The 57,671-nt window shown below is 56.7% G+C and carries 48 protein-coding genes and 1 tRNA gene (2 of these 49 running past the window's edge); 14 read left to right on the forward strand and 35 right to left on the reverse strand.

The genetic code is table 11. From position 1 onward, the window contains the following. From lepB (HDF15_RS08585) to HDF15_RS08610, 6 genes are all read right to left on the reverse strand, one after another. On the reverse strand, positions 1-388 hold the 5' end (the start) of the coding sequence (lepB, locus tag HDF15_RS08585; RefSeq protein ID WP_184254631.1) for a signal peptidase I. The gene continues 473 nt to the left of window position 1, outside the view; the window shows 388 of its 861 coding nt (coding positions 1-388); it begins with the start codon at positions 386-388; the stop codon falls past the left edge of the window. Positions 389-497: 109 nt separating this feature from the next. Then, entirely contained in the window at positions 498-1,250 is a 753-nt protein-coding gene (gene lepB, locus HDF15_RS08590; RefSeq protein ID WP_014263554.1) for a signal peptidase I, read from the reverse strand. Next, positions 1,247-2,116, reverse strand: coding sequence for a ribonuclease III (gene rnc, locus HDF15_RS08595; protein WP_184254633.1), 870 nt, complete (start codon positions 2,114-2,116; stop codon positions 1,247-1,249). The genes lepB (HDF15_RS08590) and rnc overlap by 4 nt, the downstream gene beginning before the upstream one ends. 86 nt (positions 2,117-2,202) lie before the next feature. Next, the gene (locus HDF15_RS08600; RefSeq protein ID WP_184254845.1) at positions 2,203-4,050 is read right to left on the reverse strand and encodes a lipopolysaccharide assembly protein LapB; all 1,848 of its coding nucleotides are present in this window, start codon (positions 4,048-4,050) and stop codon (positions 2,203-2,205) included. 68 nt (positions 4,051-4,118) lie between these two features. Beyond that, positions 4,119-4,832 carry a zf-HC2 domain-containing protein gene (locus HDF15_RS08605; protein ID WP_184254635.1) on the reverse strand — a complete coding sequence of 238 codons (714 nt, stop codon included), beginning with the start codon at positions 4,830-4,832 and terminating at the stop codon, positions 4,119-4,121. After that, complete coding sequence (locus HDF15_RS08610; RefSeq protein ID WP_184254637.1) at positions 4,829-5,524, reverse strand: sigma-70 family RNA polymerase sigma factor; 696 nt, start codon at positions 5,522-5,524, stop codon at positions 4,829-4,831. Before HDF15_RS08610 ends, HDF15_RS08605 begins: the two co-directional genes overlap by 4 nt. Positions 5,525-5,952: 428 nt before the next feature. On the opposite strand from HDF15_RS08610, the gene HDF15_RS08615 reads away from it, so the two are divergent. Then, positions 5,953-6,028, forward strand: a tRNA-Ala gene (locus HDF15_RS08615). A gap of 132 nt (positions 6,029-6,160) precedes the next feature. Here HDF15_RS08615 and HDF15_RS08620 read toward each other — a convergent pair. The 3 genes from HDF15_RS08620 to HDF15_RS08630 form a co-directional block, all read right to left on the reverse strand. Further along, entirely contained in the window at positions 6,161-6,562 is a 402-nt protein-coding gene (locus HDF15_RS08620) for a nuclear transport factor 2 family protein (protein ID WP_184254639.1), read from the reverse strand. Between the two features lie 177 nt (positions 6,563-6,739). After that, positions 6,740-7,132, reverse strand: coding sequence for a DUF427 domain-containing protein (locus tag HDF15_RS08625; RefSeq protein WP_184254641.1), 393 nt, complete (start codon positions 7,130-7,132; stop codon positions 6,740-6,742). A 20-nt stretch (positions 7,133-7,152) separates the two neighbouring features. Further along, complete coding sequence (locus tag HDF15_RS08630) at positions 7,153-7,920, reverse strand: SDR family NAD(P)-dependent oxidoreductase (RefSeq protein ID WP_184254643.1); 768 nt, start codon at positions 7,918-7,920, stop codon at positions 7,153-7,155. Positions 7,921-8,256: 336 nt separating this feature from the next. Here HDF15_RS08630 and HDF15_RS08635 point away from each other — a divergent pair, with 336 nt between their 5' ends. From HDF15_RS08635 to HDF15_RS08665, 7 genes are all read left to right on the forward strand, one after another. Next, positions 8,257-8,811, forward strand: coding sequence for a TetR/AcrR family transcriptional regulator (locus HDF15_RS08635; protein WP_184254645.1), 555 nt, complete (start codon positions 8,257-8,259; stop codon positions 8,809-8,811). 98 nt (positions 8,812-8,909) lie between these two features. Continuing rightward, entirely contained in the window at positions 8,910-9,362 is a 453-nt protein-coding gene (locus HDF15_RS08640) for a GNAT family N-acetyltransferase (RefSeq protein ID WP_184254647.1), read from the forward strand. A gap of 199 nt (positions 9,363-9,561) precedes the next feature. Beyond that, positions 9,562-10,824 carry a flagellin lysine-N-methylase gene (gene fliB, locus HDF15_RS08645; protein ID WP_184254649.1) on the forward strand — a complete coding sequence of 421 codons (1,263 nt, stop codon included), beginning with the start codon at positions 9,562-9,564 and terminating at the stop codon, positions 10,822-10,824. Between the two features lie 26 nt (positions 10,825-10,850). Next, a complete protein-coding gene (locus HDF15_RS08650) occupies positions 10,851-11,432 on the forward strand; it encodes a tetratricopeptide repeat protein (RefSeq protein ID WP_184254651.1) in 582 nt (193 codons plus the stop codon). Further along, positions 11,429-12,259, forward strand: coding sequence for an SGNH/GDSL hydrolase family protein (locus HDF15_RS08655; protein WP_184254653.1), 831 nt, complete (start codon positions 11,429-11,431; stop codon positions 12,257-12,259). The genes HDF15_RS08650 and HDF15_RS08655 overlap by 4 nt, the downstream gene beginning before the upstream one ends. A gap of 240 nt (positions 12,260-12,499) precedes the next feature. Next, positions 12,500-13,465: a sigma-70 family RNA polymerase sigma factor gene (locus tag HDF15_RS08660; RefSeq protein ID WP_184254655.1), complete on the forward strand. Its 966-nt coding sequence runs from the start codon at positions 12,500-12,502 to the stop codon at positions 13,463-13,465. A gap of 2 nt (positions 13,466-13,467) precedes the next feature. After that, positions 13,468-14,631, forward strand: coding sequence for a zf-HC2 domain-containing protein (locus HDF15_RS08665; protein WP_184254657.1), 1,164 nt, complete (start codon positions 13,468-13,470; stop codon positions 14,629-14,631). A gap of 55 nt (positions 14,632-14,686) precedes the next feature. On the opposite strand, the gene HDF15_RS08670 is transcribed toward HDF15_RS08665, so the two are convergent. Together HDF15_RS08670 and HDF15_RS08675 are read right to left on the reverse strand one after the other, a co-directional pair. After that, positions 14,687-16,012, reverse strand: a complete 1,326-nt coding sequence (locus tag HDF15_RS08670) for a histidine-type phosphatase (RefSeq protein ID WP_184254659.1) — start codon at positions 16,010-16,012, stop codon at positions 14,687-14,689. 118 nt (positions 16,013-16,130) lie between these two features. Further along, complete coding sequence (locus HDF15_RS08675) at positions 16,131-19,193, reverse strand: TonB-dependent receptor (RefSeq protein WP_184254661.1); 3,063 nt, start codon at positions 19,191-19,193, stop codon at positions 16,131-16,133. A 219-nt stretch (positions 19,194-19,412) separates the two neighbouring features. On the opposite strand from HDF15_RS08675, the gene HDF15_RS08680 reads away from it, so the two are divergent. Beyond that, the gene (locus tag HDF15_RS08680; RefSeq protein ID WP_184254663.1) at positions 19,413-20,135 is read left to right on the forward strand and encodes a response regulator transcription factor; all 723 of its coding nucleotides are present in this window, start codon (positions 19,413-19,415) and stop codon (positions 20,133-20,135) included. Continuing rightward, a complete protein-coding gene (locus HDF15_RS26215; protein ID WP_184254665.1) occupies positions 20,132-21,541 on the forward strand; it encodes an ATP-binding protein in 1,410 nt (469 codons plus the stop codon). Before HDF15_RS08680 ends, HDF15_RS26215 begins: the two co-directional genes overlap by 4 nt. Positions 21,542-21,841: 300 nt before the next feature. Here HDF15_RS26215 and HDF15_RS08690 read toward each other — a convergent pair whose 3' ends face one another. From HDF15_RS08690 to rpmI, 6 genes are all read right to left on the reverse strand, one after another. After that, positions 21,842-25,576: a TonB-dependent receptor gene (locus HDF15_RS08690; RefSeq protein ID WP_184254667.1), complete on the reverse strand. Its 3,735-nt coding sequence runs from the start codon at positions 25,574-25,576 to the stop codon at positions 21,842-21,844. A gap of 724 nt (positions 25,577-26,300) precedes the next feature. Next, positions 26,301-29,981, reverse strand: a complete 3,681-nt coding sequence (locus HDF15_RS08695; protein ID WP_184254669.1) for a carboxypeptidase regulatory-like domain-containing protein — start codon at positions 29,979-29,981, stop codon at positions 26,301-26,303. Between the two features lie 467 nt (positions 29,982-30,448). After that, complete coding sequence (locus HDF15_RS08700; protein WP_184254672.1) at positions 30,449-31,210, reverse strand: SDR family oxidoreductase; 762 nt, start codon at positions 31,208-31,210, stop codon at positions 30,449-30,451. After that, entirely contained in the window at positions 31,207-32,670 is a 1,464-nt protein-coding gene (locus HDF15_RS08705; protein ID WP_260330944.1) for an FAD-binding oxidoreductase, read from the reverse strand. Before HDF15_RS08705 ends, HDF15_RS08700 begins: the two co-directional genes overlap by 4 nt. Positions 32,671-32,916: 246 nt before the next feature. Continuing rightward, entirely contained in the window at positions 32,917-33,294 is a 378-nt protein-coding gene (rplT, locus tag HDF15_RS08710; RefSeq protein ID WP_014263502.1) for a 50S ribosomal protein L20, read from the reverse strand. Positions 33,295-33,564: 270 nt separating this feature from the next. Further along, complete coding sequence (gene rpmI / locus HDF15_RS08715) at positions 33,565-33,762, reverse strand: 50S ribosomal protein L35 (protein WP_014263501.1); 198 nt, start codon at positions 33,760-33,762, stop codon at positions 33,565-33,567. Between the two features lie 141 nt (positions 33,763-33,903). Between rpmI and HDF15_RS08720 the strand changes: the two genes are divergently transcribed. Then, positions 33,904-35,967, forward strand: coding sequence for a M13 family metallopeptidase (locus HDF15_RS08720; RefSeq protein ID WP_184254674.1), 2,064 nt, complete (start codon positions 33,904-33,906; stop codon positions 35,965-35,967). A gap of 104 nt (positions 35,968-36,071) precedes the next feature. On the opposite strand, the gene HDF15_RS08725 is transcribed toward HDF15_RS08720, so the two are convergent. After that, the gene (locus tag HDF15_RS08725) at positions 36,072-36,497 is read right to left on the reverse strand and encodes a type II toxin-antitoxin system VapC family toxin (RefSeq protein WP_260330945.1); all 426 of its coding nucleotides are present in this window, start codon (positions 36,495-36,497) and stop codon (positions 36,072-36,074) included. Beyond that, the gene (locus tag HDF15_RS08730) at positions 36,455-36,694 is read right to left on the reverse strand and encodes a type II toxin-antitoxin system Phd/YefM family antitoxin (RefSeq protein WP_184254676.1); all 240 of its coding nucleotides are present in this window, start codon (positions 36,692-36,694) and stop codon (positions 36,455-36,457) included. The genes HDF15_RS08725 and HDF15_RS08730 overlap by 43 nt, the downstream gene beginning before the upstream one ends. A 180-nt stretch (positions 36,695-36,874) precedes the next feature. Between HDF15_RS08730 and aqpZ the strand changes: the two genes are divergently transcribed. After that, positions 36,875-37,639 carry an aquaporin Z gene (gene aqpZ, locus HDF15_RS08735; RefSeq protein ID WP_221314341.1) on the forward strand — a complete coding sequence of 255 codons (765 nt, stop codon included), beginning with the start codon at positions 36,875-36,877 and terminating at the stop codon, positions 37,637-37,639. A 278-nt stretch (positions 37,640-37,917) separates the two neighbouring features. Continuing rightward, positions 37,918-40,560, forward strand: coding sequence for a DNA topoisomerase (ATP-hydrolyzing) subunit B (gene gyrB / locus HDF15_RS08740; RefSeq protein ID WP_184254678.1), 2,643 nt, complete (start codon positions 37,918-37,920; stop codon positions 40,558-40,560). 281 nt (positions 40,561-40,841) lie between these two features. On the opposite strand, the gene HDF15_RS08745 is transcribed toward gyrB, so the two are convergent. The 8 genes from HDF15_RS08745 to HDF15_RS08780 form a co-directional block, all read right to left on the reverse strand. Beyond that, positions 40,842-41,342, reverse strand: coding sequence for a group II truncated hemoglobin (locus tag HDF15_RS08745; RefSeq protein WP_184254680.1), 501 nt, complete (start codon positions 41,340-41,342; stop codon positions 40,842-40,844). A 48-nt stretch (positions 41,343-41,390) separates the two neighbouring features. Further along, entirely contained in the window at positions 41,391-42,530 is a 1,140-nt protein-coding gene (locus tag HDF15_RS08750; RefSeq protein WP_184254682.1) for an NAD-dependent epimerase/dehydratase family protein, read from the reverse strand. Positions 42,531-42,586: 56 nt separating this feature from the next. After that, positions 42,587-43,303, reverse strand: a complete 717-nt coding sequence (locus HDF15_RS08755; RefSeq protein WP_311733067.1) for a glycosyltransferase family 2 protein — start codon at positions 43,301-43,303, stop codon at positions 42,587-42,589. Next, entirely contained in the window at positions 43,300-44,739 is a 1,440-nt protein-coding gene (locus HDF15_RS08760; protein WP_184254684.1) for a glycosyltransferase family 87 protein, read from the reverse strand. Before HDF15_RS08760 ends, HDF15_RS08755 begins: the two co-directional genes overlap by 4 nt. Further along, entirely contained in the window at positions 44,736-45,494 is a 759-nt protein-coding gene (locus tag HDF15_RS08765; protein ID WP_184254686.1) for a TIGR04282 family arsenosugar biosynthesis glycosyltransferase, read from the reverse strand. Before HDF15_RS08765 ends, HDF15_RS08760 begins: the two co-directional genes overlap by 4 nt. Then, positions 45,495-46,235 carry a class I SAM-dependent methyltransferase gene (locus HDF15_RS08770; protein WP_260330947.1) on the reverse strand — a complete coding sequence of 247 codons (741 nt, stop codon included), beginning with the start codon at positions 46,233-46,235 and terminating at the stop codon, positions 45,495-45,497. It abuts the gene before it with no gap. Positions 46,236-46,328: 93 nt separating this feature from the next. After that, a complete protein-coding gene (locus tag HDF15_RS08775) occupies positions 46,329-47,777 on the reverse strand; it encodes a molybdopterin-dependent oxidoreductase (RefSeq protein ID WP_221314342.1) in 1,449 nt (482 codons plus the stop codon). Next, the gene (locus HDF15_RS08780; RefSeq protein ID WP_184254688.1) at positions 47,774-48,565 is read right to left on the reverse strand and encodes a cytochrome b/b6 domain-containing protein; all 792 of its coding nucleotides are present in this window, start codon (positions 48,563-48,565) and stop codon (positions 47,774-47,776) included. Before HDF15_RS08780 ends, HDF15_RS08775 begins: the two co-directional genes overlap by 4 nt. Before the next feature lie 178 nt (positions 48,566-48,743). Between HDF15_RS08780 and HDF15_RS25820 the strand changes: the two genes are divergently transcribed. Further along, positions 48,744-48,866, forward strand: a complete 123-nt coding sequence (locus HDF15_RS25820) for a hypothetical protein (protein WP_260330948.1) — start codon at positions 48,744-48,746, stop codon at positions 48,864-48,866. 208 nt (positions 48,867-49,074) lie between these two features. On the opposite strand, the gene HDF15_RS08785 is transcribed toward HDF15_RS25820, so the two are convergent. The 8 genes from HDF15_RS08785 to HDF15_RS08820 all read right to left on the reverse strand — a co-directional run. Beyond that, a complete protein-coding gene (locus HDF15_RS08785; protein WP_184254690.1) occupies positions 49,075-49,374 on the reverse strand; it encodes a hypothetical protein in 300 nt (99 codons plus the stop codon). Positions 49,375-49,852: 478 nt separating this feature from the next. Beyond that, positions 49,853-50,644: an ABC transporter permease subunit gene (locus HDF15_RS08790; RefSeq protein ID WP_184254691.1), complete on the reverse strand. Its 792-nt coding sequence runs from the start codon at positions 50,642-50,644 to the stop codon at positions 49,853-49,855. Beyond that, positions 50,641-51,531: an ABC transporter ATP-binding protein gene (locus HDF15_RS08795; RefSeq protein ID WP_184254693.1), complete on the reverse strand. Its 891-nt coding sequence runs from the start codon at positions 51,529-51,531 to the stop codon at positions 50,641-50,643. The genes HDF15_RS08790 and HDF15_RS08795 overlap by 4 nt, the downstream gene beginning before the upstream one ends. Positions 51,532-51,533: 2 nt before the next feature. Then, a complete protein-coding gene (locus HDF15_RS08800) occupies positions 51,534-51,953 on the reverse strand; it encodes a GntR family transcriptional regulator (protein ID WP_184254695.1) in 420 nt (139 codons plus the stop codon). A 107-nt stretch (positions 51,954-52,060) separates the two neighbouring features. Then, the gene (gene pabB / locus HDF15_RS08805; protein ID WP_184254697.1) at positions 52,061-53,917 is read right to left on the reverse strand and encodes an aminodeoxychorismate synthase component I; all 1,857 of its coding nucleotides are present in this window, start codon (positions 53,915-53,917) and stop codon (positions 52,061-52,063) included. A 48-nt stretch (positions 53,918-53,965) separates the two neighbouring features. Further along, the gene (locus HDF15_RS08810) at positions 53,966-54,991 is read right to left on the reverse strand and encodes a radical SAM protein (RefSeq protein ID WP_184254699.1); all 1,026 of its coding nucleotides are present in this window, start codon (positions 54,989-54,991) and stop codon (positions 53,966-53,968) included. Positions 54,992-55,353: 362 nt separating this feature from the next. After that, positions 55,354-57,462: an FUSC family protein gene (locus tag HDF15_RS08815; protein WP_184254701.1), complete on the reverse strand. Its 2,109-nt coding sequence runs from the start codon at positions 57,460-57,462 to the stop codon at positions 55,354-55,356. A gap of 8 nt (positions 57,463-57,470) precedes the next feature. Then, positions 57,471-57,671: the end of a biotin/lipoyl-binding protein gene (locus HDF15_RS08820; RefSeq protein WP_184254703.1), read on the reverse strand. It continues 1,008 nt past the right edge of the window; only the last 201 of its 1,209 coding nucleotides appear in the window; its start codon lies off the right edge, out of view; the stop codon is at positions 57,471-57,473.

The following is a 57,671-nucleotide window of genomic DNA, read 5'->3' on the forward strand; positions in this document are numbered from 1 at the left end:
CGCCGTTGATATACACCACACCCTTGCGCAGATGAACCTTATCGCCCGGCACTCCAATGGCACGCTTCACCAGGATCAGATCCGGTGACTCTGGATGCGGCTTCCGAAAGACCACGACATCGCCGCGCTGGACCGGACGGTAGCGCACAAAGGGAGCCCACTTTGTCTGGGGAGCCAGCGTGGCACGGTCGACGACAAGATGATCGCCGACCAGAAGCGTGTTCTCCATGGATCCGGAGGGAATCGCGAAGTTCTGAAAGACGAACCCCATAAGAAAGATCCAGATGACGATAATCGGGCCGAGGGAAGCGATGGCCTCCAGGGGCGTCTCGTCAGGCTCGGCGACCGGCTTCGCTGCACTCTTGTTCAACTTGGGGAGTCCGCTCATGGGCAAATGGCTCTGGTCAGTGTACCGTGCGGCAAGAATTTCCCGGGCGTGTCATGAAATTACGCGGAGCGCCATTGGATGACGCCCTAGAATCTAGAGAATTAGCTTCCTACCGAAGCACGCGAATCCCCTGCCAACGGTCGCGCAACCCCTCCCAGAACGATCTCCGAACGGACGAATCCGCGTTCGGTGGCGCAGCCAGGGAAAAATACACCACCAACGGCCGTCCCACGAGAGCGTCACGCGGAACGAAACCCCAGTAGCGACTGTCCTCACTATCGTTGCGATTGTCACCCATGACAAAGTAGCGGCCCGGCGGCACGACGATCTCGCCATTGGCCACGATGCGCCGCAGCTCCGCCCACCAGCGCGGATCGACGTTCGGGTCCGCACTCCTCATGGAAGGAAAATCGTCGCGAAAGCCATCGGGCTGGGCCTGGTTATAGACCGCGTAGGGCTCGGCCAGCGATGCCCCATCGAGCAGGACATGCCCGTCGCGCAATCGCAGATGGTCGCCCGGAAGCCCCACCACCCGCTTGATCAGGTCCTTGCCGGGCTCCGGCGGGTAGTGGAAGACAACCAGCTCGCCGCGATGAACCGTCGCCGCCGGCAAGATGCGGTCGAAGACTCCTCTGGGCGCGCAGGCCTGCTTGTTCACAAGGTAGAAGTCGCCCACCCGCAGCGTCGGCTCCATCGACCCCGAAGGGACGCGGTCCGGCTGCGCGATGAAAGTGGCGAAAAAGATGGCGAGAACCAGGATCTCCAGCAGAGCCTGCAGATGCGGCAGCACCCCGTCATGCACCCCCTGAACAGGGCGTGCCGGTGCGGCTTCCACGGTCTCCGGCAGTAGCTCCTCGTTCAAGCATCACCTTTGGGTGGTTTGATGGGCCGGGGAGGCAGGCCGTTTGCCTCCCACTGCGCCAGCGCGAGCTCCGCAGCGCGTTGCTGGGCCTCTTTCTTGTTCGAGCCCTCAGCCGCGGCCAGCGTACGCGTCCCAGCCTCCCCTTCAAGCTGTGCCTCCACCGAAAACCTGCGCTGATGAGCCGGTCCGCTCTGGGCCGTGTCGACGTAGCGCAACCTGCCCAGCCCTGACGCCTGCACACGCTCCTGCAAGACCGTCTTGTGGTCGCGCAGCGCGCCGCGTCCCTCTTCTCCGGCCAGCGCCGCCCGCATGGTGTCGAGATCCGGCTCCAGCACATAGCGTTCGACGATCGCTCTCACCGCCTTGAGCCCTTTCGCGCCTGCATCCAGATAGACCGCCGCGATAATTGCTTCGACCGCATTGGCCAGCAGCGCGGGCTTTTTACGGCCGCCGTTCTGATCAGCGCTTTTGCCGAGAAACAGCTGCTCTCCCAGCCCAAGCGCCAGACCGACCTCGGCCATGCGGGCGCGGCTGACCAGGATGGAGCGCAACCGCGTGAGCTCGCCCTCCGAGCTCTGCGGAAACTCCCGATAGAGCGCCTCGGTAACCACCAGGCCGAGGATCGAGTCGCCCAGAAATTCGAGCTGCTCGTTGTCGGTGCCGGGTGGATTGCGCTGGTCGCGCTGGTCGGGATGAGCCGGCAGGATGACGGTGGGGACACCGTGGCGAGCCTCGTAGGTGTGCGAGCGGTGCGTCAGTGCGAGCGCGAGCAGCTCAGGCCGGGTAAAGCGATGACCGAGCAGGCGTTGCAGTTCGTCGATGGGTTCGATCTTAGGTGAAGTTTTACGGGTGCGCCGTGTCGTCATCGCCCCTCCGCTGTCTACTTTACGCGTCAGGATGACGACTGTCTTCGTCTGCTCTTCGTCGCCATCCTGGGCCCTGGGTGTATCCCCTACTTCGGCGCATCCGCTGGTTTGTAAGAATCCTTCTCGGCCTTCCCTGTCGGGTCGAAATCCTTGTCGTCGTTACTGACAGGGGGCCGGTTCGCGCGCTGAGGCAGGGCGAACGGCTTCGAAATACCGTTCTGCGCCGCCTCTTTGGTATCCGGGCGGCCATCGCGAGCAGCCAGTGCAGCCTTGTACTCAGCAACGGCATGGTCACGGTCCGGCGGATTCATTGAGTCATACAGACGCCCCAGATAGATATGGCTCCAGGCCAGCGTTCGCGGGTCCTTGCTCTGCTTAAGCGTGTCCTCAAAGTTCTTCATCGCCTCCCCTGGCTGCTTCTCCATCAGGGCGATGCGCGCCAGCACGTACTCCGCCCGGCCATGGTCGCCCTTCGGGTTGGCCAGCGCTTTTTCGGCGAGATCGGAGGCGTCTGCGGTATTGCCCTTGGCCAGATCGAGTTCGGCGAGGTCCATTCCCTCGATCTTGCGCGGCGCGGTATGCGGACGCAGCGGATCGACCGAAGTCTCCTTCGAGAACACGATCTCCTGGGCATGCTTGCGCTCGCGGTCTACGTCCATGCCGTAGATCATGGGGGCAATCTCGTCGCGCAGGCCGTCGCCGTTCTTGGCCATCAACTGCAGGGTCTGGTAGAAGTAGCCCGTCAGCACCCATCCATGTTGCTCGTCGGAATCCACCAGCTTCTGCCGCTCCAGCGCCGTCTCACGGTTGTAGACGTCCATGGCCGAAGCGTAGAGGTCCACCGAAGCGCGCTCTTTGTCCGCAGGCTTGACAGGTTTTGGCTCGGCAATCTCATACATATGCGCCTCGACCGCCTTGATCAGGCACTCGGTCATCAGCGCAACCACGTCGCTCTTGTAGAAGAACTCCAGCGGAGCATCCTGTACTCCACGCAACATCGGCTGGATGCGCTCCATCGCCGAGCCGCGGCTGTAGACCATTGGCTCGATCACATAGTGCAGGTAGATGTGGCGTATCTGGTCCATGCGCACCGGGTCGCCTGCACTGTTATCCGGCGAGGTCACGATGATGTAGTCGGTGCCATAGATGCGCGCGTTCGTCAGACTCGGCGAGAGCATCGGCTCCAGCAGCACGAGGAAGCGGCGGCCGTCATAGGTGCTGACCGGCTGGTGCAGATAGATATTGGTATTGAGGATGGTCTTCACCATCGGCTCATGCACGCGCGCCACCAAGGCCTCGTACGCGGCACGATGGCGCAGCCAGATGAGATGCAACTGGGTCTCTTCGGCAAACGTGCGCAGCAGCGGCAGCACGTTGACTACCTGCGTGGCCTGGGGAGGCAAGTCGGCTTCATCCACATTCGGAGTGAGTTCCGGCGGCGGGGAAAGATAGAGCGAGAGCGAGACATACTGCCCTACATCAAGCCCCGAATCGTTGAGATGATGCTGCGTCACATAGGAGCAGAGAGCATCACGGCTGGCGCGGGCCGTCTCCGAGGCGGCAAGGGCCTCATTCATCTCGGTCCGCACCTGCGCACGCACCGGCGCGGACCTGTCGAGATCGGCATCGTATCCGCAGGCATTGAGCGCGGCAGCCATCTCAAAGAGCGGCTCGCTGACCTCGAGCGTTACCGCGGAGCCGCCCTCTTCGATCTGCGCGGCACGCGGGCGCGCCACAGGATTCGACTGATCGTCCTGGTTTGGCCGTTCCGTATGTTGATCATTAGGGCTCGTCGATAGAGAAGAGGAGCTCGAAGAAGATGAACTGGAAGAGGAGGAGTTGGGGTTCTGCGCAAAGGCCGCAAAGGAGCTCGCAAGCAGAAAGGTCGCGCCAAAGAGCGCAAGCCGGGACGAAGGTCGGGAGGTGAGGATCACGATACTTGTTCGACGCACCCCACAAGTCTATGGGAAGCGCACGGAAAGCGGGCGACTCATTGCGTTACCTAGCCCCGCACCGAAACTCCGGTATAGGTCATCACCACGTGCCCGCGTACCGGAACGCCAAAGACGGTCGCCGGCTTGAAGACGCTGGAGAGCAGGTTCTGCGTCACCCTCAACTGCACGGCCAAATCCTTGGGCCCGTCGATGATCGAATAGTCATACACCCGTCCACGCGTGTCGACCATGGCCTCCACCAGGATAGGAACCTCGCGGCCCGTCTCGATCGGCTGCGGCGGCACCTGGGAGTACAGGTAACGCGGTGCAATCAGGTGGGCCATCTCGTCGTCGTTGGCCTGGACAGTAATGGGCGCGCCAAGCATCCATCCCAGGCTGCCGAGCAGCACGATCGCCGCTGCGAACCCACCTGTAACCCGCAGTGCCATGGGTGCAATCGAGATCTCCCATGCGGCCAGGAATCGGCGGGTCAACGAGAGATGTGTCCCGTGCTCGCGCTCTACGGCAATGGCCGCACGCAGGCGTTCCTGCAACCTCATGGGAGGACGCGCCGGGCCCAGGTCGGCCAGCGACCGCTGAATCTCACGCCACGCGGTAAACTCCGAGGCGCACTCGCCGCAACCGTCCAGATGGTCTGCCATGGCAGCCATTTCGGCGCCGGTCATCGCGCCATCGAGATAGGAAGAAAACTCCAGTCGCACGGACTCGCACGAATTGTTTTTCTGCTCCGGATTGAACTGGTTACTGCTCATCGAGTTCATAGCGTCCCTACTTCCGGGTGCCCCACCTTCGCCGCGTCACGATTGCGGCTGGGGTGGGCCTGTTGTCCTTGCGGCCGAGTCGCTGCATCCTTCAGGAGCGCCTCGCGCAGAGCGGCGCGGCCTCGCGTCAACCTGCTCTTCACCGTGCCGAGGTTCACATTCAGAATCTCGGCAATCTCTTCATAACCGAAGCCTTCAATCTCGCGCAGTACAACAACCTCGCGAAACGGCTCCGGAATCGTCCGCAACGCCGCTTCGACATGCGTACGCGTCTCGGAGCGGGCCACACACTCATAGGGAGAGGCGTCCCCCGTGGCCAGTGCATCGGCCAGGCAGAAGGTCTCGCCTTCCTCGTTCTCCAGCGGAGCATCGATGGTCAGCTCCTGCCGCTTGTGCCGGCCCCACCAGCGACGTTGGTTGCTGGCCTCATGCAGGGCAATGCGATAGATCCAGGTGCGCAGGCTGGCCTCGCCATGGAAGCCGGAGATGCTGCGAAAGACCTTGACGAAGACTTCCTGGGTCACATCGGCGGCATCGGCCGGATCGCGCAGGCTGCGTGCAATCAGGGAGTAAATAGGATGGCTGTACTGTGCAATGAGCAGCGCAAAGGCCTGCTCGGAGCCCGCCTGCAACTCGGCGACGAGACTCTGTTCTTCTGCCCGGATTCCGATCGCGCTTGCCAGATCGCTCATCGCCGTCCTCAACCGGGGCCAAAGGCCCGCAGCCACTGCGTATCTATTCAACGTAGGCCCGCAGAGGTCTATCTGTCCAGAGGTACAACATCCCATCACGCCGAAAACGCCTTACTGCAGCCCATACGGGAGCCCAAAATCAGATCAACAAGAAACCCGGAGCAGGAGCTGAAAACTGCGCCGCCGGCGGCCGAGTGCTCGCTCACTCTGCCATCTTTAGACACCGCTTATGCCGGCTTTGTTCCGAAGGGGATGCGCCGTTTGCGTCGCAGATTGTCGCTTTTTGAGGGAAAGGCCAATCTCTCTGCTCAGGGCGAGGCTCGCGGGAATATTGGACGGGTGCGATTTCTTGAAAACTGCCCTGCGAACGATACCGTTTGACTTGTCACTCCGCATCCGAGAGAATAGGTAAGTCCTTCCCTAGGAGTGGGCCTGTGGCGCAGCTGGGAGCGCGCTTCCATGGCATGGAAGAGGTCATCGGTTCGATCCCGATCAGGTCCACCAAAAAATCCAACAACTTACGGTTTTCGTTAAATTCCTGAGGGTCCGCTAGGGGTCTTCAACAGGAAAGTGCCCCTTCGTGCTTCTCACCTTGTAAAAGAATCTCGAACGCCTTCAAGACAATCGCGATGACTGTCACCTGGGGAATGTGTCGCCAAACATGGGGAGGCCGCTGACTGATTCGGCCCTAGTCGCCTCGTCCTGCAAGACGTCCCAATGCTCCTGAAGGACACCGTCTTCGAATCGGACAACGTCAGCGGCAATCCAGGACGCGGGTCTTCCGATTCCTGAGAAACGGCCATGCGCGATGACGTAGTCCCCTTCTGCGACGATGAGTTGGTTTTCGTAGTGCAACGTATCGGGCGACGAACGGACCAGGGCGAACAGTCCTTCGCGTCCCGGCGCGATGTGTGCGCTGTGCTGGATGTACTTCGGCGACCAGAAGCGTTCCGCTGCCGCGTAGTCGCGTTTGTTGAAGAGAGTATCGAAGGCTTCGAGAACGATCACTTTGTTCTGTTCGGGTGTTGTCTTTGGCATGTTCAGCTCCTGGGTTTTCGCTCTTGGGTTTTCGCTCCTGGGTTTTCTTACGATGATTGGCAGGTTGGGTCATCGGAATAGCCGTGCGGCCCCGAGGCATACACGGCTTCCCAATCAACCTCAGCAAGAGGAGCATTCTCGGCAAACCTCTGAACCAGGTCGAGCGGCTAAAGGTATTTAAGAAATCACTTCAATGGCATCGACCCGCGTGGGATAAAACGCCAGATACTCCTTGATTTCGGCGACTGCCTCATAAGGCTTTTCGTACGTCCAGACGGCATATTCCGATTTCGCCCCACCCAGAGGAATGCTGTAGTACGTGCAATCTCCCTTGTAGGGACAATAGGTGTAATGCGTAGTCCGAACGAGCAACGACATGTCCGCATCGCTGCGTGGCAAGTAGTAGACGGGTGGGTATCCCTTCTCTTCCAGCCGAAGTGCTCGTTTCGATTCAGCGACAATTTTTCCAGCGACCGTTACACGAATCGTGCCTTCAGCCGGAGAAATGGTGATGGGATGATCAGGGCCAGGAATCCTGATCTCTTTGCCTTTGCTCGAAGTGTTATCCATTGCGCTCCTCACGTTGTGAATCAAAGTTTCGAACCACCATCGACAGGAATGCTGGCACCTGTAATCCAGCGCGCAGCATCGGACGCCAGAAAAGCGACAACGTCGGCAATATCCTCGGGTTTGCCGATTCGCTTCAGCGCCTGCATTCCCAGAGCGACCTCGCGGCCTGCTTCTGTCTTCGTAAAGTTCGACATGTCCGTGTCGATGACTCCAGGAGCAACAGCATTTACGCGAATGCCACCTGGCCCGAGAATGGCGGCCCAGTTCCTGACCAGAGTTTCAAGTGCCCCCTTGGTAGAGGCGTAGGCAAGCACGGAAGGGTTTTCCAAACCGGGCTTGCCTACCACCGTACGGGCTACAGCAGAGGAGATAGCAACAATGCTTGAACCTTCACCGAGAACGGGCAGGAGCTGCTGCACGAGGAAGAACGGGCCTCGAACGTTTGTCGCAAAGAGATTGTCAAAGTCCTCTACCGTGTAATCCGCGATGCGAGCCAACTTGCTGATCCCGGCATTGAGTACCAGCACGTCCAGCCGATCGCCAACAAGAGCACGCACCTGTTTGGCGAGCAGCGCAGCGCCCTCCGCAGTTGCCAGGTCCGCTGAAATCGCATCTGCGCGCCCGCCCTTCCTCTGGATCTCAGCTACAACAGACTCGGCTTCCTGTTTTGAGCGGCCATAGTGAACCAGAACGTGCGCCCCGGCCGCAGCAAGCGCTATTGCCGTCGCGCGGCCAATACCTCTCGATGCGCCCGTCACGAGCGCCGTTTTATTTTCAAGTGTGATCATTGTTCTCTCTCTTGCCCTTTCACCTAACGGATAGGTCGTTCCTTAGACCCATGAGTGGGCCGGTACGGTTTTCAGGCCTTCATTCCGTCATCTACTGTCAGATTAGCCCCGTGATGTAAGAGGATTCCGGACCAACGACGAATGCCACCTTGTTTACCAGCTTAGACATAAATCTCCTTTGCTTTCCGATGACGATCCACCACTCCACTGCTTCAACTGACTGCAACCTGATTCCGGCCTGCCAGACGGTTTTGAACCGTTTAGTTCTATACGATGGCGGAGGCGTGGCAAGGATGCAATATTGAACTATTTAGTTCTTTATCGGAGAATAGATGCATGGGGCGTCCGAAGAACTTTAGCCGGGAAGAAGTGCTGGAGAAGGCAATGCCTGTCTTCTGGAAGCATGGGTTCGCGGACACGAGCCTCCAGGACCTGGAACGGGCCACAGGTGTGAACAAATCAGGTCTTTATACCGAGTTCCGAGACAAAGAAGATCTCTTTTTAGCTTGCCTTCGGCACTATCTTGAGAGCCAGGACAAAAGAGGACTTCTCACGAAGGAGCCTCTTGGCTGGAAGAACATCGAAACGTTTCTCAAGAATGGTCCCCTTAACAAGGGGGAACAGCAGGGATGTTTTGCCATTAACTCGATGCGGGAATTCGCCATCCTTCCGGATGAAGCGTATGGCGCCATTACCGGGAATCGAGCGTTGCTGCAGCATCTTCTCGCCCTGAATATCGAAGCCGAAAAGCCAAGGATGGCTCCTTCTGCCATTGCGGAGATGGTTCTGTCCTTCTTTTCTGGATTGTGCATCGAGCGCAACCTGAAATCCGGCAAGGCCTCGTCCGCCCGCAAGGTCGACAACTTCATGACCGCCCTTCGCAGTCTCTAATGAATCTACTTACCCGCATAGCAACTCTTTCATCAGCAGATGAATGGGAGAGAGTCGGCGTTCACGCTATGGCATCTCGATGGCGGTAAGCTAGGTTGATGGATGGCATCACCATACGCGAAGCAACAGAGGACGATTTGTCCTCCATCCTCGGCCTATACGCTGCCGCCGGGATCGGCGATAGCGGTAACTTCACTGCCGAAGAGGCCCGTGCGCATTTTGCCAGGCTCAAACAATACCCTTCCTTTCACGTCTTCGTGGCGTTTCTCCATGAGGTTCCTGTCGGCACCTACGAATTGCTCATCATGGATAATCTCGCCAAGCGTGGGAGAAAGTCTGCCGTCGTAGAAGATGTGGCTGTCGACCCGCAGCATCAGGGCCAGGGTATAGGGCGCGCCATGATGGAGCATGCCCGCAAGCGGTGCCAGGAGGCCAACTGCTACAAGTTGACCCTCTCCAGCAATCTGAAGCGCGAAGAGGCGCACCGCTTCTACGAAGCACTCGGCTTCGAGAAACACGGCTATAGCTTCCAGATCCGGCTCCACGATTAAACCTTGCAGCTTCGACGTATGGTGGACGGCGAGAGAGCACCTGATGTTCTCTTTATCCCGCAGGCTATCAAGTAGCGGAAGCCCTACAGGGATCATTCGATTGCCCCGCTGAATCCAGTTGAAAAAGATTCGAGCGGATAGATCGATCGCCCGTCTGTCCTTGTAGATGCCGCACAGGGTCATGGACAGCCACGAAGTAATGACTAATCCGAATACTGCAATGGCCCCGCCAACTTATGCTGCCGCGTTTCACTGTATCGGAACAGATTGCGAGGATACCTGTTGCGGTGACTGGGATATTCCGATCGATAAAAGCATCTATGAAAAGTACCAACTACTTCCACGGGAAAAGTTTGGTTCCCTCGTATCGCAGTTCGTACTTGTTAGCGCTCCCGATCAACCCGATCCCCTTCACGCGCGAATCTATCGTGGGCCATCAGGTTTTTGCCCCTTCTTTGGAGCAGATTCCCTCTGCAATATTCACAAGGAGTACGGGCCTCAACTTCTATCTGCGACTTGTTCGATCTACCCTCGTTCTTTCAGCTACGTTGCAGGGACGCTTGAAGGCTCGTTGAGCCTGTCCTGCCCTGAGGCGGCAAGGAACATATTGCTGGTTCCCCGCTTCATGCAAATAGAGGGAGACCTCTTCTCTGGTAACTTTCGAACCGACAACGTCTTCCATCTAGCCGGCAGTCGAAAGGATTCCTTCCACAAACCCCATAACTTTTTTCTCACGATCAGGACCTTGCTGATCGATATGGTTCGGGATCGCTCGCGCCCCCTGTGGCACCGATTATTGTTGATAGGTTCCCTATGCGAGAGCCTGGATAACATCACGGCTGCGGAAGGCGGAGAAGCTTTCCCTGCGGTCCTCTACAAGTACCGCCAGATTGTTGAACATCGGATCTCTCAGCCCGAATTAGCGAACCTGCAGAGCCTGCCGCGACTGAAGTTAGAAGTAATCTTCAGACTGACTGATGCACTGGTGAGAGACAACTCCGGGAAGCGCTTTCGGGATATCTTTTGGGCATTCGTAGAAGGTATCGCTTCTCCCGACAGATCTGCCCCTCGGGACGACATGGGGCGATTTATACAAGCAGAGACAAAGTATCATCGCCCCTTCTTTGAGAAGTTTCCTTTTATTCTCGAGAACTACTTAGTGAACTACATGTTCCAGAACCTTTTCCCTTATGGCCGAGAGGGCAGTCCCCGTTTTATTCCTCGAAGTTTGTTCGGCGAATACATTCAGATGGCGACGCAGTTTGCATGGGTCAACACCCTGCTCATTGGCGTTGCAGGCCATTACAAAGAAGACTTTGTCGAGGAGCACGTCGTTCAAACAATCCAGTCGTTCACCCGAGCGGTAGAGCATTATCCGGACGTTCTTCAATCCATCGATGAATCTATGAGAAGCCTTGGACTGAATAACCTGCGAGGCATGGCTATCATGCTAAAAATTTGAAGTTCAGCCAATCTTTCGATCACCCCATGACCTATAAAAAGAACCCTCTTTGTCCGTACGAAAGCGGCAGGCATAGGAAGACCTGTTGCCAGAAGATTCCTCGCAGCGCCAGGCTGGCAATGAGGGAGAGCGTTGAGGCTTTGTCCAAAGCGGGAAAGCACCTGGAAGCTTGTGAGCTTCTCGAAAAGCTTGTGACTCTAAGCCCGCATAATCCCCTGATCTGGAATGACCTGGGAATACAGTATGAGGCGGCGGGCCAGATGGATAAAGCACTTGACGCGTTAAGGCGTAGTCATCAGGCTGACTCGACCTACCCACCGGCGCTCTACAATCTCGGCAAGTTTACGCTTGATCGCTTTATAGGCTTCCATAAGGCCGGGCTGGCTACGAAGGCGGAGGTTCAGGAGATGCTAATAGAAGCCATTAATCTTTTGAACGCCAATCTCGACAGAGATCCCGATAATGCCGACGGACATTACTATCTTGCTCTTGCCTATGGCATGAAGGAAGACGAACGTATGGCTCTGGCCCATATGACAGTAGCCCTCAGGCTTCGGCAAGCATCGGATACCCCATTAGAGGCGGTCGTACGGAGTGTCGTACGATGAAAAGCATGCGAGCCAGTGTTCTCTCCGCCCTGGGATTATTTCTGTTCTGCCACGTTGCCTTTGCCGCGAAGCCCCCGAAACGTCTGTATGTCTTCGGAGATAGTTATTCCGACATCGGGCGCGGTTGGGTAGATAGCGATGGTCCCACGGCGGTGGCCTATCTCGCGAAACGGCTCGGGCTGACGATGGTGGCTTCAAACGCGCCGAACTCCGCGGGCAAAAGCCTCAACTTCGCAGTGAGCGGCGCCCCTTCAGGAGAGAACCCCGGCCAGGCAGTGCCGCATGGATGGCTTGGCCTCGGGATGAAGAACCAGGTATCCGAGTTCGTCGCGATGGTGCACTCAGGCGCCGTTTCTTTCGATCCTGAAACGACACTTTTTTTCCTCGCCGGCGGGCTGAACGACCACAGCCTTTCAACAGAACAGACGGTCGCCAATCTTGAGGGAGAGATCGATTCGCTATACGCGGTCGGGGCGCGCCGCTTTTCCGTGGCAATCCTTCCGGAGAAGATCCCTGCATTCAGGCCAGTGGCAGTTCGACTGAACCCAGCCCTGAGGAAGATTCCCACGGAGATAGGTCCAAAGCTGAAGGGGGCTGAGGTGAGGACCAGTCAATGGGGTGCTTTCTTTGATGTGATCCTGGAGAACCCCTCGAAGTATGGGTTCACCGATGTAACAAACCAGTGCGCAGGCCGATCGATCTTCAACGAAGACACAACACCATGCGCTACTCCGGCGACGCACTTCTACTATCACGAGGCACATCCCTCGACGGCAGCGAGCAAGGTTGTCGGAGATATGCTGTACGACGAACTGATGTCTCGCTAATGAAGCAGGAGCGCCACCCGCTCGGCCTCTGTGGCTTTCCTCTGCTTTGCGTCGAGTTGCGAGAGATGAGCTACGAGAGGCGAGTGATTCACTCGTATCTCGACTCTCGGATCTCGCAGACTCGAAGCATCTCTTCGTTACTCCCCTGGCCTCTGTGTCCACACCCAGCATCGTAGCTCGGGAGGTGGCTTCCGCGAAATCCATTGTGCTGTAAGCCCTCCGTTCACGTATCTTGAGGGCGTGGACTCTGCTTCAGCCCAACCCGTCGAATTGGGACCGCCAGCCACTGCAGAAGGTGCTGCGGAGCCGCAGATTTCCGCGACACTGCTCGACGCTCTCTGGCGCGAAGCGGAAGCCGACAGTCTCGAACTTAACCGAACAGAGTTGGCGCAGAAGTTACTTGCTGTCGGCGCGAAGTACAACTACGGCCTTCCTCCGGGCGCAAGCGCCACTCCAGCGCAGATCGAGGCCTTCTATCGCTCGTTGCAACTTCGAGAGCTGGCCCTCGCGCATGCCTGCACTGTGGGACACGATGCGGCGTGGCAGCAGTTTCTCCAGCGCTTTCGAGCTCCGCTCACACAGGCCGCTGTTGCAATGACCGGGTCGTCCTCTCTTGGACAAGACCTCGCGGATTCGCTCTACTCCGAACTCTTTGGGCTCAGCGAGCGCGACGGGCAGCGGCGTTCTCCCTTAGCCTCATACTCCGGACGAGGGTCGCTGATGGGCTGGTTGCGTACGACGCTTGCCCAGCGGCATGTAGACCACCATCGCCGCACCCGGCGTGAGGCTCCGCTTGAAGACACGGACCTCGCCGCCGTTCCGACGGCTCCAACGCCCACCCCTGAAGTGCTTGCCCGGCTCGGCAACTCGCTGGCGGAGGCCCTGCGCGCTCTTGCGCCCGAGGACCGCTTCCTGCTGTCGGCGTACTTTCTCGACCAGCGAACGCTGCTGCAGATCGCGCAACTCCTGCGGGTTCATGAGGCTACCGTCAGCCGCAAGCTGAAACGGCTGACCTCGGGATTGCATCAACAACTGTTGAAACGCCTGCAGGCCTCGGGCATGAACAGGCGAGCCGCGGAAGAGGCACTAGGAACCGATCCGCGCGATCTCACGATCAATTTGCGGAATCTGCTGCAAACTTCGGCAACTCCAACGTTCTCCAATCAGACAGAAGGCGATAAGACAAAGCCCTCGGTCAAGAAGTAGACATGAGCGATCTTCTCCAACCCGGCCAACACCTCGAAGCGGACCAGCTCAACGCCTTCCTCGAAGGCGTGCTGCCCGAACACGAGCGCCTGGAGAGCCTTGCGCATCTGTCCGAGTGTTCGCACTGCCGGCAGATCGTCTTTCTTGCCCGGCAGGCCCAGCAAGCGGAAGAGCCTGCACCAGCGAAGGCCGTTCCAACATGGCGCGAGTGGTTCCGGTTCAGCCCGATGTCGATGCTCAGTGCAGCAACGATAGCTGTGGCGTGTGCTCTGATCGTTACCGTATCGCTTCACCTGTACCGCACTGCACAAACGCCCACGACGATGGAGAACGCGAAGGTCGAACTCGCTCCAAACCTTCCGCCTATTGCGCCGCCAGCAGAAGCAGCGCCCCCTGCACCGCGAAGAGCCTCGCCCAAAGCGGCTCCAGTATCTCCGATCGCTGCCGCTCCTGAACCGGTGGCACCGGCTCCTTCCGGAAAAGCGGAAGATGCGATCTCCAGCTTCAGCAAACGCAGGAGTGCAACTACGGAACCCGCCATTTCGCCCCAGACTACGAAGCCGACAGCGATGAACGACTTTGTAGCTGCGTCGGCTGGCGCCGTTTCCAACCACGAAGCACGCGGTACAGGGATGCTACTGCGCAACAGAACAGCGGCCCCGCTCCAGCCTGCGAAGGCAGCAGCACCTCTGGCTGCAAAATCGAACCCCATAGTAGTAGCCGCTGCGCCTGCCCTGCCCACGACGACGGAGACGCTGCCTATCGAAGCTCGCACTACGATTCAAGCCACGAACGAGACCGTTGAGGTCAGCGCGGCCCCCAATGGTGCCATCGACAAGCTGAACGAAGACAATGAGGCTCTGCGTAAGAGATCGAAGGTGCATGCGTTGCCTAGCAATCTACCTTCGGCTGCCTCGGCCTCCAACGGACGGAGGATGCTTGCCGCAGATACAGCGGGAGCACTCTTCCTCAGCAAAAACGGCGGCAAGCATTGGAAGTCCGTCAAGCCGCAGTGGCAGGGGAAGGTGATGCAGCTCGCGCTTTCGCCGCGGAGTCTTCAACAACCTGCACTACAAAAGCAAAAGGTAGAGGCGGGCTTTCAACTGACTACTGACTCTGGCGTGGTCTGGGTCAGCGGCGATGGAGTGCATTGGCAACAGAAGTAGATGGTGTTACCTGCGGCCTTGTATTGCCGTTGCTTCTCCGCATTGCACAAGCGACCTAGCGAATAAACTCCGGTCTCACCGCCTGTTGCACGAGTTGCTCGAAGGCAGCGAGGCTGCACTGCCCCGTGGCATCCTTACAAAACATCTCAGGCAGCTCCGATGCGGGCTTGTTCGCCGCAGTAAGTGGCTGCGCCGCGCGCAACTGTGTCAGCGTCTGCAAGGAGTAACGAACGCGCACAGAGTACGTATCGCCACGCTGCCAGAGCTCGAAGGCCATCTCCGCTCCCGGCGGAGTATCGTCGCGGCGTCCATCCAGGTTCCAGTGAATGCCGAGCAAGGAAGCCACCCCTGCAAGGTTGGTATCGTGCCCTGTCAGAATCACGACCTTCTCTCCTACAGACCCAATTGCGCCGTCGATGCCTTTGCCGGTCGCGCCCTGTTCGAGCGTGCGCCGAATGTGGTCGAGCAGATTGGAGGCTTCTACCTGCGCAAGATAAGGGGTGCGATGAGCAAGATCGAAGTAGGCAGTGTGCAGAGAAAGCAGCCGCTGCAGTTGCTGCTCCTGCACCTGGCCCCAGCCGACCTGGTCCGCAGGCAGGCCTTCGGCATACTCCAGCAACAGGTTCTCCGACATGCTGGACCCCACAGACAGCGGCCCGCGCAGGTCCGCAAGATGATCGCCCTTGCCTGAGGTAATCGCCGGAACAATTCCAGTTACAGACGTTGCCTTCTCTGCCGGGACCTTCGTGCACGAGGACGGCACGGCTGCGCAGTGATTCAGGATGCGTTGCAACTCGTCCAAAGTAGCTTGATGCTCCCGTGCAGGCGCAGTGGGATCGCCATGCACACGTTCGCGGAGCGCATCGGCAGCAAGCTGTGCATTGCCTTGAATCACCTTCGCAGCCAGCGGATGAAAGAGTGCATTCTCCGTGCCCTGCGGCAGCGAGTCGATGCGAACCGTGCAGCCCGGCATCAGACCTTCGGCCAACGCATGGCCGCTGGCGATGGTGCGCTGATCGGAGTCTGCATAGACGTACACCTGATCTGCATCGGCGCAACCTTGCGGCTGCAACAAGCCTTGTACGGCGAGCTGCGTTCGCTCCCACCCTGCAAACTGTCTTAACAGCAGCGCTCCGCGTGGAGTAAGTTCTCCCGGAGCAACCGTCCACTTGGGCCAGGGCTTTACAGAGAGGAGGTCTAGTTGCGGATTTGCCTGTGTCGGAGAACGTACGCCATGCCGGCTAAGGATGACGACAAGCTTAAGGGTGTCGCCGGAACGAGCAGCGGATTTTGTAGCTTGTGCCGATATCTCAGCAGGGCTTTGCCATAGAACGCATAGCAGAGCCACGCATGCTGAGATAGAAGGGCGAAACAACTTCATGTACTTCTCCTGAAAACGACCTTTGACCTTTTATCGATGCAGCGAAAACGCTCCTGAATAAAGAACTTTGAGAGGACGGATTTCAACTCGTCCTCTCAAAGCAGCAATCCATTCAGAGTTACTCGTGTCGCACGAAGTTATACCGAATGCCACCGGTATACGTCGGCTTGTAGAACTCACGCTGATTCACGAACTGCGTACTTCCGGTGTAGTAGCCGAAGACTTCGTTGTTGAGATTTAATCCGGAGACGACCGCGCTGAATCCTTTGTAGAAGCGGTAGCTCGCCTGCGCATCGACCTGGTAGTGGGTCAGAGTGTAGACATCGCCGGAAGGTCCCTTCGGGCCCAGGCCACTAGGGTCGGAGCCGCTGACCAACGAGGGCGAGGTGTAGTTATAAGAAAAGAGACTCGCCTGGTTGTATGCCAGCCCCGCACGCACCGAGAGCCGCTTGGTGTCATAGGTGGGGCTGAGGTTCCAGGTGTTGGGAGACTGATCGATCAGCGTCGGATGATCGGTACGCAGGGGGACGCCCTTCTCACGCGAAGCCGTGTAGCTATAGTTCGCGGAGATTCCCAAACCGCGGAGCAGACCCGGAAGATAATCCAGGTGCTGCTGATAACTAAGCTCGAAGCCATAAAGCCAGGCATTCTGTCCGTTTACAAATTGAGTAATCGAATCGCCCGGATATTGCGCAAGAACAGTCTGTAAAGCTGCCGGAAAATAGCCGGCAGGAAAGCTGGAGAGGTTGAGACCGCCGGGCAGTACCGTTTCGATCTGGGGTGCATTCAGCTGTTTGAAGAAAAACCCTGCCTGAACCAGACCCAACGGATTGAGATAGTCCTCGTACAACAGGTCATAGTTATTGGCATGTTCGGGCTTCAGATTTGGATTGCCGACAGCAACGGTAACCGGGCTTGCCGTCTGATCTTCTGAAGCGTAAGGCACCAGCTGGTACGGATCGGGCCGGGCAACTCCACGAGCGTACACGGCGCGCAAGGCGGAGTTCGGCGTAAGCGCATAGCGCATCTGCACGCTCGGCAGCACATCGAGATAGGAGGGATTATTATTGATGCCCACCGCGCTGTAACAATCTTTAGGAGTAAGAGGCAAGGGGAAGGCACAAGGCACACTGGCTGCGCCACCTTTAGGATCCGAGTAGAAGGTCAGGTTATAGCCGAAGGTATCCATCTGGGTGGCCTCAAAGCGGAGACCAGTTTGGATATGCAGCTTGCCGAAGTCGATCGTGTTCATCGCGTAACCGGACGTGATGCGCTCGATGGTGTGAAAGAGATTGGGATAGATATCGGCAGCGGTCTTCTGGCCATCTACGAAGCCGGCAAAGTTCTGTAGAGTATAGGCCTGGACCAGATTGAAGTCTGAGACCGGACCGAAGTTGCCGCCGAAGTAGTTGCCACTGAAGTAGTCAGTGTTATGAAAGTTGCTTTGCAGTGCGCTCATCAGTGGTGTCGACGAGCCTGCCTTCGTGGACCAGCCATCATAGACGGTCTCGGTAGAGTCTTGATTCTGATGACCGTTGCTGAACTTGAAACCCATCTCGAAGTTTCCGAAGTGCCCATTCGAGTTGTAGTTTCTTGCATAGGAAGCCTGGGCTGTCAGGTTCAGCTGCGCGTTCAGGCCCTTCGAAATCGTAATGTCTTTGTAGATCCAGTTGGCTGAATTCAGCAGCGGCGAGTTGCCGTTCGTATCGCAAGTTCCAAAGTGTGGGTGATACAGATCTGCCTGGCTTGCCGGAGCGTAGTTGCAGCTTACTTCCGGTCCTACCCACGAAAAATCGGCCTTGGGATTACCAGCGGAATCTACTTCGTAGGAACGCGAAGCGGAGATCTGGTAGGACATCCACTGCTTAGCCTGCACATCTCTGCCGCCCAGAATGATGGTTCCAACAGAGGCATTAGGACGTTTGCTGGACGTATAGAACTTGGGAGAGGGCGAGCTAGCCGTGGGGCTGGGCAATCCCTTTACCGGATCGATAGCGGCCGACACGGGCTCGTAGTACCACTTATCGCCCCAGTCCTTGAGGTCTGAGTAGAACCCACGTGCATAGATGCTGGCGTTCTCGCTAAGCCGGTAATCCGCACTGCCCGCAAAGCCATAGCGATAACGGTAATAACGATATTCGCGGATCGTATTGTTGTCATAGAAAGGAGCCGCGAAGGTAGAAAGTGGATCGAGCGTAGGTTGAATATTATCGATGCCGCGACCGTTGTAATCGTAAGCGGCATTGCCGAGAAGGCCGAAGCGCTTGGTCGCTCCAAAGCGCTTGCCAACAGTACCGCCCGTTGCATAAGAGGCGCGGCCGTTGAGAATGTTGGTATAGCCACCGTTACCGTAAAGACTGACGGTGGGCTGTTCCGTGGCTTCTTTTGTACGCAAATTTACCGAGCCGCCAATGCCATCCGCATCCTGGTTGGCGGAGAGCGTTTTGTTCAACTCGATGGCCTCGATCATGTCCGAGGGAATAACGTCGAGACGTACCTGACGAACAGTCGGTTCGGGTGCGGGAATCGTAATGCCGTCGACCGTAACATTGGTGAGCCGGGGCTCGGTGCCACGCACCTGGATGTAAACACCCTCTCCCTCGATGCGGTAGAGCGAGACAGAGGGCAGGCGTCCGATAGCGTCGGCGACATTGGCGTTCGGCAGGCTGGTGATGACCTCCGCGGGAAGAACCTGCACGATGTTGTCCGCGGTACGCGTCTCGTTGATGGCCTCGGCCTCGCCGTGCGGGCGGGGTGCGGTGACGAGAATCTCCTCGCTGTTGGAGGCAACAGCGAGTTTGAGGCTGAGGCTAAGCGCCTGTCCGGAAGCGAGATCTACATTCGTATTCTGCGGTTGAAAGCCGATGTAAGAGACCGTAAGGACGTACTTGCCGGAGGGAACTTCGGGCAGAATGAACTCGCCCTGGTCATTCGTAACCACGGTGAGATTGAGCGGAGCCAGCTTGATCTGCGCGCCGGGAACAGCGCCACCAGAACCATCCGTGACGGAGCCCGAGATGGCGCCTTTACCGGCCCGGATGGCAGATTCAGCAGCAGACTCTGTGCTGGGCTGAATAGCGGTTTTGGCAAAGGCTGTTGAGGAAAGTATTCCCAGCCCCAGCAGGCACAATGCACTGAGGCTCTTCCAATTTCTTATGTCGATCAAATTCAGCAGCCGCATTGCAATCCTCAGAAGATGACACATCCGCGGGCGTTGTGTAACGCGGCGGAGCATCGAAATTCAAATTCGTATAGAGCAATGATGGAGGCCAGCGGTGAATGACATTTCACCGTCCTGTAAAAAAGTCCTGAGGTTGGGAGTAGCTCAAACCTATTCACATAGACTTAACACACGAACGATAACGTCGAAAGCCTGTATCCGGGCGAAAAAGCACACACCATGGAAGCCGCTGGCCCATTTCGAATTTTGGTCGTCGAAGACGATCCGCGCATGCTCGACGTGTTGCGCAGGGGTCTGTGGGAGCATGGGCATACCGTGATGACGGCCTCTGACGGCGTGGAAGGGCTAACCCTTGCACAGACCTACGAATACGATGTTGTTCTTCTCGATGTCGGCCTACCCCTGCGCAATGGATACGAAGTAGCCGCAAGCCTGCGCGCGCAGCAGAACCATGCGGTCGTGCTGATGTTGACTGCCTATGACATGGAAGACGACATCATTCGAGGCCTCGATCTTGGGGCCGACGACTACATGACCAAGCCGTTCTCCTTCCCGGAACTTCTGGCCCGCATCGGCTCCATCACTCGCCGTCGCCCATCTGCTCCCAGCGGATTTCTCAAAAGTGGTGAGCTTGTTCTCGACAAGCTAAAACGCACCATCTCTCTTGCCGGAGTTCCGTTGTCTCTTACGCCCACGGAGTTTTTGTTGCTGGAGCGGCTCATGGAAGAACCCGGCATCGTCGTCGCCAGGAAGCAGTTGATCGAAAAGGTCTGGGGCACCGATGCGGAAGTAAGTCCCGGCGCGCTGGATACCTTTATCAACTCACTGCGTGGCAAGCTTAACCATGCGGAGCAACGCAATTTAATTGGCACAGTCCGCGGTACGGGATACTTCCTCTCCAATGAAACCTCTGCGGTTCCGGAAAAGGGCACGAACGAGTGATACGTCCCTTATCCATCCGGCTGCGGCTTTCGCTCTGGTTCTTTCTCATCTTCGCCATCGCGATGTTCACCCTCTCCACCACATGCCTCTGGATGGTGCACCGCTGCATCCTGACGATCGAAACTACGGAGCTGCAGCAACGCGTCCGCAGTATTCAACGTTTTTTCGAGGTACGACCTTCGTCCGTACCTGTCGACACACTTCAAGAGCAGATGGCTTCCATCTACGATGTCACGCACGGCAGCAAGTGGCTGCAGGTGATCGATCAGGACGGTAAGTGGATCTATCGTTCCAAATCGATCGCTGAGTTATATCCCCATCTGGATCTACCGGGCGCTGTCCCTGCGGAAGGCATTTACTTCGAATTCAACGCCGAGTCCGTTCCTGTCTGGGCACTCATCAAGCCCATCACCGTCAAAGGCCGCAGTTACACGGTGCAGACCGGCACTTCGTTAAATAGTAAGCTGATCGTCTTCAACGATTTTCGCCGGCAGTTGATGATCCTTACTCCTACGGTCTTGCTGATCGCGCTCTTAGGCGGATATTGGATGAGCCGCCAGGCATTGAATCCCGTCGCGGCCATTGAACTGGAAGCTCGGCACATCAACGATAAGAGCCTGAGCTGGCGTCTTCCTGTGTTGGAGACACATGATGAACTGGCAGACCTGACACTGACACTCAACCAGATGCTCGACCGCATCGAGGCAGGCTATAAGAGCGTTCGCGAGTTCACCGCTAACGCCGCGCATGAACTGCGCTCCCCTATCTCCCTGGTCCGGGCCGAGGTCGAGGTCGCACTCGCCTTTCCGCGCAACGCCGAGGAGTACAAGGATGTCTGCGAACGCGTACAGGCTGAGTCAGTACGCATGAGTACGCTGATCGACAACCTGCTCTCACTGGCTCGGGCAGACGCAAAGGCAGACGCGCTGCACTTCGAAGCACTCGATCCCCACAAGCTTGTGACGGAGCTCGGCAGTAAGTGGACCATGCTGATGCAGCAGCATGGAATCACCTTCGAGGTAGAGTCCCATACTGCCGGAGCTTCTGTCTTTGGAGATATCCCCAGCCTGCGAAGATTATTGACGATCCTGTTGGACAACGCCGGCAAGTACACACCCGCCGGAGGCCGCGTCACGCTGAAAACCTATCTGCAAGAGCAGACAATCTTCTTCTCAGTAAGTGACACAGGGATCGGCATTCCCGCAGAGGCTCTGCCCTCTATCTTCAAAAGGTTCTACCGCGGCAATCATACCGCACAGATCTCACCAGATGGTGCAGGACTCGGGCTTGCATTGGCCGAAGCTTTGGCGGAGCGGCATGAGACAAATATTCATGTAGAAAGCATGCCGCAGCAAGGAAGCTGCTTTACCTTCAGCCTGCGGCGACATCCGGCAGAAATTAGATAATACAGCAGAAACTGTGGCGAGCAGTTTCTGCACTTTATTCTTCTCAGCAGTTTGCCCTTTCCCATGCATGGCTAACTCCGTATGCCGGAAGACTAGTCCGTGCTGGTAGAAATATCCAATCGTCACCAACAACCACCACTGTTGAAACGGTCGCGTAGGCGGCTCCTACAACAGTAGATTGGCGCATCCTTTTTGGAGAAAAGAAAGAGTCTGTCACGGACCGCTACGATGATCTGCAGCGGTCCGTGACAGACTCTTATTTTTAGCTTTACGCCTTCAGGAATTCAGAGCCTGATTCGATTAGAAAACCAACCGAAGCGAGAACTGACCTACACGTGCGTTAGTCGATGTACTAGCAATTTGTCCAAAGACTCCTTGAGACGAAGTGAAGTCGGTTCCTGGTGTCGTATTACCCTGGGCATTTGTGAATGCCGGGCGGCTGAAGGTCGGATGGTTGAAAATGTTGTAGAAGTCTGCACGGAAATTCAAATTCAAACGTCCGTTTGGCAGGATGACAAAGTTCTTTGCAAGGCCACCATCCATCGTGAAGGCTGAAGGCCCGCGAAGATTATTGCGACTTCCAACAGTCAAACCAATCGGGCCGCTGAAGGCGGCAGCAGCAGCCACAGGATCCGCGAACAACTGTACCTGGCTGCTCCGGCCGTTGCCGACCTTATGAACATGGGCTTTGACCACACCACGATTACCGTTGAAGATGGCCGGAGCATCTGTGTTGAAGCCGGCTACAAAAGCGTTAGAGACCACGTCGAGGGCCACACCGCTACGCCACGCCGGCAGACCAGACAGGCTCCAACCACCAATGGCTTCGTCCAACCAGCGCGGCGCATTCCCTGCGACCGACTTCCCGCGACCGAATGGCAACGCTACGATGAAGTCCGAAGAGATGATCTGTTGAATGTCAAAGTCCGAGTTTCCACGGCAGCTACGCGGATGAACTGCATCGCAAATGAAGTTAACAAGAGTTCCTTGTGCCTGATAATTCGCCGGAGCAGAGGTATTGTCGATCGAATGCGACCAGGTGTAGTTGACATCGAACTGGATCCCCTGCGACATATTCTTTGTCAGGGTTACCAGTAGACCGTTGTAGCTGGAGAATCCTTTGTTCGTGATCCAGGGGTTGATGGCAAATTGCGCGCCGACATTAACATTGTTAGGGGTCAGGCCCTCTTCTTCGAGCGCGTTGGCGAAATCAGCGATATCACCCAACTGAAACAGCGAGCCAAAGTTCGCCAGCAAGAAAGGAGTTGCACCAGAGCCGACAATATTTTCAAACCATGGCTGAGCCGAAACTGTTGAACCAGCCCTGACCTGTCGAGTCACATTGCCGAATGCCTGCGAAAAGGTCTGACCTGACGCTTTGTCAGTAAAGTCCACGACCTGTGAGGCATCGGCTTGCCCGAGCAAACGACGACCGAGACGACTGGTCCAATTTGCCCTGAGAAGGAAGTGCCCCGGGAACTCCTGCTGTATTCCAGTTTCAAGATTGATGGAGTAGGGATCCTTAAGAGTTGGATCGACAATATAGGCCGATCCTGTACCGCTAGACCCGCCGAAAGGGGTTGAACCTGACACAAATGGGGTAAATGGCTTTGTAATGGCCGCCGCTACAGGTAGCGCCGCCGAGCCAATGGTCAGAGCGGTGCCGGTTCCACCGATACGAGGGCTATTGAGGAGAGCTGCAGTAGGTGTCGATCCCGCGTATTGAATTCCGGCGCTATTCTGGAACAAGAATGAACTCTGGTCTTGAATGAAGTTGACCGCATTGATGACAGTGCGATCGTAGACGATTGAAGCAGAGCCATTGACGACTGTTTTGGGCGAAGGATTGTACGCGAAGGCGAAACGAGGAGCGAAATCCTTGTAGCTGGGCTGGTAAAGCGGAGCTGCGTGATTTGCTTTACCGCCAAGAGTGTACGTTACAAACGGTACAACCGTATCGCCAGCCGTTCCTGCTATGCCTGCCGCCACACGCGCACCGAAGAGCTGATCGAAGGTGAGGTTTTCGTTCGACTGATTGCCGCTCGTTTCATAAGGCACGGAGTAAAGCTGGTATCTCAGTCCGTAGCTGACGGTAAGGTCCTTTGTGACCTTCCAGGTATCGCCGAAGTATAGCTCCGTCTGATAGAAGCGATAGTGTCGAGTCGCGCCACTGCCCTCCGGTAAAATATTGCCCTGATTATCAAAATTGTAGTTACTGTTGATGGAACTGATATTACCGAGTGCCAGAGCAAATGCAGCATCGTAAAGGGTCTTGGCCGTTGTACCGCCGATGTTTGTCGGCCGCAGGTTGGGGGTTAAGGTTGGATTTGCGCTGCTCAAGCCAATTTGAACCGTGCTGAAGTCGTTGGTCAGATTGCTGTTGGTTTTAGTGAACTTGAAGGTTCCACCGAATCCAAGATTATGACTACCAACGATCCAGTTAAAATCGTCTCGAATTTCGGGAACAGGAACGCGGCGTTTCTGGCTGCCGCTGGCATAAGGTGCGCCTAGCGAACCCAGGCTAAAGTTGACGGGGCTCGTCGGCGACTTGAACAGCGTGGGGAAATTGAGCTTAGAGATGTTGTCGCCATAATAAAACTGGTTGACCTTGTTTCTGCCGATCTCCCAGATGTGGCTGATGACATACCCGTAGCTGCGATCCTGATAAGGGCTCGTGACAGGATCTGTCGGAAGGATGTTCGCTGACTCGAAGGCATCTTCGCGCTGAATGGTGAAGCGGGCAAAGATACGCTGCTTGGGGGTCAGGTTGTAGTCGACGCGTCCGACATAGTTGTAAAGCGTATCAGGCTCGGGCTGCGTGAACCGGAATCCCCCGGTATTGATGCCGTCTGCGGCGATGTAGCTCGGATCGTTCACGTGAGCATTTGCGTAGCGTGCATTGACGAAGGACAGCAGCGATTGGTTGAATCCAATGCCTTGCGGGTCAAGGGCAGCAACCTGAGCAGAAGTCAACGTTCCGATGCATTGCGGAGTCGAAAAAGCCTTGCTTGTCGCAGCACAGGGGCCGGAGCCATCGCTCGCATTGGCAAGAATATACTGCAGGCTCCCACTACGGAAGGAGTCCAAAGGCACAACATCTTCAGCGGTTGTGGACTGAATAATGCGCGAGTTATTGAAATCAAAGAAGAAGAAGAGTTTGTCTCTCAAGATGCGACCGCCCACGTTACCGCCGAACTGGTTCTGGATCAGCGGAGTGCGGGGAAGCCCAGTGTTGTTGTTGAACCAGCTGTTCGCCACAGTCGACGTATCGCGGTGATACTCATTGAGGTTTCCATGAAACTCGTTGGTTCCGCTTTTCGTGACAAGCTGAAACTGACCGCCGCTGCCTGTTCCTGTATTGGCGAGCAATCCAGTGACCGTCCCGCGAAACTCCTGCAAGGAGTCGACTGGTGCACCACCGACAAGGCTAAACCCGGTTGTCGAGTTTGCACCTGCAGCAAGGTCATTCACATCGATGCCATCGATGGTCACCGAATTCTGATCGGTGCGGGCGCCGGTGAACGCACCAACTCCAGCGGCAACTCCGGGCTGCAAGGTGAAGAGAACCGCAGGCGAATTACGGCTATAAACCGGCAACTCTTGAAGCAACTGTACGTCAAAATTGTTGCCTATCGTGGCATCGGTGGTATCCAGCGTAACATTGCTGTTTCCCGCCTGGACCTCAACCTGCTGATTGACGCCCACAAGCAGCTTCGCATCTTGAGTACGTGTAATGCCAACTTGCAGAGCAACGCCCTGAACTTTCAATACCGAAAAGCCCTCGTGCGCGAAGGTCACACTATAACCCTGAGCGGGAGTCACATTGGGAAAGTCATAGGTACCTTGAGCATTTGACGTCTGCTTGTAGCTGACGCCAATCGCTGCGTTGGACAGCGTAACCGTCGCCCCCGAAACAACTGCACCTGTTACATCGGTAACCGTACCGATCATCGACGAACTGTCCTGCGCTAACAAGAAAGCAGGAGCCGAAAGGAAGAGCACCAAAAGGGCAAATTTCGCGATCCAATTTCGCATTTTGAGTAAATCTCCTCGAAAATGAAACTACTTATAGACCCGGCGAACGGGAGCAATAAGGAAATGAACCAGCCTTCCGTGAAAGATGCTGGTGTACAAGTTGGGCCTGGATTGCTGTATTTAGAGATACAGCAATTCACATGCCAAACGCCCGGTCAAATAGAACTTTTACGGGAGCGTTAAGTCTCGGTAAATTGAGGTTGTGCTGAAATTTATTGAGTAGGCATCAAAAAGAAGTTCCGTATTGTGCATCCGGATACAGGAAATGGGATTTCCGTCTGAGGATCCTACCGATGTGTGCTTTTTTGATTACCGAAAGAGACCTCTGTTCCTCAGGCCCCTGCCTGATTCATCCGGCAAAAGAGAGTGTAGTGGCCAGTGTTTTGTTGATTGCTTCCTGTCGCACTCTCGGAATCCGGGCCATTCTTTAAAACATGCGGAGAGGTTCAGGTAACGGTGCACCAGTAAAACACGAGAACGGATTTATGGAGAAGTCGAAATCTTACGACTTCTCCATTTCCTTCGAACAATCCGCATTTGTCTCCTGAACTTCAAAGAGGCGCCCCCAGGGCGCCTCTTTGAAGTTCAACAATGATCAGGACTCGGACAACATCTCGTCTACGAACAACAGCTTGTCAAGTCCAGTTCCCAGAGCGACGAGGCTTACGCCCGTAGTCTGACAGAAGAAGTAATTGAAAGGACCCCTTCGGCTGCGGTCGCGGTATTAGAACAGGATCTTGCCCGTGAAGAGCAGGTTGCGTGTTCCCGTTCCCGGGGTATTCAAATTCTGGCTCCCAGAACCGAGATTTTGAGAATAGTTATTGAAGAATGAACCGCCGCTAAATGCATAGTTAGATAGTTCGTTACCAGGAGTTCCATAGAAGGCACGGTTTAACACGTCAAACGCGTCTACTTCCAGGCGGAAGGTGAATCGTCCGGTGATCTTCGTGTCTTTAATAATGCTGAGGTCGGCATTGTTGCTGGTGTCGCCACGCAGGGTGTGGCGTCCCGTACCAGGGTAAGGATTACCCAGAATATTGGCTGCCAGTTGATTGTTTGCGATAAAGTGAACCTGCGAAGCAGAAACCGGAGCCCCAGACGCATAATCTACAAGGACTGGTGCCGAGTATGTTGCTACACCAGTCGCGCTGACCGCAGTGGTGGTGTCGGTGTAGATGCCTAGAGTCCCGATAGGCGCCTTTGGATTGGAGAGAATTGGGCGAGCAACGTCCAAACCAGGAAAGTTATTTTCAAAGGGAATATCGCTATAGGAGTTAGTGGTCCGCGCGTCACCCGGATTCGCTTGACGGAGCGCACCCGAACCTGCGGTATTAGCTACCGGAGAGCCGTTGGTTATTCCTTGATAGTCGGTATAGGTCTGTCCGCTGGCATAGGTCCAGATCGTATTTGCGCTCCAACCATTCACCAATTTGTCTGCCCAGTCTTTGCCGGTATGGAGTTTGGGAAACGCGTACAGGAAGCTAATGCTGGCAACATTGGGGAAATCAAGCGAACTGTTTGCACGCTCGCCAAGATTGATGTCGAGTGGGTTCTGCGCATAAGCAATTGTGCTTCCGCCCTGGTTTGAGCCGCCGGCGTTTGAATAGACCTCGTCGGAGTTATCAATATTATGACTCCAGGTATACGCGAAGGTCGCGGTTATACCGTGGTAGCTTTGCGTCGTAAGGTTCGTTTGTAAAGACTGGTATTGGGAAAAAGCTGTATTCTTTACCGCGCTTACAGAGGTTTCGCCGCAGTTCAGGAACCCTGCATCAGCTCCGCCAAGTGCGGCGCTGCCTGGGCAAAGACTGCTGGGATTGACCACATTGGGGAAGGCAGCCGCGACCGGCGCGAGATACGGATTGGCGTTGATTGACTGAAATTGACCGCTGGTGTGGTTGCCCACATAACGGATCTCAAATACGGCCGAGTTGCGAATCTGATATTGCACTCCCAGCGTGTACGTCTGGCCTACAGGAAAGCGGAAGTTCGAGGGGACGAAGGATTGGGCGTCCAGGCCAGGGTTTCCACCGGTCGGGAGCTGTGTAGCAATCTGCTGTTGAACCGTGGTGAAGGTTGCCGGCCCCGAGGGAAAGCAGTTTGTGCTGCCGAACGCGCAATTAACAGCTCCGGCGAGGACAGCCGGCGCAGCTTGAGCGACATTCTCAACGATGTTCTGGAATTGCGGATCGACGTTGATGGCATAGGCGCCGCGGACCACCAACTTCCTATTGAAGTCAGGATTATAAGCGAAACCGAGGCGAGGCTCGAAGTTTTTGTAATAGTTGTTGACGCGTGAAGCGGTAGTCAGGGAGAGTGGCAGCGCCGTGCTCCAGTTGGGATTCGGGCCAGTCTGTTGGGCCACGGTATCGCTATTGATTTTGTTGATCGGCTCTCCGTAAAACTCCCAGCGCAGCCCCAGATTTAAGGTGAGGTTTGGGGTAGCCTTCCAGTCGTCCTGGAAGAAGAGAGACACATCGTATTCATCTAACGGAATTGTCGGATTGCCCTTCGCCACACCAACGGTGCAGGTTGCGCAGCCACCGCCAAGGAAGTCGTCCAGCGTATCAAACATGTAGGTTCCGGCTGAATTAGGGAGAAAGACATTCGGCGCGTGTGTATCGTCAAACTCGCCGCCGAAGGTAATCGCATGCTTCCCAACCGACCAGGTAGCAATATCCTGTAGCTGCCCGACCTTGACTACACGCCCCTGCGGAAAGGCGGAGTTAAGCCCCAAGGAGGTGAAGGTATCGCCGCTTTCGAGTGTGAGCTGGTTGATGCTCGTTGGGCAGTTCGCAAAAGAGGTAATCGTGCAGTTGGGAAAGCCACCGCCCTGAAAGCCTGAGCTGCTCTGCTGGAAGCTATAACGGAGTTGATCGACCCAGTGCGGTCCGAAGGTATGCGTGATATCTGCGCCCACCGAATGAGTCACGCCTGTGACGTTGACATAGCCGCCGTTCGCGACGGTCTGAAACGGGGTGACCGGATTATCTTGATACAGATAACGGAGAAAGACATGGTCCTTGGGGGTAGCCTGCCAGTCAAGACGTCCCAGATCTTCCTGATCGCTTGTCAGCGAGGGTATCTGACGGCCAAATTGGGCCATCGGGATCGAAACCGTTTTGCCGCCACTGGTCACACTTTCATTCGCGGCCGCAGTCACCTGGCGTGGATTACCGCCCGTCACGGCGTACGGGCTTAGCTCTTGAAGATAGGCAACTCCAGGGCTGCCTGGAAAAGCGGTTGCGAGTGCGGCGAGTCCGGCCGGTGTCGGGAAGAGCTGCCCCTGGCTAGTCGTAAGAGCGCCATTTTCGCGGAATTTGTACCAGTATGTAGAACCGAAGGCGAAGAGCTTGTCCTTGATAATTGGACCGCCAAGGGTGCCGCCATAATAGTTGTCTACGTAGCGGGGAACGACGGTAGATGCACAAGGGTTCGTATCAGTGGAAATCTGTCCTTGAGCACAAAACCCAAACTGTGGCCCCTTGGAAGTTCCCTGTTGCAGTGAACTGGTGAAATTGCCTGAGTATTTGTAGATAGCCGAGCCGTGCCAGGCATTGCTGCCGGACTTGGTAATGTAGTTGATGACCGAACCTGCGTTACGGCCATACTGGGCGCTAAAGCTGTTCGTGATGACTTGGACCTCGGCCAGAGCATCCTCATTCCCGAAGAACACCTGGGGACCAGCGATCGTCGTATCGTTGTTCGACTGGCCATCAATCTGGAAGTTGTTGGCGCGTCCGCGCTCTCCGTTGACCGAGAAACCGACACCGTTGGTGTTGGAGAATCGATCGGCGCCTGTATTGACAACTCCAGGGATCAGTAGAGCCACCTCATCGAAGCCGCCCGCGAGGGGAAGTTGTGAGACCTGCTGAGAACTGAACGTCGTCGTGACTTGTGACTGGCTTGTTTCAAGAAGATTCGCGGCAGCGGAGACATCCACAACTTGCCCCGCGCTGCCAGGAAGCAGCTTCTGCAAACCCAATCCCTGCTCTTTAGCGGAGGAAACTTGAATATTGTTAAGCGTGAGAGTAACAAAACCGTCGCTGGAGATAACGACGGTATAGGTGCTGATTGGCAGATCTTTAAAGCTAAAGCTGCCATCCCTTCCAGCGGTCGTTTTGCTGCTCACATTCCTCGCTGTATCCCTAGCCGTTACCACTGCACCAGGAATAACAGCCCCAGTCTGGTCGGCTACAGTTCCTGAAATGTTTCCAGTGTTAATACCCTGAGCATGGGCCTCTTTGTGCAGGAACGGCGCAGCCATCACGAGAGCAAAAACAGCCATCATCGTGAAGCCGAAAGAACGGAAAGGACGCACCGAACCTCTTCCGAACAACGTTTTAGGCGAATTGTAGTGTCGAACGGCAGGGGAGGGAGAGAAGGTGCCAAAGATCCGTTTCATTCTTTTTTGCGACTCCAAAACTTGTAGATCGGACGTAAAGGTACAAAAGAACCAAGGAAAGCCCGGTCAGTTAATGACGAACAACTTCAAAGGTCGAGGCCCAGCTACCCAAGCGGAACTGCAATTCTCATGCCAAATCACTTTCCAATCGAGGCCACTCATGACGCCCATATAAATAGACTTTGAAATGATTGTCAGAAGATCTGGCGAATTGACCGGGTGACAAGATCTCAAATCACACATAAAAATACAAAAAACTGAATTGTGCCGCCGGACCATAGCGGTCAAGTATGGTTTGCCATACAGAAGGCCGGGGTCTGCTTTCTGCGTATGCGAACTCAATAGCCGAAAGGAACTTGCAGTAGTCGCGAAGAGAGATCTTGATGCGACATTGCGCCTGCGGATGAATTGCAGGTTCCTCTTTCCATTCAGAACGAACGGATGAAGAGCCAGGGCAGAATCCAGCCTTACAGGTTCAGCTTTTTGAACACGCGCTCGGGGATCGCGCGAATCACTGTCATGATGACCCGCCAGATTCCCGGCACATAGACCACATCCGTGCCCTTGTCGATCGCCTTCACCAGCGTTGCAGCGACCTTTTCGACGTCGGCAAACTTTTCGCTGCCCTTCATCGACTGCGTCATCGCCGTCTTCACCGGTCCCGGCTTGATCGTCATGACGCGTACGCCTTCGCGGTCGATCCTGTTTCTCAGCCCATCGACGAACGCCGTCAGTCCAGCCTTCGACGAGCCATACACGTAGTTCGACTTGCGGCCGCGCTCTCCTGCTACCGACGACAGCACCGCCAACGTCCCGGAGTGGCGTTGCGCACAGTAGTTCGCCAGCCACGTAAGCAGGCTGGCCGGAGCAACGAGGTTCGTATGCAGAATCTGACCGGCCTCGGCAAAGCCGCGCTCGGCTTTCTGCTGGTCACCCAGCACTCCCAGCGCGAAAAACGCAATATCCAACCCCGCCAGCGAGTTGATTGCGTGTGCCATCAGTTCGGGGTGGATGGCGGTATCGTCAAGATCGGCAACAGCGCTATCTATATAAGAGGCACCGCGCGTGCGCAGGTCGGCGGCGACCGCAGCCAGCCGGTCGGAGTTGCGCGCGACCAGAAAGAGACTATCGCCGCGCTCGGCCCAGAGGCGGCAGCAGGCTTCGGCAATCCCAGAGGTCGCACCCAGTACCAGGATGCGTTTCGGAGCAGGATTACTGCTAGTGGTCATCGCGCTCCTCCCCTGGAGGAGGGATAGCCGGCAGTGACGCGTTCCCAGAAGCTGGATGTCAGCGCCGGGTCTTTGTAGCGGCTGAACCGCTCCCACTGAGGATAGAACTCCTGGAACTGCGGCGCGGTCATGCGAGCATCTTTGGCCGGATAGAGCCGTCCGCCGAACTCGCGCGTCATCTCCGCAAGACGATCAAAGAGCGCGAAGCTCTTCTCGGGCTTGATGGGGAAATCGAGCGCAAGCGTGATGCCGGGCTTGGGGAAGCTCATCATGCCGGGCGATTGCACATTGCCGAACGCCTTGAGCACAGCAAGAAAGCTGGCGAGGCCGGACTTGGCAACCTCCGTCAGAATCGCCACCGTCCCTTCGCGTGCGTGCTCCCACGGAATGGCGTACTGAAACTGCAGCAGGCCGCGCTTACCGTACATGCGATTCCAGTGCAGCACGGCATCCAACGGATAGAAGAACGGTTCGTAGTCCTGTAGTGCCGTCACGCGTTTCTTCATCTGCTTATTGAAGTAAAGCCCATTGAACGCGCCGACGGTCGCACCGTTCAAGGCGAAACCTGGCAGTTCAAACGGGAAGACGAGCTTGGGTTTGGCCGATGGCTCGAGCGGCCCAGGCACCTGAGAATGGTCACCCTGCATAAAGATGCCGCGGCAGAAGTTCTTTCCTGTCGAAGTCACATCGACCCAGCTCACCGTGTATTCGATGTGTTCGGCCTGCTGGGTGAGATCGAGGAACTCGTCGATGCCATGAAACTGGATGCCCTGGTAGTCGATCATGCGGCTGACGATGGGCTTGAGCCGCACCTGCGCCCAGGTCATCACGCCGGTAAGGCCCATGCCGCCGATGGTCGCGGCAAAATAGTCAGGGTTTTGGGTCGGGGTGCAGTGCATGCGGGCGCCGTCGGAACGGACCAGTTCGAACTGCGTGATGTGATTGCCGAACGTCCCGGCGGTGTGATGGTTTTTACCGTGGATGTCGTTGGCGATGGCCCCGCCCAGGGTGACGTACTTCGTTCCCGGCGTAACGGGCAGAAAGAAGCCACGCGGCACGGCAAAATCCAGAATCTGCGCCAGAGTAATGCCGGTTTCGGCGGTCAACAATCCAGTCGCTGCATCGAACCCCAGCAGGCGGTTCATCGAGGTCGTCTGGAGCAGTGTTCCGTCTTTCAGCAGGCAGACATCGCCATAGCTGCGTCCCATTCCTACCGCTAAAGCCCCGTGGTGAACTCCATCGATTGCCCGAGGAAAATCTCCCTGCCAGTGCAGTGGGACAACCGTCGCCCCGTAAGTGGGATAGCGCCCCCAGGACTCAAACGGCGGCACACCGTCGAAGGGCGGCTCCTGATCGACGGAGGTTGCCGGGGGAAACTGGAGTTCGGCTGAGGCAGGCATGTCTACAGGATAGCCGATGACGGGGGTCGAACAGGCTATGAGAGTACATGGCAATTGCATATGTTTTTGCTGTTGCCTGTTTTTCGTCGTCATCCTGAGCCCCCGCATTCTGCACGATGCCAGATGGAGCGAACGCGGCCGTTCACGCCTTGGGTGATGAAAAGCTTGCAGAGCCGAGATGAATTGGCGATCCCAATACGGGGGTCCTTCCCGATGGCTCAGGATGACGACGAAAAGCGGATAACGATGACCCAAAAGAGAAGGGCGTGGCCGAAGCCACACCCATCTTGTCCTGCCTGCGGAAAGTTACGCCGCAACCTTCTTGGCGCTCTCGAGCCCGGCCTTGGCCTGCACAGCGAGTGCGGCAAAACCTGCGGGATCGTTGGCAGCGATGTCGGCGAGGATCTTGCGATCGAGACCGTTGCCAGCCTTCTTGAGGCCGTTGATGAACGTCGAATAGCTCATGCCGTTAATGCGGGCCGCGGCGCCGATGCGCACGATCCACAACGAACGGAACTGCCGCTTCTTCTGTTTGCGGCCGATATAGGCAAACTTCAGGCCGCGTTCAACGGCTTCCTGGGCTGCCTGATAGAGCTTGGATTTCGTGAGGAAATAGCCACTCGCGCGCTTGAGAATCTTTTTGCGGCGGTCGCTGCGTTTGGTACTCCGTTTTACACGGGGCATGTCATTCTCCTTTTGCGTACTGCGTTCAAGCGGCTGGAGGTAAGGGTCGCATTCTCGTCTCAATCAGAACTAGTGGGTGTCCTGAAAGAGCGTGGAGAGAATGACGATGGTGTGGCCTCTTCACTCGCCTACAACTTCGAATCTCAGTGGGTTGGCTTTGGCCTAACCCAGGGGCCTCAACGCTTGAGCGGCCCTTTGTGCTGTCAAAATCGACAGAACGGCTTGATTCGAAAAACTCTACAAACTTCTCTACGCTTCGGCTTTTAAGCCTTACGCGTAGGGAAGCATACGGGCGACCTTGGGGGTATCCGCCACCGAAACGAGAACGATCTTTCCAAGCTTGCTCTTGGTCTTGGTCGCCTTCGAGGTGAGGATATGGCGCATCTTCGACTGGCCGCGCTTGAACTTGCCGGTACCAGTCTTCTTGAAGCGCTTGGCCGCGCCTGAGTGTGTCTTCAACTTTGGCATGGGGTTCCTAACAGAACTACTGCTATTTACAACAGCGATCAGTATAACAGATGTGAGAGGGGGGCTCCTCCAAAACAAGGCATCCGCTCCTGAGAACCACTGCTCCCCAGGCGTTGTAGGATGGCTCTCACTGGAGAACTTATGCTCTCGAAACCTCTGCTTGCCATGGCGCTCGCCGCGGCCGTCCTTTGTCTTTCTTCACAGCCTCTTTCGGCTCAACAGCCAGCCGCGCCACAGCCACTGCTGGCGATGCCCTACTCGCCCTCGCTCGATGTCACGAGCCTCGACCGCTCGGTCGATCCCTGTGTGGACTTCTACAAGTTCTCCTGCGGCGGCTGGATGAAGAACAACCCGATCCCCTCCGATCAGGCCGCGTGGGACGTCTATTCCAAGCTCGCCAATGAGAACCAGCAGTTCCTCTGGGGCATTCTCGTGGCAGACGCCAAAGCCACCAACCGCACGCCTGTACAGCAAAAGGTCGGCGACTACTTTGCCGCCTGCATGAACACTTCGGCCATCGACGCGCTTGGCGATAAGCCGGTGCTGCCTGAGCTGGCAAGAATCGATGCCCTGAAGACTCGGCCTGAGCTGCTCGCCGCACTCACGCGCCTGCACCACGAGTACGCCGGCAGCTTCTTCTTCGGCTCTGGCACAGACCAGGATGCCATCAACTCGTCCGTCATGATCGTTAGGGTGGGAGCGGGAGGGCTCGGTTTACCCGACCGCGATTATTACTTGAAGACCGATGACAAGAGCGTCAAAATCCGCGAGCAATATATTGCGTATATTCAGCAACTGCTGGTTCTTACTGGTGAGTCTGAAGAGAAGACCAAGGCCGATGCCGCTGCAATCCTACGCATAGAGACTACCCTGGCCAAGGCATCGTTGACCCGCGTCGAACGCCGCGATCCGCATAACACGTACCACATGATGACCGTCGCCGAACTTGCGAAGCTTGCGCCTTCGATCGACTGGCCGCTCTACTTCAAGACACAGGGAGTCTCGGACGTGGAGAAGCTGAACGTCTCTCAGCCGGCGTTCCTGAAGACCGTCGAAGCCGAACTCTCGACAGAAGACGTAGCAGCGCTGCGAGCTTACCTGCGCTTTCATCTGCTGACTGCCGCCGCGCCTTACCTCGCGCATCCGTTCGAGCAGACCAACTTCGACTTCTACTCGAAGACGCTGCGCGGCATTCCCGTAATGCCTCCGCGCTGGAAGATTTGTACGCGCGCAGTTGATGGCAACCTTGGCGAGGCCCTGGGGCAGGAGTTTGTGAGGCGCACCTTCTCCGCCGACATGAAGGGCCGCACGCAGCTCATGACCGAACAGATCGAGACAGCCATGCAGCAGGAGATCGAGGGACTGCCCTGGATGAGCCCGGCAACCAAGCAGGAAGCGCTGCGCAAGCTGCATGCTATCCGCAACAAGATCGGCTATCCCGAGCACTGGCGCGACTACTCCGCGCTTGAGGTCAAAGCGGATGACTATGCCGGCGATGTCCTGCGCGCCTATCGTTTCGAGGACGCGCGCCAGTGGCACAAGCTGGGCAAGCCGGTCGACCTGACTGAGTGGAATATGACCCCTCCAACCGTGAATGCCTACTTCAACGACCGAATGAATGACATCAACTTCCCTGCCGGTGTTCTGCAGCCACCGCTGTACGATTCGAAGCTGGACGACGCGCCGAACTACGGCGACACAGGCGGCACCATCGGCCATGAACTGACGCACGCCTTCGACGACGAAGGACGGCAGTTCGACGCCAAGGGTAACCTGCGCGACTGGTGGACTCCCGAGGACGCGAAGGGCTTCGAAGACCGCATCAACTGCATTCGCGACCAATATGCCGGCTATGTCATCGTCGACGACACGCACATCAACTCCAAGCTGACCAGTGGCGAAGACGTCGCCGATCTGGGCGGGGAGTTGCTGGCCTATATCGCCTGGAAGAAACAGACCGAGGGCGTGAAGCTGACCGACGTCGAAGGCTTCACCCCGGATCAGCGATTCTTTGTGGGCATGGCGCAGTGGGCCTGTGAGAACGAACGGCCGGAGAACCTGCGGGTACATGCCGCGACCGATCCGCACTCACCCGGGTTTGCGCGCATCAACGGCGTGGTGTCGAACATGCCGGAGTTCCAGAAGGCCTTCGGCTGCAAGGCAAGCCAGCCGATGGTGCATGCACCGTCGTGCCGGGTCTGGTAGCACCGTACTGAGGCTTGAAGTCGTAGCCGCGGCCGGAAGCAGATTTCCTTTGGGGATGACAGAAAAGAGGCAAGACCATACCGTCGCATCTGGTAGCTCGAGTGCTACCAGATGCGACGGACACCGAAAGAATCCAACGCAGAGTCGATGCTAATCACGGGTATATCCAGCGCCAACGCTTGGGCTGCGATCATACGGTCGAACGGGTCACCGTGCTCCCCAACGAGACGGCCGGCGCGGAGTGCCGTTTCGGTATCGATAGACAGCAAGGTGTATCCAGCGGCATCCATATCGTTGAGGAATTCACGTTCGAACTCTTCCGCGAAAGGAAGCTTACCAAGACGTACCTTCGTTGCGATTTCCCACGCAGAGGCTGCAGAGACAAGCAACTCAACGGATTCGTCAGAGATGATTGCTGCAGCCTTATGACTAAGTTTTTCTGGAGTGAGTGCCGCCCAGAGAAGAGCTTGCGTGTCGAAAAGGAATCTCACTCGCTTATGCCGTCCCAACCCTTTGGCAAGGGTTCCCAAAAAGCGTCTCCCAATTCAAATCCAGGTGTTTCACGAACACCCAGCCGTTTCTTCTTGGGAATTGGTTCAATCCCTTCCAACTTCGCAACCGGGGTCTTGTCGCGGCCGGAGGTAATAATGACCGTTTCCCCGGCCTGCGCCTTCTTCACGAGGCTGGAGAGGTTTGTTTTAGCTTCAAAAATCGTTGCTGTAAGCATGTCGCCCTCTCAATCTGCTAATCAATCTTAGCTAAGATAAAACCGCCTGTCCAGCAGGCCTCTAACCTCAAGAAATCGCTGTACGCTCATCACATTTACATCACAAAAACAGGCTTCTTGCTCTAAACTGGCTCCGTTTCAAATACCAAGCAAATAAAGAAGTGAACCTTGGAGGAAGTTATGGAGATAGCGCTTTCACGGCGTTGTATTGCCGAGTTCTTTGGAACATTCTGGTTAGTCTTCGGCGGTTGCGGAGCAGCGATTCTAGCCTGTGGGTTTCCAGCGTTTGGCATCGGTTTTGTCGGTGTTGCGCTCGCCTTCGGCCTGACCGTGCTGACGATGGCCTATGCCATCGGACATATCTCCGGTTGCCACCTCAACCCTGCCGTCACACTGGGCCTCGTCGCCGGCAAGCGCTTTCCGGCCAAAGAGCTTCTTCCCTACTGGATCTCGCAGGTAATCGGCGGCATTGCCGCGGCTGGCGTGCTCTATGTCATCGCCTCCGGCAAAACGGACTACGCGGTGGGCGGCTTTGCCTCCAACGGCTACGGTCCCGCCATGCCGGGCGGCTTTGGGTCACCCGGCGGCTACAGCCTGATCGCCTGCCTGGTAGCCGAGGTCGTGTTGACCTTCTTCTTCCTGGTAGTGATTCTGGGCGCAACCGACCAGCGCGCGGCCAAGGGATTTGCACCACTGGCGATCGGCCTCTGCCTGACGCTGATTCACCTCATCGGCATCCCGGTGACCAACCTCTCCGTCAACCCGGCGCGCTCGACCGGTCCGGCTATCGTTGCCGGCGGATTGGCCCTGCAGCAGTTGTGGCTGTTCTGGGTCGCTCCGCTGGTGGGAGCCGCCATTGCAGGCATCTTCTATAACGCGGTACTCGCGGAACATGAAGTGCCTCCTGTAACAGAAGAGCCGGTAACGTACGCGGCATCCGCCTAAAACAACAAATACCCCGCTCAGAAGCCCCCGAGTCTGCCGCTCGGGGGTTTTTGCTGTTTAAGAAGTCCTGGGACATCGGCTAAACCCTTCAATCTACGCCTTTTGTTCCCTTCCAGAGAGCCCCTTCGGCGCTTCGAAAACGGGCGGGCGCGTGCTATACTTAGGTGTCGACAACACCAGCAAACAGCCTGTATTTTCAAGGGTTTTTGCGCCCTTTCCCGATCGGTTCCCAGCCCTCTGGAGAGCCAACCGGATAAGACCAATGGAGCGTTCCGTTCGTGCCTGAAGAAATCATCCCCGCAGCAGCCAATAGCCAGACTCCCCCGCCTCAGCCCGGAACCTATACCGGCGAGAACATCACCATCCTCGAAGGCCTGGCGGCCGTCCGCCTGCGCCCAGCCATGTACATTGGCTCAACCGGCGAGCAGGGTCTGCATCATCTCGTCTACGAGGTCGTCGACAACTCGGTCGACGAGGCACTGGCGGGCCATGCGACACGCATCGATGTCACGATCCACGTCGACAACTCCATCACGGTCGTCGACGACGGCCGCGGCATCCCCGTCGACAACAAGACGCTGCCCACCGGCGAGACCATGCCTGCCGTGCAGGTCGTACTGACGATGCTGCACGCCGGCGGCAAGTTCGATGCCTCGAACTACAAGGTCTCGGGCGGTCTGCACGGCGTCGGTGTGAGCTGCGTCAATGCGCTTTCGGAAGAGTTCGACGTCGAGATCTGGCGCGACGGCTTTACGTGGGAGATGGACTACTCCAAGGGCGACCCCATCAGCGAACTGCGCAAGATGGGCCCCTCCAAGCGTCGCGGCACCAAGATCCACTTCCTGCCCGACAAGACCATCTTCACCGTCACCGAATACAACTTCGATACACTCGCCAACCGTCTGCGTCAGCTCGCGTTCCTGAACAAGGGCATCGAGATCTCGCTGACCGACGAGCGCCAGGTCGATACCAAGGGCGAGACGAAGTCGCAGGTCTACAAGTACACCGGCGGTATCGCGGAGTTCATCAAGCTGCTCAACAAGGGCAAGCAGGTTCTTCATGAGAAGCCCATCTACATGGAGACCGAGCAGGGCAACGTCGTCATGGAGATCGCGCTGCAGTACAACGACGCGTACTCCGAGACGGTCTTCTCGTTTGCCAACAACATCAATACGGTCGACGGAGGCACGCACCTCTCCGGCTTCCGCACGGCTCTGACGCGCACCATCAACGTCGCCGGCCAGCAGCTTGGCCTGTTCAAGGACGTGAAGGAAAACCTCTCGGGCGATGACGTGCGTGAAGGCCTCGTCGCTGTCGTCAGCGTCAAGCTGCCGCAGCCGCAGTTCGAAGGCCAGACCAAGGGCAAGCTCAACTCCGACATCGCCGGCCAGGTGCAGGCGTTCGTCAACGAGCGCCTGGGCGCCTTCCTCGAACAGAACCCCTCGGTCGCAAGAAAGATCATCAACAAGGCTATCGACGCCTCTCGCGCTCGCGAAGCCGCACGCAAGGCCCGCGATCTTACGCGCCGCAAGGGCGCACTCGACGGCGGTGGACTGCCCGGCAAACTCGCCGACTGCTCCGAGCGTCGTCCTGAGCTCTGCGAGCTGTATCTGGTCGAGGGTGAGTCGGCCGGCGGAACCGCCAAGCAGGGCCGTGACCGTAAGTTCCAGGCGATCCTCCCGCTCAAGGGTAAGATCCTCAACGTCGAAAAGGCCCGCTACGACAAGATGCTGGGCCACGAAGAAATTCGTGCCATGATCACGGCGCTCGGCACCGGCATCGGCAAGGACGACTTCGACACCGCCAAGCTGCGCTACGGCAAGCTGATTCTGATGACCGATGCCGACGTCGACGGATCGCACATCCGCACGCTGCTGCTGACGTTCTTCTTCCGCCACATGCAGGAGCTCATCAAGCGCGGGCACGTGTACATCGCGCAGCCGCCGCTCTTCCGCATCAAGAAGGGCAAGTTTGAGCAGTACATCAAGGACGAGCGCGAGTACGTGCAGGTGATGGTCAAGCGCGCCTCCGATGGCATGATTATTCGCTACGGCGAAGGCGGCTCCAGGCTCGAAGGCAAGGAGCTGACGAAGTACATGTCGCAGCTCAACGACTACCTCAGTTTCTACGACAAGGTCGTCAAGCGCCTGCGCAATGACGAAGTCGTACGCGCGTTCGCCGAGATCTTCGCTAACGAAGGCAAGGACTCCGTTAGCCGCGCCGACTTCGAAACCGATGCCAAGCTGAAGGACATGCGTGCGCGGCTCAAGGAGTTGGAGCGTCCCGAGCTCTTCAAGCATGTCTCCGAGGTCGAGTTCGACGAAGAGCATCGTACCTACTCTGTCTCGTTCACCGATGCGCAGGGCGCGCTCCGGCACATCAACTGGACGCTGGCCTCTGCACCGGAGTCACGCCAGTTGCTCGGCAAGCATGCCCAGATTCGCGAACAGCTCGTTGGACCGTTCCTGATCGAGTACGCAGGCAAGAACACTGCCGCGGCCACGAAGAGCGTAGAGGAACAGGCGGAACAGGACCTTGAGGACACCGATGAGGTTGAGCTCGAAGGCGCAGTCGACGTAGGTACGGTTGCTCCTGTGGAGGCTGCGAAGCCGGTGAAGCGCTCAGCGAAGGTCTCGCAGGATCCCGTCGAGCGGAAGACGCCGCGCGAGGTCTTCGAGTACGTCATCGAGCAGGGCCGCAAGGAATACCAGGTCCAGCGCTACAAGGGCCTCGGCGAAATGACAGCTCCGCAGCTCTGGGACACGACCATGGACCCTGCCCGCCGCACACTACTGCAGGTCAAGCTCGAAGACATCGCCGCGACCGAAGAGATCTTCACCACGCTGATGGGTGAAGATGTCGAAAGCCGCCGCAAGTTCATCGAAGAGAACGCATTGGATGTAAAGAACCTCGACATCTAACTCGCTGTATTTGTAGCTTGACGTATATCGCGATCACTCGTGAAACATAAGCTGAAACATCGGGCGAGCTCATTCTTCATGAGCTCGCCCGATGTTTCGTTCAGTCAGAAATTGCGTAGCGTGTTTACCCGATTCATTCGATGAGAGGATGGGGCTGAAATCACCTTGGCGTAGTGATCAGAACCCTCGAAAAACGCAAACGTTAGTTTCGGCTCTGATTGAGATCTATCCGATTTCGCACCGCCCGTAAAATCGATACCCACTAAAAACTCGCGGCACATTCAGCTACGGTTTGGGTCGGATGTTTCCGGTTCGGGCTGGTAAGGCCCTCCTGGGACACCCCAATTCCACTCGGGCATGGGAGCTTCTTCAATGCGGGTATCGGATGGAAGCGCAGAATTGATGACAGCAAGGCGAGAACCCCATTCCAGGTATGCGACAAGCGCGGACCGAAACTCCGGATCGGAAGGAAGATTCAACTCATCAGCCGTTTCGAGGAGGAGCCGCACCCAGTGTTGACGCTGCTGCTCCGTGATGCCTTTTCCGAGGTGATGGCGAATCATCGCAGCATGTCCACCGTGCTGCGATGAATACTCAGCAGGACCACCCAGAACTTCGGCGATGAATTTGGCGACGTGCTCGAAGTGGGCCGGATCCATGTGGCGGAATAGGGGTTCGAGGATGGGGTCGGCCGGCACCTTCTCGTAGAAGCGCTCTATAAGCGCAGAAAGAGCTTCTGAACCACCGAGCCATTGGTAGAGTGTAGGAACCTGTGAAGCCATACCGAATTTTAGCCAGTATTGCGTCGATCTGCCGTCAAATCCCAGGCGTCATAAACCCGAACTTTGTACGCTTTGAACGATTCCTTTCGCGCGCAGGCCTGCCTCGGCCTTCGAGAAATAGTCTTCGACCGCACCCTGCGTCCTGATCCAGTCGATATAGCGCGCGATCCCCTGCTCGATCGTGGTCCTGGGTTCGTATCCGATCGTGCGAATGCGGTTGATGTCTGAGATGAGCGAGCGAATCTCTCCGGGCCGAAACTCCCCTCTCGCCAGCGGTGCGAGCTTTACGCCGAGTTGGTTCGCGATGATACCAGCGAGGTCGCGGACGCTGGTCGCCCGCCCGCTGCCGACGTTGGCGGCCAGACCATCCAGCTTATCGGTAGTGGCCGCAAGCAGGTTGGCGCGCGCGATGTCTTCTACGAAGCACAGGTCCCGGGTCTGGCCGCCGTCTTCATACATGATGGGCGGCTGGCCATTCAGGAGGCGCGTGCAGAAGATGGCGATCACTCCGGTATAGGGATTGAAAAGTGACTGGCGCGGGCCATAGGTACAGGAGTACCGCAGTGCGACTGTCGGGATTCCTGTCTGCTTCCCCCAGAGCAGCACAAGACGCTCTTGATCGACCTTCGTCAGGGCGTAGACCGTTTCACCCCCGCCCGGCGTGGCCTCCGGGGTCGGGATGGAAGTCGTAGGCTTGCCGCAGATTGGACAGTGCACGCTGAAATCACCCGCGCGGAGCTGTTCGGCGGGACGCAGCAAGGGAACGACGTGGCCATGCTCCGGGCAATTCGCCGCACCTTCGCTGTACACCGCCTGCGAACTTGCCACGAGGACTTTGCGAATGGGCAGGTGCTGGTCGCGAATGATCTCCAGCATCTGTGCGGTGCCGAAGCTATTCACCAGGACATACTTCGCCATCTCCGGCATATAGCCGCCGTAGGCAGCCTCATGGAAGACAACATCGATATCCATCAAAGCGGAGTGCATCGTCTCGTAGTCCTGCACGTTACCCTGGCGAAACTCTGCCGCTGGATTGACCCACTCAGGCTTGCCGTTCTTGTGGGTCTGCGGCTCCAGGTTGTCGAGTATGCGAACGGTCCAACCTTCGCTCAGGAGGAGGTCAACGATGTGAGAGCCGATGAGGCCTGCGCCTCCGGTGACAAGTGCGCGTTTTTGATGTGCAGCCATAGGTGTGTCCTGGAATGGGTTGAAGAGCGAAGCTCTATAGAGCCCTTGCGAAGAAACTAGGTAGATCGAGAGAATGCAATGCGAAGCAGCACCGCCAATATCCGTATCCCGGTCTTAAAACTGGCAGCGAGATTGCCCGATACTTTGCTGACTCCGCCCTTTCTGCATTGGTAGTCGACGGGAATCTCCTGTACGCGGAGATGCTGTTGCGCCGCCTTGGCCTGCATCTCCAAATTCCAACCGTAGGTCATCTCTGACATATTGAGCTGTTGTAATGACGACCGGCAAATAGCCCGGAATGGCCCCATATCGGTATAGCGGATGCCGTACAGCATGCGAAGAAGAAGCGAGACCAGATGCCCCGCGAAGACCTGGCTAGCCAGCATAGAGCCTGGCTCACGATGTCCCCGGAGTCGTGAACCAATGGCAAAGTCTGCTTCGCCAGCTTCGAGAGGAGCGACCAGACGAGGAAGATCCGCAATGACGTCACTGCCATCGCCATCCATAAAAACCAGGATCGTACTCGTTGCGAGGGCGGCATCGGAGCCGGCTTTACAGGCTGCGCCATAGCCCCGTGGCGAGGTGATGACGCGCGCTCCTGCCGCGGCTGCAATCCTGGCAGTGTCGTCCGTCGAGCCGTTGTCGATGACGATGCATTCTGCGATGAGCGGCCACGGCATCGAGGCAACGACCTGACCGATGGATTCCTGCTCATTGAGCGCGGGAATGATGACGGAGATCTTCGAGCCGTTCATGTTGTCGAAGGCACTCACGCTCGATCCTCCGTTGCCGGTCTGGGATAGGGAGGCTTGGGAGAGGGATGAAGGATAGGCCAGCGGCGCAGGACGATATCCAGTACGAACGCGAGCAACACGCTGCCGTAGAGCATCTTGTTGAGCAGAAACTGCAACGGCCCAGTGCCTACCGCGATCGCCGTCGTGCACAGATAGAAGAGACCGCAGATATAGGCGAAGACGGTAATATCCGGCACGAGCGCGAGGAAAGGAACGAGCCACGCGACATACCAGGGATAGTGCGGCGAAAAGAGCAGCATCAACGCAAGTGCGAGCGCGAATGCCGGGACCAGAAAGTCAGCATCGGCGGGAAGGCCGAAGCGGCGGGTCTGTCCTGTCTCTACCCTCGGCCACACTGGACTGCAGCAGGTTCGCCAGCACCAGATCATCAGCGTAGTGAAGACCAGGGCGACAAAGGCCAGGTAGGGTTTGCTGGAGAGATTGTGCAGGCCGGGTACGTGCTGCGTGAGTTCCAGCAGGAAGTAGCGTGTGCCGGTATCCATGCCTTCCTCCTGGACGTAGCTTCCCAGGAAACCAAAGACGCCCAGGCCCACGCTGGAATAACACGCGTAACCCAGAGCAACCACTCCGGCGACGGTCGCGGGCATTCTGTACTCGCCGCGACGGAAGAGCGCGGGGAGCAGCACGAGGGGATACATCTTCGTCATGATTGCCAGACCGAGAAAGAGACCGGTAAGGAGGGGCTGCCTGCGATATCGAGCAAGGAGAGCAAGCGCGATGAAGGCCATGGCGGCGGAGTCGAGATGGCCGGAGTTGCCGATCTCCCAGACCAGCAGCGGACACCACGCGTAGAGCAGGGACTGCTCACGGCGAACGCCCAGTTCGCGCAAGAACTCCAACAGCGCATACAAGGTAAGGCCTTCGAACAGGATCATCGCCAGTTTCATGAACGTCACCGTGGGGTTGAGGAAGGTGACGATGTAGAAGATGAACTGCGCGACCGGCGGATAGATGGTGTGCGCATAGTCGCGGCGATTGATGTGATCGAAGAGGTCCTGGTTGGGCGCACGCAAAAACTTAAGCGCCGGATCACCGGGCACATAGCGATAGGGCGAGATGTGCGAGTGTTGCACCACACCATCCCAGGCGTAGCGGTAGATATCGGAAGAAAGATACGGAGCTGGAAGCAGCGTGACGAGCCGAAAGGCAATGGCGAACGCCAGGATGATGCCGAAAGTATAGCGGTTGACCGGTTGCGTCAAAATCACCAGCACCGCCAGCGCGTAGAGTATCGCGGACCAACCGGAGACCCCGGAGAACCCGATAGTGAAGTGGCTGAATTCGCTGACGAGCTGTCGTGTGAGGAGGAGCAGTCCTGAACCGATGAGAATCAGCACGGCATTCGTCAGCCAGGGTCGCGCATAGGACCAGCGTCTTGTGGGACCGGAACTCACTTGCCGGCTCCAAAGAGATCGAGGAGAAACCTGCGGCTATGCGGAGCAGAGTAACCGGGCATCCTGGTAAAGGGTGGGGGTATCTCTCCAAGCAGTTCATCGCGGAGAAGATTCAGCGTCTCTCCGTCGTCGACGTCGTACCAAAGTGGAAGCTCCACGAGTTCGATCCCCGCGCTGGTAATGGCGGAGACGGTTTCCGCGTAGACCGTCGAAGTGCTCCAGTGGATGTTCGCGAAAGGTTCAGGATGAGGGGCTTTCAAGCCGATGAGGTAGTATCCGCCATCGTTGGAAGCGCCGAGCACGATACGGTCGCCGGGGCGGTTCAGTTCTTCCACCGCCTGACGAAAGGCTTCGGCAGGAACGGTGGGTGAATCCGAGTCGATGAGGCAGACCGCGCCGAAGCCGCAGAGGAGGATGTCCTCAGCCGCAGCCAGCAGCCGCTCTCCAAACCCCTCTCCACGCTGCGCAACGAGGGCGAAGTCTTCGGGGAGCAGACCGTCGAACAGGCTTTCGTCGCCCACTGGGGTATAGGAGATCAGCCCGGCTGCCTGGTTCGTCCCGGCGACCTCCGCGATGTTTTGTGTCGTATCCCGGAGAAAGCAGACGTTCAGCGCCGCGGACTGCTCGAGCGTCAGCGGTGGCGACAGGCGAGTTTTTACCTTACCCGGCCGTGGAGCCTTGGCCATGACGGCGAGAGCGCACTTCGATTTAAGCGAGGAATCCGTGCACGATGGAACGAGGAGCGTATAGGGCATTCAGGAGGTACTCCGGCTGGGCTGCTCAGCCTGCAATTCGCCCTTTTGACAGATCGCATACTGGTACCAGTCATCGTAATGCACATCGACCGAAGCCCAGGAGGGTGTCCGCACCAGCTCGACGAAATCGGCAGACGGCATGACCTCCGCCTGCTGCGGCTCTCTGTATTTCGCGACAGGGCTGGTCGTCAAGCGAGCCAGGAGCCACATGGCACCGAGCGGCACCCGGGTTCTGAAGCCGGAGGTCGGCTCTGCGATAAAACATCTTCCGCCTGGACGCAGCACCCGGAAGATCTCCGCGAGAACGGCTTCTTTGTCGGGAACGATGAGGAAGAGGCGGGAGACGATGACGGCATCGACAGAGTGCGGTAGCTCCTTCAGAGCCTGCGCATCGCCTTCGATGAAGGTGCAATTGTGCAGCCGAAGATTGCTGGCCCGCTCCCGCGCTCGCTGAATAAGGCGTTTAGACAGGTCGATGCCGGTGGCCGTAATCTGCGGATACTCTTTAGCAAACCGGCAGGCATAGAGGCCAGGACCGCAGCCGAGTTCGAGGATCCTGGTTCCGTCCGCAGGAGTACCGGTCGGAAAGAGCGCGTTTGTAATTTCAGGGGTGTGGTCGCGAAACAGGTACTCTCTACAAAGTGCATAGAGCCAGTGACATCGCTCAAACAAGCTTTCTGGCGGAGGCAAGGCCTTTTGGCCGGTGAGATCGTATTGGCTTGAACCCATGGTTGAACTCATCTGATTTTTTCTAAGGATTGGGACGGGCCCGATAAACCGCAGGATAGTCTTACTGGACCTGTCCTGCTTCTACGCTGCGGCGATTCCGTTTTTTCATAACCCTGCGTACCAGTCGTATCCGAGTTTGGTCCAATAGTCGTCCGGTTTCTCGTTCGTATAGCTGATCAGCCCTATCCGCTTGATCTGCTTGTAGCCGTACTTCGTAGGCATGTGCAGGCGGAGCGGAGCTCCGTGAAACTGCGTCAGGGGTGCGCCCATCATCTCTGTGACCAGCAGCGTCTGCGGGTGGCGGCAGACATCGAGGTCATAACCGGTATAGTAGTCGCCGTCCGGTGTCTCCATGTAAACATACTTTGGCTCCTTGCCCTCAATCAGGGCAGGCGGATACGCCTCAAGGAAATCCGCCATGCGTACTCCAGCCCAATGCACGATCTCGCTCCAGCCTTCGATGCACTTGAATTGAGTCACCAGTTCGTGACGAGGAAGCTTCAGGATGTCTTCCATCGTCAGCAACAGTCCGGGCGTACCCGGCATAAGGGTGCTGCTGCTTTCGCCGGCCTCTTCCCGCCCGCGAGGCATGCGGCGGCCGATGCTCTCTTCCGCAGCCTTGGCCTGACCGAGCATGGGCTCCGGGGCCATCTTCTCGGCGGTGCGGGCATTGGGATCCACCTTCGTGTCATGGCCCTGGTCTTCATGGCTGGCTTCAGCTACGTATTGGTACTCCCAGGCAGTCACATCCGTCGTGAATCGCGGATGTGCCGCAGCATCCTGCATACCGACCAACTGCAGCCGCCAACCTTGCGGCGCCAGCATCTTCTTCAGACCGAAGACACCGTTTACGCGAAGATCTTTCGCCGCTTTGAGCGGATAGGTGGGTGCAAGCGCGCGGTCACCCGATACGGCTCGCGAGATAGCCGCGTTCGTCCTGAAGGCATCACGGAGGGGAAACCGCTGCATCCCGACACCAGGGCTCCGGTCAATCCAGCGATAAAACCCATAGCCCGCAGCCGCGGCAATGGAAGCGCCAATGAACGAACGGCGGGTGTGCCTGCGCGATTCAGCCAGAACGGCAGCGTCGGCAATCGCTCTCTGTTCCAGATCATCGTCTGGATTCTCTTCCGCTTCTTCGACCGCCACCAGCTCAACTGGAGGCGCATCGCCATGTTGCGTCGCCGTTGGCGGAACGGAGATCGGTGCAGGCGGCTTTGCCGTCAATTCAACAACGGGCTCCCTTGACACAGAAGGAGAGGATTCCTTCGGGGCTGGCTGAGACTCTGGTGCTGGTGCAGCAACGATATCGTCTGGCTTTGCGATGGCGGCTTCAAGCGATTTCTCAACAGGCGCTTCGGATGATTTCGCCGCAGCCGTCTCGGCTGGTGCTGCAGCAGCCACTTCGGCTGGCTTCGCAGTAACCGCGTCGTCTGGCTTTGCAGCAACCTCAGGCGGCCCGGGTTGTGGAGCCTCTACCTTCTGAACCTCTAAAGGCTTCTGAGACTCTACGGGTTTCTGAGACTCTGGAGATAACTTTTTCTCTTCGCTCATCGGTGACTCCGCCGTTCCGCCTCAATCGAAGGAGCTTCCGCTCTCTGGATCTCTCTCCCGCTGACCATGGCTCGAAAGTTGTTCCATCCCGCCAGGATCACCTGCAGTACATGAACGACAAAGAAGCCCAGAAAGCTCATCGTGATCCAGAAATGCAGCCATCGGGCCATCTCATAGCCACCCAGCAGAGTTGTGAGCCAGTGTGCCTGTGTCGGCTTGTAGATGGCCAGGCCCGTCACGAGCATGCCCACTCCCATCAGGATGACGGAGGTATAAGCGATTCGTTGTGCACCGTTGTACTTCGTCTGTGCAGGCAGCCCCTTCCTCAGATGAAGGTCGACCAGAGTGACCTGAATCGCGTCTCGCAGGCTGCGGCGTTCGGGTACAAGAAAGCGCCACTCCCCTGAGAACGAGGTATAGAGCACGTACAGGAGCCCATTCAGGCCGAAGATCCACATAAAGAAGAAGTGATAGCCAAGCCCCTGCGTTACGGAGTACGGCACATGAAGCTTCTGGTAAAACCAGTCTGGAAACAATCGGATGAGGGTAAACTTGCCGATCCCCACGCGATAGATGGCATGTGGGTGCCGATAGGCATTATCCGAATCGTTCCAATAGATAAGAATGCCGCTCCAGATCATCGTGAACAGCACAGGGAAATTGATCCAGTGCATCCAGCGTATGGCAAGAGGATGCTTTCGTTCGAGGCGGATGGACGCATTGAGGGGCGCAGGCGCGGATGGAAGGATGTCGCTCGAATCATTGTCGTATTTGGACTTTATGACCATGAGACTACGTCCCTTTTGAGATCGATTGCATTAAACACACCCAAGCCAGCCCCCATGTACCAGCGGCGCAATCTCCCCCTTTGGGGGAATACAGGAACGCATGGGATCTTACAACCTTCGACGCTCAACCCGCCCCAAGATTACAAGAAAAATTTGGCGTTCTACCAGGAGCCCCTTATTGTGCCCTGTCCGTTTGGGGACAGTCCACACAATTCCCCGCAATGGCGACAAGATGCGCGTCTTTCTTGTCGAACGGAGCATCCTTGAGAACGCGCTGGATGTAAAGAACCTCGACATCTAAGTTGAATACAAATAAAAATAGCTGCGAGAGTTCATCTCTCGCAGCCATTCTCATCTCTCTAAGTTGACACGTAAAGTGAAATTACGAGTCGACTGAGCCTGCGATCAGATTCCTTGCGCTGCAATACGCGGACGATCTGTCACCCATCGCATCCCAATCTTGTTCTCTTTCCTTCCGATACTCAAGAGTCTGAGCTTGATGTCAGCCGTTACGGCTCGTGTCTTCGCACGACTTCACATGCCGCAAGCAAGAGCACAGAGGAGATTGCGAAACACGCGATCAAGCCGATCCAGGGCAACGTCCCATTAGACAACTGAGAGGTGGGGTTGATGCTTGCCGTCGCACTCATTACGTCGAAGACATTCCAGCCCTGCAGTGTGTGTGCTTTGTAACTCAGAAAGATACAGCTAAGCAGACAGATTCCAACAACAGCCGCCGTAAACTCTCCTGCGAAGATCTCCGACAACAAGAGTCCGAACGCAACGATCACCAGCCCAGCGGCCCCCATAACCGCTCCAAAGAATAGAGCCTGTGAGGCAGGATAGGATTGGCCAACGAATCTTGACGCGATCGAGATCAGAAGCGACGGTATGACTCCGAGTGCAAAAGCCTCCAGGCCCGTGATGCCCGCACGCAATAGGAATAGGCGGGTCTTCCTGATAGGTAGCCCTAGAGTAAAGAGGCCAGCCCCTGAACTTTTCTCTCTAGAGAGACCGCCGAGTGTCAGTACGAACGCTCCTAGAATCCAAAGTCCCTGGAGCGCGTAGTGAAAGAGACCGCTCCATACATAGGCTGAATAAGCCAAAGGTTTATCGGGTAGTCGTGCGTTGTAGCGACTCAAAAAGCTTGGACTGGAAGCGACTGCATAAACCACCAGTGCCAGCAGGAGAGAGAGCGCGGCCGCGAAGCGCCCTCGGGTTTCTTTCCAGTACCGCCAAATCAGAGCAACCGTGGGCGATGTAAACTTGCCTTGCGCAGTTGAGGGTTTAGTAGTCAACGCGGTCTCCATAGAAAGCCGTGATAGACAGGCACAGCCCAGTTAGCCCCCATGCCACGAATAGAGCGATCCATGGAAAGGACGTCCAGGTAATCTGCCAAGGTCCAGCCATTGCATGTCCGACATCCAGGTACTGCAACCATGTGGTCTTGTTTAGGTCTCGTTCATTCTGCATGTAGTTCTGTAGCAGCAGATAGGGAACACCGAGAACAATGAGGGTCACCAGCAGCGAAGTGTAGTTGCCCGGCGCCAGGGAGTAGCAGAGATTACCAATTGCGAGCAAAAACACTCCAGCGCCTACCATCAGCAGAGTATGCAGAATTAATTGGGTCAACGAATAGTCTTGATGAATAACCCTGGAGCCGATGACGACCACTACAACTGCAAAACATGCGACAGAGAGGGCCTCCAGAAGGGCTACGGCCAAACGGGAGAATAACCACTGTCGCCGACTCACTGGGAGCCCCAAACTGAAGAGGACAGTACCGCTGCTTCTTTCCCGGATCAAACCACCGAATGCGAACAGCAATGCGAAAAGAGCCCAGACCTGCTGAAGATAGTTGTCGTACAGATAGTGCCAGAGATACCAGCTGTAATGGTTAATACCCAAAGGCATCCAGGCGCCGTGGTAGCCTTTCGAGTCTGCCAGTTCGTGAGCCCACATCTTTACCAGCCATGCATGCTGTTGCAGATAGAAGATGCAGACAATGGTTACGGCGATCAGACCTGCAAAGAAACGCACTCTAGTTTCGATCCAGGCCTTGTAAAGCAGCATGTTCATGACCGCACCTTCACCTTCTCAAGAAATACCTCTTTGAGGGTCAGGGGCAGCACATCAATACTTCCGGCTTTCAGCATTCGCACATGCTCCAGAATTGAGTCGAGGTGATCACTGGCTACAAGGGTCACAGTTCTTCCCTCAATACGTGCTTTCTCGATGCCCGGCAGCCTGAAATCACGTTCCTCAACGGGCTCAGGAAAGACCGCTTGAATATGCTTGTATCTCTCCTTGACCTCATCCATAGAAGCGTCGAGCACCAGTTGTCCGCGATTAATCATCAACACGTGATCGGCAACCTGCTCCACTTCACCGATCTGGTGAGATGAGAAGAAGATGGTTGTGCCTTGAGCCGCAAGCGAAACTACAATTTGTAAAACGTCTTCGATTGCGACCGGATCCAGACCCTCCGTAGGCTCATCAAGGATGAGGAGTTTGCACCCACGCGCAAAGCCCAACAGAAGAGCCAGTTTTGTGCGCATCCCCTTCGATAACTGTCTAACCTTACGGTCGAGCGGCAGTTCGAACCGATCAAGAAGCTCCTGCTCAAACCGCTCATCCCACGTCGGGAAAAAGGCACGCGTAAAGCGGATGAGCTCCGCAACTGTCATGTAATCGTAAAGACGCTTGTCCTCAGCAACGAAGGCTACCTTCTGCCGAATGATCAGGCTCTCCGCTTCGTTGCTTATGGAGTGACCGAATATGCGCCCCTTACCCGATGTCGGGTGAACCATGCCGAGAAGCATCTTGATGGTGGAGCTTTTACCAGCACCATTTTGCCCCAGAAAAGCACACACCGCACCCTCTGACACGGATAGATCCAAGCCGCGCACCGCTTCATGCGTACCGTAGGACTTCTTCAATTGCTGCGTTTCGATTACGTGTGCCACCGCTACCTCCTTTGGAACTCATTGGCTAAAGCCGCCTCAACAAGCCGGCGAATCTCTCCCTCACGAAGACCTTGCTCTCTCAACCTGTCTACGAACTCCTGAGTAAGTTGTTGTGCATCCCTTATTTCGCCGGTCTTCGCCTTGCGTCGGCTTGAAGAGACGAACACTCCGAGCCCGTGATGAATCTCAAGGACTCCTTCGTTTTCGAGCTCTCGATAGACCTTGATGATCGTGTTGGGATTCATGACTAAAGTCTCTGCGAGGCTGCGTATGCCTGGCAGTTGATCTCCCGTTACGAGCGCGCCCGTCTCAATCGCATGGCGAATCTGCTCTTTGAGCTGGACGTAAATTGGAACACCAGAGGACGGATTGGGTTTTCTAAACACTGTGCTATTGATATAGCACAGTGAAACTGTATCCACAAAATTTTTATCTGGGCAGGACAACGGGAAAGGTACAGGAGGGGGACTTCGACTCCTACTGCGGCGCCGTCAAGAGGGCAGACAGCAGGATCTGGGTGCAGGAGACATCAAACGGCATTCCAGCGAAGGGAGCTCACCTGGCGCATACCGCGAAGAGCATTGCACAGAAAAATGCCGTCTGCCGATTCGAGGTCTTCGAGATGAAGGACTCGCTCCTCTGCCGACGCATTGGTTTCGAGAAGATGACGGCGGAAGATTCCAGGCAAGACACCCGAGCTTATAGGTGGAGTTATAAGCTTGCCTTCGCGGAGAATGAAGATATTGCTGATTGCCCCTTCCGTCACCTCTTCCCTCTCGTTGAGGAAGAGGACCTCATCGAAACCATCGGCGCGGGCCTCGGAGAAGAGACGTTCATATCGTTCGCGGCGTGTTGTTTTGTGCCGCAGGAAGACATCGTCAGAGGAGGTACGTTCCGAGGAGATGCGGACAGAACAGGTCGATTGGCCGGGTTGAAAGGCTGTGGCCGTAATCGTCGCCTTGCCGGCAGAGTCCAGCAGCAACCGCACGCGATAGTGTTCTCCGGAGGGAAACGGATGCGCCCGCTCAAGGAGTTGTCGCGTGATCGATGCGCGATCAAAGGAAAACTCGAAGTACGATGCGGACGATTCCATGCGATCCAGGTGCATGGGCAGAAGAGCGTACTCTCCGTCCCAGAGCATCGTCTCGATCAGTTGAAAGGCCGGCCCTGGCCGGGACAGGAAACTTGCCTTGAGCTGGCACTCCCTGTACTCGTCCGCAGGAATCGAATCTGCCACGATACCGCCGCCAACACCCATCCGGACTCGTCCGTCCTTGAGGACAAGAGTTCGAATCGCGACATTGAAGATCGAGGATCGATCCGGCGCAATGAAACCGATGGCTCCGGTGTAGATCTCCCGAGGCTTCTGTTCCAGTTCACGAATGATCTGCATCGTCCTGATCTTTGGGGCTCCCGTGATGGAACCGCTGGGGAACAGGCTTCGAAAGATGTCGTAGTATCCGAGCTCAGCCCGAAGTGTTCCAGAGATCGTCGAGGTCATCTGGAGAAGAGTTCTGTACTTCTCAACCGAGAAGATGTCCTCGACCTGGACGCTTCCCATGGTGCAGATGCGGCCAAGGTCATTGCGAAGAAGGTCGACAATCATCACATGCTCGGCGCGATTTTTTTCGTCCTGCTGCAGTCGCGCAGCGGCCTCGACATCCTCTCTGGAATCGCGGCCTCGGGGCATCGTGCCCTTCATGGGGCGAGTCACGATCCGGCCGTCCTCAATGCGAAAGAACAGCTCCGGCGAGAAGGAGAGGATATGGTTCCCGTCCACGTTCAGGAAAGCACTATAAGAAACCGGCTGTCGAGGTAAGAGTTCGGCAAAGAGCTCCGTAGCGGACAGCTTTGTCCGGGCATCGACAGTATCCGTGAAGTTCACCTGATAGGTATCGCCTGCCCGTATGTAGTCCTGAATTCGTTCAATCCTTGCGCAGTATTCGGCTTCTGAGATCGTCAGAAAGGTTTGTTCCGGAAGCATCTCCAACAGATTGCCGGATTCGTTGGAGGCAGGTTGAGCCGCCTTGCCTTCTTCACCACTCATCTGGTGGTGATGGACGAGCGGTTCCCGGTAAACACCGAACCAGGCCAAGGGCAGTTCTGATGAAGCCGGTGCTACATTCTCCAAAGACTGAAAGTGATATCCGCATTCATAGCCGACAAATCCGGCGACATAAAAGCCCTCGGCTAGCGCGTCTTCAAGCTCGCGGAAGAGAGCCGGGATTTCGTCAGGTCTGGATGAAGACAACACTCGAACAGGATGGAGAAAGAGAAGGCTCTGCCGATTTCCTGGGTCGAAGCGTGAGGTCTCAAGGAGGACTGAGTCGGCGGTCTCGGCAACCATCGAATGCCACTGCTTCGGAACCCTTGACCACTGACCCACAAAATCTCCCGTCTGCCGATAGATTGATCATCGATGATAGATCCTCTTCTAAAGTATTTTGAATGGAGATGCTTCTGGGGACTGTCTTGGTTTTGGCGAGAGTTTATTCCGCAGCCCTCTCCACCCCTTGCCCAATCGATCCGAGGCCATAAAGAGATGGCCGGCCGTAAGCGGCCCGATCACACGATGATGGCCGACAGCAGCTAACCCCATGGAAGCGATGCAGCCACAATTCTCGCAATCGGGATCTCCACCGAATTGGCAGGGCGTGATCTGCGTCTTCAGATCTGCCGAGATCGTCTCGGTTGTCTGCGCAAAGATGCACTCACCTGGGCTCTTCGGCGGAGAGGCGATCTCCTGAATCACCCTCTCGTGCATATCAAGGATCGGATAACTCTTCCGTAAGCGTTGCAGGTCAGCAAGTACAGAGGCTCTTTGCGAGGTCGTGAGGATCTCCGGGTCAGTGGCGCCGCGTTGAGGGGTGAAGAGACTGAACCATACCCTCACAATCTCCGGCTGCGCACTCCAGAAACGCAGAAACTCTTCCAGGTAGCCTTCACGGTCTGCAATCTGGGAGGTGATGGTGCAATGAATGGTGATTCTGGCGCCACGGATGTTCTTCAGTATCCGTTCATAGGTGGCTGGCTTGCGCCGTTCATCGTGCTCCGGTTGCAAGCCATCGATCGAGACCACAACGTTCAACAGTTTGAACTGAGTCCACGAGCTCGGAATAGTTCTGAAGGCGCTCGTGACGATCTGCGTGTGGATTCCGCGGCTCTCCAAGTGAGGCAGCAGTAACTCAAGCTCACGATGTCGAACGAACGGATCTCCGCCTACAAGAGACACATGGAGCGGTTTGCGTTCATCGATCAGAGCAAGCACTCTCGTGACCAGCTCCTCTCCTTTGAAGTCGGAGAGCTGACGCAACTGCATCTCGTTTCCAAGATGGGCCGCATCGAAGGCATAGCATCCCGGACACCGTAAGGGACATTCCTTGGTGATCTCGATCGACAGCGAAGGGGACCGGCCAGCCAGAATCGTCGACCAGGCTTGGAGCACCTCTGAAGTTTTCATGCTTGTCCTAATATGGCCCGCAAGCCATTAGCAATGAACAAAATACTGTAGCGACCTGTGTGGACCACGAGACCAGGAATTTTTCCAGCCTCGGAGCGATCAGAGGTTAGATGCAGCGAAAGCGCTAAAGTAGGCGTCATTGAAACGGAACCTCCGGTTCAGCGAACGGTTCGTCGGGCGCGGCGGCGAACCGAACCACTAGATAATTTTCTCATTCGTGATGGCAAACGATCGACCGCCTGTGCCTGCAATGCCGAATGGGACAGATGTGACCGATCTGGTTATAGAGACCGCGATGGCTCAAAACAGGCCGGGGAGTAGCTTACAGGTTAGATGCAGCGATAGAGAGAAAGCGCTGCCATCTATTCGGAGGGTGGGACGTAAAGCTGCATCTGAACATGGATTGCCAGGTCCAGTAGTGAAGAGGAGAGGCGCAGCCCTGTGGCAGAACTTCCTTGACCACGTCCCTGGGCTTCATGTGTCGCTTGCTTCATTGAATACAGAAGCTGCCTGTCTCCAGGATCGATCGTCTCAACGAAGACCTCCGGATATCGTTCGATGGTGTACGCGGCTCCAAGGAGAATCGCTGAAGAACGATGCTTCACGTCATCGACCAGCTCAGCATACTGCTGCGGATCGTTTGTCGTGCCATATTGGAGCAGTCCAGTCTTCACAAGAAGATAGGCTCGCAGTTGAGGCAGAAAGGACTCAACGCAGTGAGTCATAAATATCTCGTGCTGATTCTTTGGGAAAGACTCGAAGACTGAAAGATCGGAAAGGGTACGAATCTTATCGAAGTTGCGATTGATGCGATCACACTCGGCTTGAAAGCGACGCATCTTGTGCCGTTGCTCAACATCGCTCGAATGATCCAGTTGCGCGACATCCCGGATTGCCGTCAAGAGGATAGCCCGCATCGTCGCCGTAGCCGAGCGTGACCACAAGTGATCGAAGAAGAGCCACATCGCAATAATCCCGAGAACGATTCCGAGAATCGCATCGCGGGCCGGAACCAGTGAGGTATTCAAGGTGAAGCGATTGAGATTGGTGAGGTCATAGGCCAGCACAATCTGAAATCCAAGATAAGCCAGGCGAGGACTCGACGTAGCCGCCCAGGCTCCGATTGCCATCACAAAGGCAAAGAGAAGTGTGTACTCAGCAAGAGAATCGATCTGCGGCAGAATTAACGTCTGCGCTCCAAAACCGAGAATGCAGGCTCCGAGAAAGAAGCCCGCGAACCGAAGCAATTGCTTGTGCCGTGTTGCGCCTGTATTCGTAAGAGCTGTAAGGATGCAGGTCGTCACCGATCCTGCCAGAAACATCCACCCGAGGCTCATGTAAAAGAGATAGCAGGCCATCGCGCTCAGGGTTCCACGAATGGCAAACTTGAGATGCTCCGGGTTACTGAAAGCATCCTCCTGAAAGATGCCCATCTTCTGCTGCTCGCCAGGTTCAGGCAAGTGATGATGCGGGGTTGGGTCACTGTCGGAAAAACTTTCGGCGATCAGCTCAACATTTCTCTCAAGTTCGGCCAGCATCGGATTCGCGTGTTCATGTTCGCCGGAAAGCTCGAACCAGTCAGGCGCCTCCTCCTTTACAAGTCTTAACCGGATTCCCGCTATATTCTGTGCGATCGAATTGCAGCGAACGACATCGGACGGCGATAGAAGGCGGACTGTTTCCCCGAGGTTCACAGAGAGTTCTATGAGCTGTCCGGACAAGGCAACAACGGTTGCAAGTTGAGACTTGTAGGAGTTGTCGTAACTCGAATGAGCAAGGAGTTCTCGGAGGTCTCCGGTGCCCCTCGTTGCATAGCGCCCTAGCTGAAGCCTGAGCGAAGCGATGTCGGCATCGATATCGCCACCTTTGCGCAAGAGTTTTTCTGCCAGGATGAGACGCTGTTGAATGCCATCGAGCACAGCGTCCGAAGGGTGGGTCTGGGCGAAGACTGTTTCGATGAGGGCCGAGATCGCACAACCCATCAGAATGGAGAGCAGCGTGTACAGGGTGAGCGTCACGCGTGTCGCCGGCGACGCCCCCGTATCCCATAGGGTCATCGCTGAGGCGATCAACACGCCCAGAGCCACGGCCGCGTCGTAGAGCTTCATCGCGCTGATGAGATAGAAGACAGCAAAGAGGTTTGCCATCAGCCAAAAGAAGTGCAGGAAGGGCGAGCCCGCGAAGAGCATTGCGCCAAGGATGATCTCCGCCGCACCGAGTGTGCAGGCAATCGATGTTCGTAGCGCAGATCGGCGTGTTGCTCGCGGGCTGTCGCGTGAAAGCAGCAGTGGATAGTAGGCTCCGAGCGCAGCAGCGGGGATGCGAAAGACCATCACCAAAACCATCACCGAAGTGCAGGCGAGCACAATTCTGAATATCAGCGAGAGCCTGCCGGGATACATCGCAAGCTCCGCGCGAACTACTTTTGCGGCCCGACTGATCGACGGAAAGGCCTGAAGGGTTCGAGACATAGTGATCCTTACCGGACGATGACATTCGCAACCTGCCCAACGCGCAGGACCGAAGGCGGTGGATCGAGGATGCGGATGCGCACGGGATAACGCGACGCGAGTCTCACCCAGTTGAGGGTGCGCTGCACATCAGGCAGCCCGGAAGCCAGTTTGCCGACGACATCGGGATCCGGAGTGACGCCGTATCCGACGCTCTCCACGGTGCCGTG

The sequence above is a fragment of the Granulicella mallensis genome (assembly GCF_014203225.1).
GTDB lineage: Bacteria > Acidobacteriota > Terriglobia > Terriglobales > Acidobacteriaceae > Granulicella > Granulicella mallensis_A.

Excerpts from the sequence above, each read along its gene's own strand:
- HDF15_RS08640 (WP_184254647.1), top strand. The coding sequence starts at position 8,910 with ATGGATGGCATCACCATACGCGAAGCAACAGAGGACGATTTGTCCTCC.
- HDF15_RS08780 (WP_184254688.1), bottom strand. The coding sequence starts at position 48,565 with ATGGTCATAAAGTCCAAATACGACAATGATTCGAGCGACATCCTTCCA.
- HDF15_RS08625 (WP_184254641.1), bottom strand. The coding sequence starts at position 7,132 with ATGGATAACACTTCGAGCAAAGGCAAAGAGATCAGGATTCCTGGCCCT.
- HDF15_RS08790 (WP_184254691.1), bottom strand. The coding sequence starts at position 50,644 with ATGAACATGCTGCTTTACAAGGCCTGGATCGAAACTAGAGTGCGTTTC.
- HDF15_RS08635 (WP_184254645.1), top strand. The coding sequence starts at position 8,257 with ATGGGGCGTCCGAAGAACTTTAGCCGGGAAGAAGTGCTGGAGAAGGCA.
- rplT (WP_014263502.1), bottom strand. The coding sequence starts at position 33,294 with ATGCCCCGTGTAAAACGGAGTACCAAACGCAGCGACCGCCGCAAAAAG.
- HDF15_RS08765 (WP_184254686.1), bottom strand. The coding sequence starts at position 45,494 with ATGCCCTATACGCTCCTCGTTCCATCGTGCACGGATTCCTCGCTTAAA.
- HDF15_RS08670 (WP_184254659.1), bottom strand. The coding sequence starts at position 16,012 with ATGAAGTTGTTTCGCCCTTCTATCTCAGCATGCGTGGCTCTGCTATGC.
- HDF15_RS08605 (WP_184254635.1), bottom strand. The coding sequence starts at position 4,832 with ATGAACTCGATGAGCAGTAACCAGTTCAATCCGGAGCAGAAAAACAAT.
- HDF15_RS08665 (WP_184254657.1), top strand. The coding sequence starts at position 13,468 with ATGAGCGATCTTCTCCAACCCGGCCAACACCTCGAAGCGGACCAGCTC.
- HDF15_RS08815 (WP_184254701.1), bottom strand. The coding sequence starts at position 57,462 with ATGTCTCGAACCCTTCAGGCCTTTCCGTCGATCAGTCGGGCCGCAAAA.
- aqpZ (WP_221314341.1), top strand. The coding sequence starts at position 36,875 with ATGGAGATAGCGCTTTCACGGCGTTGTATTGCCGAGTTCTTTGGAACA.
- HDF15_RS08620 (WP_184254639.1), bottom strand. The coding sequence starts at position 6,562 with ATGCCAAAGACAACACCCGAACAGAACAAAGTGATCGTTCTCGAAGCC.
- rnc (WP_184254633.1), bottom strand. The coding sequence starts at position 2,116 with ATGACGACACGGCGCACCCGTAAAACTTCACCTAAGATCGAACCCATC.
- HDF15_RS08610 (WP_184254637.1), bottom strand. The coding sequence starts at position 5,524 with ATGAGCGATCTGGCAAGCGCGATCGGAATCCGGGCAGAAGAACAGAGT.
- HDF15_RS08695 (WP_184254669.1), bottom strand. The coding sequence starts at position 29,981 with ATGAAACGGATCTTTGGCACCTTCTCTCCCTCCCCTGCCGTTCGACAC.
- HDF15_RS08675 (WP_184254661.1), bottom strand. The coding sequence starts at position 19,193 with ATGCGGCTGCTGAATTTGATCGACATAAGAAATTGGAAGAGCCTCAGT.
- rpmI (WP_014263501.1), bottom strand. The coding sequence starts at position 33,762 with ATGCCAAAGTTGAAGACACACTCAGGCGCGGCCAAGCGCTTCAAGAAG.
- HDF15_RS08745 (WP_184254680.1), bottom strand. The coding sequence starts at position 41,342 with ATGGCTTCACAGGTTCCTACACTCTACCAATGGCTCGGTGGTTCAGAA.
- HDF15_RS08730 (WP_184254676.1), bottom strand. The coding sequence starts at position 36,694 with ATGCTTACAGCAACGATTTTTGAAGCTAAAACAAACCTCTCCAGCCTC.
- HDF15_RS08630 (WP_184254643.1), bottom strand. The coding sequence starts at position 7,920 with ATGATCACACTTGAAAATAAAACGGCGCTCGTGACGGGCGCATCGAGA.
- HDF15_RS08690 (WP_184254667.1), bottom strand. The coding sequence starts at position 25,576 with ATGCGAAATTGGATCGCGAAATTTGCCCTTTTGGTGCTCTTCCTTTCG.
- HDF15_RS08750 (WP_184254682.1), bottom strand. The coding sequence starts at position 42,530 with ATGGCTGCACATCAAAAACGCGCACTTGTCACCGGAGGCGCAGGCCTC.
- HDF15_RS08700 (WP_184254672.1), bottom strand. The coding sequence starts at position 31,210 with ATGACCACTAGCAGTAATCCTGCTCCGAAACGCATCCTGGTACTGGGT.
- HDF15_RS08705 (WP_260330944.1), bottom strand. The coding sequence starts at position 32,670 with ATGCAATTGCCATGTACTCTCATAGCCTGTTCGACCCCCGTCATCGGC.
- HDF15_RS08770 (WP_260330947.1), bottom strand. The coding sequence starts at position 46,235 with ATGAGTTCAACCATGGGTTCAAGCCAATACGATCTCACCGGCCAAAAG.
- fliB (WP_184254649.1), top strand. The coding sequence starts at position 9,562 with ATGACTAATCCGAATACTGCAATGGCCCCGCCAACTTATGCTGCCGCG.
- HDF15_RS08810 (WP_184254699.1), bottom strand. The coding sequence starts at position 54,991 with ATGAAAACTTCAGAGGTGCTCCAAGCCTGGTCGACGATTCTGGCTGGC.
- HDF15_RS08650 (WP_184254651.1), top strand. The coding sequence starts at position 10,851 with ATGACCTATAAAAAGAACCCTCTTTGTCCGTACGAAAGCGGCAGGCAT.
- HDF15_RS08785 (WP_184254690.1), bottom strand. The coding sequence starts at position 49,374 with ATGGGGGCCGCTGGGCTGGTGATCGTTGCGTTCGGACTCTTGTTGTCG.
- HDF15_RS08775 (WP_221314342.1), bottom strand. The coding sequence starts at position 47,777 with ATGAGCGAAGAGAAAAAGTTATCTCCAGAGTCTCAGAAACCCGTAGAG.
- HDF15_RS08720 (WP_184254674.1), top strand. The coding sequence starts at position 33,904 with ATGCTCTCGAAACCTCTGCTTGCCATGGCGCTCGCCGCGGCCGTCCTT.
- HDF15_RS08655 (WP_184254653.1), top strand. The coding sequence starts at position 11,429 with ATGAAAAGCATGCGAGCCAGTGTTCTCTCCGCCCTGGGATTATTTCTG.
- HDF15_RS08680 (WP_184254663.1), top strand. The coding sequence starts at position 19,413 with ATGGAAGCCGCTGGCCCATTTCGAATTTTGGTCGTCGAAGACGATCCG.